Here is a 57,671-nt window from a genome sequence, read left to right on the forward strand (position 1 = left end):
CGTTATTCCGTATAAAGATCAATCGTCTTCCAAAAAAGAGCAGGTAGCTCAGATGTTTAATAACATTAGCAAGCGTTACGATCTGCTAAATCACCTTCTGAGTGCTGGAATCGACATTTACTGGCGAAAGCAAGCTATTAAGTTACTAAAGCCTCATCAGCCCAAGCATATTTTAGATATTGCCACCGGCACCGCCGATTTTGCTATTGAAGCCCTAGCATTAAACCCGGAAAAGGTGATTGGGGTGGATATCTCAGACGGAATGCTGGAGATGGGCCGCAAGAAATTAAAGCGTCGCCAGTTGGATGATCGTATTGAGCTCCGGCTGGGCGATTCGGAAGGATTGCACTTTGATGATAATATATTTGATGCTGCCATCGTTGCATTTGGTGTACGCAACTTTGAAAACCTGCACAGCGGCTTAGAAGATATATGCCGAGTACTGAAACCCGGCGGACGGTTAGTGGTGCTAGAATTTTCTAAGCCTACTAAGTTTCCAATGAAGCAGTTGTATAATTTCTACTTTAAAAACATTTTGCCCCTTATTGGTAAATTTGTTTCCAAAGATCAATCAGCTTACACATATCTGCCCGAATCGGTTCAGGCTTTTCCTGACGGACAGGCATTTTTGCAAGCATTACAAAAAACAGGGTATACCGAAACACGATGCAAAGCACTTACTTTTGGCATAAGCACCATTTACACCGCAAAAAAGGATTCTTAACATTACTATTTGTCTTAGGGGCGATAGCTACCTGGGCACAAAACCCCTCGGGCAAGCACTACACTAAATCTGATAACTTACCTAATTACGATAACCGTTGGCTGCACTATGGCTTTGCCATTGGCATCCATTCGTCTAGTTACCGTGTTCAGTACAGCGATTTATTTACTTCACCGGAGTTTGAATCTTTACACTCGGTGATGGCAGCAAACTCTTTTGGTTTTTCACTGGGACTTATCGCTAACCTTCGGTTGGCTGATTACCTGGATTTACGCCTAGTTCCTGAGGTTGTGTTCTACGAAAACCGGCTGGACTATCAACTTATTGAAAACAATCAATTGGTTACCGACCAGCAAATTATAGAGTCTACCTTTATTGAAATACCCGTGCTATTTAAGTATAAGTCCGTAAGGCGAGGTAACCACCGAATGTACCTAATAGGTGGAGTGGAAGCAGGTATTGAAGCTACCGGCGCAGATAAGGGAGGTAACGAAAGTGACCGTTTACTTACCGGAAGCAGTAACCTTTCGTTGCAAGCTGGTTTTGGGCTAGATATTTACTTCCCGCTGTTTAAGTTTGCCCCCGAAGTGCGCTACTCCCGCGGGATCACCAATATGCTGAGTAGCAATGAAAATCGTTACTCCCGCCCACTGAACCAAATAGCGACCAACACGCTCACGCTGTATCTACTTTTTGAGTAGAAAATAGGATATTGTCTTATTCTTCTATTAATCATCATTCACTATTCATTCATCATCAATTAGTGAAACACCGCAAAAAAGGCGATTTACCTACCAAAACTTGTCCAGTCTGCCAGCGACCGTTTACTTGGCGCAAAAAGTGGAAAAACGTTTGGGATGACGTGGTGTATTGCAGTGAACGCTGCCGTCGGGGGCGCAACAATAAAGATTAAGTTGAAGCAGAATAAGACAACCTCATCATGATTCACTCTTCACCACTTCGTCGTTATTTTCCAGTTGCCTTCCTTCAGTCGCTACTTTCTGACTGACCGATTGAGCTCGTTGCCGTACCACATCACAAGCTAGATACAATGCCTCTCGCATAGATTCGGCGTTAGCTTGGTTTTTACCGGCAATATCGTAAGCCGTACCGTGGTCGGGAGAAGTACGCACAGCAGAAAGCCCCGCAGTGAAGTTCACTCCTTTTTCAAACGCTAAGGTTTTAAAAGGGATCAGACCCTGATCGTGGTACATGGCTAGTACCCCATCGAACTGCTGGTGCATAAACGCTCCGAAAAACCCATCGGAGGGAAATGGGCCGTAAATTAGTTTTCCTTTATCCTTTAGTTCCCGAATTACGGGTAGCAAAATGTCTTGCTCTTCCGAGCCAAGCAACCCATCTTCTCCAGCATGAGGGTTTAATCCCAGCATTGCAATACGGGGTTTTATCACTCCAAAGTCTTGCTGCAATGATTTTTCCATGAGTAGTACTTTCTGCCGCACGCTACTTCGGGTAATCTTCTGGCTAATCTGGTGCAGGGGTATGTGCCCGGTTACTACTCCTACCCGAAGCTTCTCATGAACCAGCAGCATTAAGTGCTCTTCAGCTTCAAAAGTCTTGGCCAAAAATTCGGTATGTCCCGGAAAGTTAAAATCTTCGTTCTGAATGTTGTTCTTATTGATAGGAGCAGTTACAATGGCAGACACTTCATGTTCTTTCAAAGCTTGCGTAGCCCGATCTAGTGCGTGCCAAGCAGCTTGTCCTGCGGCATTCGTCACCTTCCCCGGTTGCAATTCTACCACATCTTGCCAGCAGTTAAAGACGTTAACTTTGCCGTAAGCAATGTTATTTAAGTCTTTGATTGTCATGAAATTAAACTGCTCCATTTCGCACTGCTTCCGGTAGTAAGATACTACCTTGGCCGATCCGAAGATAATGGGAGTCATTTGATTGAGAATCCGTTTATCGTTCAGTGCCTTAATGGTGACTTCGGGCCCTACTCCGTTCACATCGCCAATACTAATAGCGATGACTGGGGCTTTCGCCGAAGGGTTTCCTGGCTTAGGCCTCGATCTATTTGGCTGGTCAGACTGCGTGGTCTTATGGTGAATTGTCTGCTGCATTGTACTAGGTTAGGCTACTGAGCTAATTTCTTGAAAAAGTGGTATAACAGCCGTACCCCCGCCCCAGTTCCGTTTTTGCCCCGATAGCCGTCCGGGCTATCTAAAAAAGCGACTCCAGCAATATCCAGGTGCATCCATTCGTAGTCAGTGAAATGCTTTAGAAACATGCCGGCTGTGATAGCTCCGGCCATACGACCACCGATATTTTTCAGATCGGCAATATCTGATTTCAGATAGCTGCGATACTCTTTCCAAAGCGGAAACTCCACTAAACGCTCGTAGGTTTCTTCACCTGCTTGCCTCAGTTGATTCTTGTACTCTTCCGAAGCACTGCCCATCATCACCATTCCCTCTTTGCCAATGGCTACGGCAGCGGCTCCGGTAAGCGTAGCTAAATCGATGACCAGGGCTGGCTTATACTTTTTGGCAAAGGCCAAAGCATCGGCTAAAATCAAGCGCCCTTCGGCATCAGTGTTTAGCACTTCTACCGTAGTGCCATCCGAGATAGTAATTACATCGCCCGGCACAATGGCGTTGCCACCCGGACGGTTATCTGTAGCCGGTACCAGACCGATCAAGTGAATAGGCAATTTATTTTTCGCTACTGCCACCATCGTCCCAATTACAGCCGCCGAACCGCCCATGTCAGATTTCATGGTATCCATTGAGGTAGAAGGTTTCAGGCTCAACCCACCCGTATCGTAGGTTACTCCTTTTCCAACAATCACGTAGGGTTGAGCATTAACCGGATTATCAGACTTATACTCCAGAATATTGAACGTTGGCGGATCTTCACTTCCGGCGTTCACGCCCAGCAAACCGCCCATTTTCAGAGATTTAATCCTGGGCTTATCAAAAACCTCCACCTTAAAACCACTCTCTTTTCCCGCTTTCTTGAAAGCTTTACTCAGTTGGTTAGCATTTAGTGAAATTACTGGCTCATTGATTAAATCGCGGGCTAGGCAGGTTCCGGCTACAATATTACCCAGCTCCTGCACATCCCGGCTGCTAATTTCAGGATGGACAATACTAACTTCTTTAAGACCGCTCGCTACGACCTCCTTCAACTCTTTCCGATAGCTGGAAAATGTGTAAGCAGCCAATAACAGGCCTTCGGCTAAAGCCAAAACCTGAGAAGCCTGTCCACCGCTGATTTTCACTTTTTTAACTTCTTCTTGCTTCAGCCTTTTGTAAAGTGATGCTCCCTGTTTTCGGTAGGCTTCTACAGTATACTCAGGAGAATCTTCGGTGATGGGTGCTACCAAGAAGACCCAGCGTTGGTACTGATTGATAGCAATCAGTTCTTTTTTGCTTTTTAGCTTTCGCTGAAAATAGTGTCGCTCAGCTTCGTTAGTCAGGAGATCACCGTCTGGCTCACCATCGCTGAGCAATACAATCAGGTCATCTTTATCTTTTATAGCTTTAGCTGTTTTCAACTTAATGGACATAGAAATATGGTTTTTTAGTGCAATTTAATAATGTTTTTGACAATCGGTGATGAATACCTGGCTTTCATCTGCTAGCTCTACTCTTGCTCATTCCCTGAGTAAAATTAGTTATGTTTTTCAAGTCGTTCGTCTTATTTGATTTCTGCTTGACTGGGTATGCTTCCACGCAATAAACTCTATCTAAAAGTGTAGAACCCCTCCCTTCTTTCTTTACATTTTGTCGCAAATTTAGTATATATTTGCGACAGGAAGAATGCGATATTATTTAATGCAAAGCGTTGAGGACAAAATAGAAAAAGTAATTAAATCAAAGCAAAGAGGCACTTTGTTCTTTACGAATGATTTCATGACGTATGGCTCCGCAAAAGCCATTCAAAAGGCTTTGGAAAGGCTAACTAATAAAGGAGGTATTACTAGAGTTACCAGAGGCATTTTTGTACGGCCTGAAATCAGCAAATATGTAGGAGAAGTACTTCCTACGGCAGAAGAAGTAGCGCAAGGAATTGCCAAGCGAGATAAAATCAAGATCGTTCCTACGGGAGTTTCTGCTTTGAATAAGCTAGGATTGAGCACTCAGGTGCCTCTTAAGCTGGTTTATCTGACAGATGGTGCTCCTAGGGAAATCAAAATTGGTAACCGGATTATCAAACTCAAGAGAACCACCCCTAAAAACCTGTTAGCTAAAGGAAAAACTAGCAGCTTGGTGATACAGGCGCTAAGAGAAATTGGCCAACAAGGAACAAAAGAAGAACTCAAGCACAGGATAATTAAACTGCTCAAAAAGGAGACGCGTAAGAATTTAGAACATGATTTGCCACTTGCCCCTGTCTGGATCAGAAAAATAATGCAGGAGGCTCTATGATAAATTTCTTTCAAATACCGGATGATGAAAAAAGAAAAGTCTACCGCAGTTGAGAAAGATGCCTGGGTAACCTTGATGCTGTGGGCAATATTTTCATCTGAACACGCAGAGCATTTTATTTTCAAAGGCGGCACATCACTAAGTAAAGCGTTTAACTTAATTAAGCGGTTTTCAGAAGATATTGACCTAGGAGTTGATCGAGAACATCTTGGTTTTGATGGAAATCTAAGCAAGGGTCAAGTCCGAAAACTAAGAAGGGCTTGTCATACCTATGTATTATCAGAACTATCCGAGATGCTGAAGAAACGGTTAGCTGAATACAGATTGGATGATAGTTTATATGAAATAGCAGTAGAAAATATTCAAATTTCTGATCAAAACCCGGAGACAATTCAAGTGAATTATAAATCACTTTACGAAGAAGTCCCGTACCTTCCAAATCGAGTGTTGATTGAAGTAAGTGCGCGTTCTTTAATTAAACCTAATCAAAAAGCTAATATACAATCGCTAATTAGTCAACACTACCCCGATACGCTCCAAAAGACATTTTTAGAGAAACTAATTTTGCTGCATGAAGAATTTCAAAAACCGATTGAGAATGTTCGACATATAAGAATGTCTCGGCACTTCTATGATATACGGCAATTCACCAGAATTTGACATACTGCTTAACAAAATGTCAAATAAATTAAAAAAATGACCTACAGTAAATGATACACCGCGTTGAAGCACTGTTTATACCGACAATGAAAAAAGCCATGCCAGGAGTACGTCCCAAGAAGTTTTTAGGTCAACACTTTCTCAAAGACCAAAACATTGCTCAGAAAATTGTGGAGAGCTTAGGTGGGCACGGTGACTATCGACATGTACTGGAAGTTGGGCCGGGTACCGGAGTACTCACCCAGTTTCTTATTCAACAGTCTCAATATCAAACTACCGTTATTGAGGTAGATGATGAATCCGTAGCGTATCTGAAGCAGCAGTATCCGGCTTTACCCATATTGCATCAGGATTTTTTGAAAACGAACTTAGCTGAGCAACCTTCTCCGCTAGCCATTATTGGTAACTTTCCTTACAACATATCTTCTCAGATATTTTTCAAAGTGCTGGATCACCGCAACTCAGTTCCCGAAGTAGTGGGTATGATTCAGAAGGAAGTGGGCGACCGCATCTGCTCTCCGCCCGGCAGTAAAGTTTACGGCATACTAAGTGTATTGCTGCAAGCCTACTACAATATTGAGTATCTGTTTACGGTAGAACCCCAAGTATTTCACCCGCCTCCCAAAGTGCGCTCGGCTGTTATTCGCTTGCAGCGCAACTCGGTAAGTCAGCTTCCTTGTAGCGAAACCTTATTTCGCCGGATAGTGAAGCAGGGCTTTCAAAACCGCCGTAAGACCTTGCGTAACGCGCTGAAACCGCTAAATTTGCCGGAGCCAATCCGGCAATTACCCATGTTGAACCTGCGAGCTGAGCAGTTGTCGGTCAATGATTTTGTGCAGCTTACTCAACAAATTGAGCCATCGTGGAAACCATAGATTTTTTATCGTTTGAAGTATCCCCGGCGTATTTAGAGTGGGTGCGGGAAGCTATCTCCCAAGATGCCTCCGGTACAGTGCAGGAAAGCATGACGGACGCCAACGCGGTAGACATTCTTACGGTGCTCTACGAACTTAATACTGAAGAGTCGAAGTATATACTTAAACTGCTAGATAAAGAAAAGGCGGCTGATGTGATTGTCGAGATTGAGGAAGAAGACCAGACCGCTTTTCTTCGAAATTTTGCCCCCGCCGAGCTAGCCAACTTCATTGATTACCTAGACTCTGATGATGGTGCGGATATTCTGAACCGCTTACCGATTCAAACCCGGGAGGAAGTGATTGACCGGATGCAGAATGCCGAACGGGCTCGCCATGTGAAAGATTTGATTCGCTACGAAGAAGACCGGGCTGGGGGGTTGATGGCCAAGGAGCTTATCAAAGTGGATATCAATTGGACTATCCTCCAGTGTATTGAAGAAATTCGTCGCCAAGCCGAAAAAGTAGATAAGCTCTACTCAGTTTATGTGGTAAATGATAAAAATCAATTACTGGGTAAAGTCTCTTTGAAACGGATTATTCTATCGCAAGACCAAACCAGAATTGCCGACATTTACGACAGCGAAATTATTTCGGTGCCCACCTTTATGGAAGAAGAAGAAATTGCGGAGATTATGCAAAAGTACGATCTGGAAGTAATACCAGTGGTCGATGTGCTGGAGCGATTAGTTGGTAGAATCACCATTGATGATATTGTGGATGTGATTACCGAAATGGCTGAGGAAGAACGCCAACTGATGGCCGGTATTTCGGGGGATGTGGAAGAGCGCAGCGACAGTGTTTGGCAACTTTCCCGCGCTCGTCTTCCCTGGCTCATTATTGGTATGCTGGGTGGTCTGTTAGGTGCTCGCTTTATCGGAATTTTTGAGGCTGATATTGCGCTAGTTCCAGCCATGGCGTTCTTCATTCCTCTGATTACCGCTACCGGAGGCAATGTAGGTATTCAATCTTCTTCACTGGTGGTGCAAAGTCTGGCAACTTCGTCGGTATTTGGCGATCAGTTAGCCAAACGGTTAGTGAAGGTGCTGATCGTAGCACTGATTAACGGACTATCTTTGGGCGCACTAGTTTTAGGCTTTAACTTGCTCTTTGGTGAAGAATTGCGATTAGCGGGAGTAGTAGCTATTGCTCTGTTCAGCGTAGTACTGCTTGCTTCTTTTATGGGTACACTTACTCCACTGGTACTCAATCGCTTCGGCGTGAATCCGGCACTAGCTTCTGGCCCGTTTATCACTACTGCTAACGACCTTCTGGGGTTAGCGGTCTACTTTAGCGTAGCCCATTTGCTGTATGAGTTTTAAGAAGGAGAAAAACGAATTGTGGGCTGTGGATTAAAAACTATTGACTAGTGATATGAAAAAATGCTTAATTGTTGATAAAATGCACGAAAGCATTGTTCCGCTGCTAAGCGAAATCGGTTACGAAGCTGATTATCATCCGCAGATTACTCGTCAGGAAGTACTGGAAATCATCAGTCAGTACCAGGGAATTATTGTCCGCAGCAAATTAAAAATCGATCAGGAATTTATCGAGTACGCTAACCAGTTGCAGTTTGTCGCACGCGCCGGGGCGGGGCTAGATCAGCTCGATGAAGCTGCATTGCATGCTAGAAATATTCACATCTTCAATGCTCCTGAGGGCAACCGCGATGCGCTAGCCGAACACGCCATCGGTATGTTGCTCAACCTACTCAATCATATTAATCAAGCCGATCAACAAATACGAACGGGCATTTGGAACCGGGAAGGCAACCGAGGAGTAGAGCTGATAGGAAAAACGGTAGGTATTATCGGCTACGGACACATGGGTCAAGCCTTCGCCCGCCGACTGGTTGGATTCGGCGTGAAAGTACTCGCCTACGACAAATACCGGCAGAACTACGGAGATGCATTCGCTCGAGAAGCCACTATGGCTACCATCTTTCAGCAGGCTGATATTCTTAGCTTACATGTACCGTTAACCGAAGAAACTAATTTTTTGGTAGATGAGTCATACCTTAATCAGTTTTCAAAAAACATTTTCATCATCAATACTGCTCGCGGAAAAGTGATTAAGTTAGATAGTTTGGTGTCGGCTCTAAGTAGTGGGCACGTTCAGGGAGCAGCCCTAGATGTGCTAGAAAACGAAAAATTAGATCAATTATCACCAGAGCAACAGATTACGTTAAATGAACTTCAGCAGTCTGAACGGGTACTGTTTACCCCTCATGTAGCGGGCTGGACATTTGAATCTTACGAAAAGATTAATCAAGTACTGGTGCGAAAGATAAATGCGTTAGATTTAGCTTAGTTCATACACTTGTCAGATTTCTGCCTACAAACATAGCCTTTTCGTGCCCCAATTGCGCTATTTTGTATTTTCATTTAGTTTCAAGCCCTTTCTCTATCTTTATGCGTACTGAACGCTGGCAACAAGTTATTGAGCGAATTAAAACCATTCCGGAGCATCCGGTACTTACCTCCTGTCTGGTACTTTTCGGATTGGCAATAGTCGTATTTGGGCTTAGTTATTCTTACTACGTAGAGGACTACTACAATTTTGTTGGGCAAGTGCTGGCCGAGGCGCACGGTATGCTGTTTGACATTGCGGTGATTGGTATCCTGATTTATTGGCTCAATGAGAACGGTCAGAAACGAATGCGTATTCGGATGTATTTAGATGAAATTGAAGACTTTCGCCTCTGGGAATCGGAAGAAGCGGCTTTTCGTACGGCGGGTAATATCAAGCGACTTAACCGACACGGAAAATGTAAACTAGATTTGGTAAACTGTCATCTAGCTCGAACAAACTTAAGTCATATCCTGCTGAAAGAGTCAAATCTTAACTCTGCCAATATTACCCACTCTAACCTCATTCAGTGCAACCTGGAAAATGCCCGCATGAACCAGACTGATTTTCAGGGTTCTAACCTCAATCAAGCCAATCTATCCCGCTCCTACGCCAGTGGTGCAATTTTCTCTAACACATTTCTGATCAAAGCAAATTTCAAGGGTTCCTTTCTGATTAAAGCCAACTTTGAAAATGCTCTACTCACCGAAGCCAATTTACAAGGCAGCGTACTAATGGGAGCAAATCTTAAAAACGCTAATTTACTTAAAGCTGACTTAAGAGGAGTAGAAGGCTTAACCGTAGAGCAACTGCTAGAAGCCAAAACCCTACAAAATGCTCTGTTAGATGAACACCTTCATCAACAAGTAGCAGAACAATCCCCTGAGCTGCTAACTACTTAACTTTTTGTTGTGGTAGTCTAACCGTACTTCTTCCGAATAGAAAAAGCTATACATAGCTTGGCACGCATATCACAATCAGCTTAGCTCCTTTAGGCCGAGCTGATGGCTTCTGCTTTTCAGCAAAAATAGCCCTTCACCTTTCTACCGCCTGATTGTAAGGTTTAGCCATGAATAGGCAAGAAAAACTGCTCTAAATAATCATTTTTCAATTTTATAACTATTTAAATATATTTTTTAACTAAAATATTAGGATATTTATCAAATATTTACTTATTTAGAATAAATATTACTAATGTAAGTTTTTCCAACATGAATACTAAATCAGTTATTGGATCTATATTCCGTTTTACCATGCTATTGGTAATGTGGGCTATTGTTTGTATTACGGCACTTCCCGAGCGGTCTAATATTCTGGATGCCAAAATGCAGAAAGATGTTTCTATTGAGCAAGTACTTGACCAACTTTCGTTAAAGTGAATCAGTATAGGGATATTAGAAAAATAAGTCTCCCCAAAGAAAGGGAATAATGAATAACTTGGCAGCATGGAAACACTATCCCCTGCCGTAATAGAGAGTTTTAACTTAGCATTGCAAAAGCTTACTGGCTATGAGAGACGGGCTTATGCAGCAGCTCTGGCTATAAGCCACTTTGACGGATCAGCTCGTAAAACTGAGCGGACCTTAGCGGTGAGCCGTCACATGGTCGAGCTAGGTTTGAAGGAAAGAGCTAGCGGTATTCGCTGCTTGGATGCACATACATTCAAAGGACGTAAAAAAAAGAAGCGTTGATGCCTAACCTATTGAATGACATAGAAGAGATTGCCTCGATAAATAGCCAAGCCGAGCGTTGCCATAATGATACGAAAGGCTACTTGAAGATTACAGCAGCCAGTGTAGAGGACTATCTGGTGGAAATCAAAGGGTATGCTCCGACTGACTTTGGCAAAGGTACGTTAAATAACGTATTAAACCGTTGTGGATACACGCTCAAAAAGGTTCGTAAAAGCCTCCCACTAAAGCGTATTGCTCAGACAGATGCCATTTTCGATAATATTGCTTGGCATCGAAACCGTAAAACACATGGTGTTTTGAAGCTCTCTGTAGACGTAAAAGATAAAGTAAAGGTAGGCAATCTATCCCGAGGTGGCTATTGTCGCACTTTACGAGCAGTTCAAGCCTTGGACAAAGATCAGCATTGGCAGGAAACTTTAGTGCCTATGGGCATTTTACAGATAGAAAGCGGGCAGAGTACGGTAGTACTGGGGAATTCGCACGAGACGAGCGACTTTATAGTAGACGGGCTGGAAAGATGGTACGAATTGCACAAAAATCAACTTACTAACTATCATACTTTAGAACTCTATCTAGACAATGGTCCGGCTGTGGGCAGTACCCGCACGCAGTTCATCAATCGGATGATGCAGTTTGCCTGCATTACTGAACTGAAAATTCATTTGCTCTACTACCCACCCTATCACAGCACAGCAACGGGGCCGCCCGGCGGTATAACCCTATTGAGCGAGTCTGGGCTACGCTGGAAAACTATTGGAATGGCACATTGCTTTCCTCGGTAACAAAAGTCATCAACACTATCCGAAACATGACTTGTAAAGGCATTAACCCATTAGTGTCTTTGATAGACAAGCAGTACCAGAAAGGTATCAAGCTAGATAAAAAACAAATGCGACAGCGAGAAGAATACTTATTCAGAAACCAGCAACTTCCTAAATGGGATGTATGGATAAAGCCCTCTTTTTATATGGGTAGGTTATTTCTTCATTGATCCCTTAAAGCATTGACTCTAGTTGCCTAAGCCATTCAACGCTCTGCACCATTGCCCAGACTGTATAATCGTTTACTTTCCAAGAGTAGCTCATATGCATTCAAATAGGCTCGCCTTTGCGAGTCCGTTAGGGCTAGCACTCCTTAACCGAATTATTTTTCCGAATACAAAGTGGCGAGCATTTTCGTAAGTAAGCCAATATTTTTCCGCGCTCTTTAAGCCACCTCTTAAAAATAGTTTTATTTTTTTCGAAAGAATACCCGCAAAGGTACACCCTCGAAGTTGAAGTGGTCGCGGAGGCGATTTTCTAGGTAGCGTTGGTAGGCGGCTTTTACGTACTGGGGGTGGTTGCAGAAAAAGGCGAAAGCGGGAGTATTGGTTGGTAGTTGGGTGATGTATTTAATTTTGATATACTTGCCCTTTACTGCAGGGGGTGGGTACTTTTCTATTTCAGGAAGTAGCTTATCGTTCAGTTGCGAAGTGCTAACCCGGCGTTGACGATTTTCGTGGATTTCAGCGGCTTTCTCAATCGCCTGGTACACCCGCTGCTTGGTGAGCATAGAGGTAAAGATAATCGGAATGTAATTGTACTCACCCAGCTTTTCATACATCCGCTTGCGAAACTGTTCAGCGGTGTTAGTATCTTTTTCAATCAAATCCCATTTGTTGACCAGAATTAAAATGCCTTTTTTATTCTTATGCGCTAATTGCACAATGTTCATATCCTGAGCTTCCATACCGCGTTGGGCATCCAACATCACAATACAAATATCTGAGTCTTGCAACGCCTGCACACTACGAATGGTAGAGTAGAACTCAATATTATCTGAAATCTTGGCTTTCTTCCGCAGCCCAGCAGTGTCAATCAGAATAAATTCTTTACCGTAGAGATTATAATGGGAGTGTAGCGCATCGCGGGTGGTTCCGGCAATGTCCGTCACAATGCTTCGCTCCTGCCCCAGTAGCACATTCAGAAAGGACGATTTACCTACATTAGGCCGTCCAAGAATTGCCAAGCGAGGGATGCCCGCATCCGGATCTTCTTCATCATCCGTTTCAAAATGAGGAACTACCACATCCAGCAGGTCGCCCGTACCGCTACCACTGGCCGAAGAGATAGCAAATACTTCACCGATGCCCAGGCTGTAGAATTCTGACGACTGAAAGCTTCGCTCGGCATTATCAGCCTTGTTGGCAACAACATAAATAGGTTTCTCAGTACCGCGTAACTGATTGGCAAACGCTTCATCCAGATCAGTAATGCCGGTTTCCACATCCACCATAAATAAAATAACGGTGGCTTCATCAATGGCCAATTCTACCTGGCTGCGAATAGCTTCTTCAAATACATCATCCGAGTTCGCTACGTAGCCGCCGGTATCAATCACGGTAAAATGCCTCCCCGACCACTGGGCATATCCGTAGTGGCGATCGCGCGTTACTCCGCTCTCATCGTCCATAATGGCTTGACGACGTTCAACCAACCGATTAAAAAAAGTAGACTTCCCTACGTTGGGCCGCCCCACAATGGCTACAATATTACTCACAAATCAACTAGGTTAGATGCTACTGCTAAAAGTTCGGCAAGATACGGAAATATTCGTTGATAATCGATAGCGGAGGGGCGGGGAGCTGGGTGCGTGGGGCGGGAAGTTAGAAACCTCTACTATTTACTCCTCGCTCTGAGCACCCAGCCCCTCGCCATTAGTAGCCAAACCGCCGTAGTCGTCGTTGTTCGCGTCGCCAGTTGGGGGCTACTTTAACAAACTGCTCTAGATGAACCTGCTTACCGAAGAAACTCTCCAAGTCCTGGCGAGCCTGAACGCCAACCCTTTTTAGTGCTTCGCCCTTTTTACCGATTAAAATCCCCTTTTGGCTTTGTCGCTCCACGTAAATTTCACAGCGAATGCGAATAATGGTTTCATCTTCTTGAAATTCAGTTACTACTACTTCGCTGCTGTAGGGTACTTCTTGTTTGTAGTTGAGAAATATCTTCTCTCTGACAATCTCGGCAGCAAAAAACCGTTCCGGCTTGTCAGTTATTGCATCTTTCGGAAAATAAGGTGGATGTTCGGGCAGTCGCTCTATAATAGCTTGAAACACCTCCACCACATTTTGTCCTTCCAATGCCGAAACCAGAATAGCTTCCTGCGGCTGAATAATCTCTCGCCAATACGCTAATTTATCCTGAGCCTGACTTCCCTTCGCTAGATCAATTTTGTTCATTACCAAAATAACTGGCACATCGGTTTTAGCTAATTTCAATAACGCTGGGTCTTCGTCTTCTTTTTTCTCGTACAAATCCGTTACGTACAGAATCACGTCAGCATCTTCCAGAGCAGTGTCGACAAATCGCATCATTGATTGGTGTAAAGCGTACTCTGGCTTAAGCATCCCTGGCGTATCAGAATATACAATCTGAAACTCATCACTAGCATCTAACGTACCATTTACGATACCCATAATCCGGTGACGGGTAGTTTGAGCCTTAGAAGTAATGATGGAAAGGCGCTCGCCTACCAAAGCATTCATGAGTGTTGACTTACCCACGTTAGGCTTACCCACAATATTTACAAATCCGGCTCGGTGTGTACTCATTGTTAATAATTTTTACAAAAATATTGTGAATAGTCGGCGAAACCTATAAGTTTGTAATCCGTTTGAAAAAATACATCGCGGGGTGGAGCAGTTGGTAGCTCGTCGGGCTCATAACCCGAAGGTCATAGGTTCGAGTCCTATCCCCGCTACTCTGAAGATCAGGCAGTTATGTTTCACCGTGACTGCCTTTTTTATTTTGGGTACCACACCTTTAAATTTCTTGCCCCTTCGTTCCGGCTAGTCGCAGTCTAACATTGCGTGCTTTGCCCTTTAACTAGAATTAGCAGCTTATCATAAGGCCAACTGATCCTCTACGTACTTCTTATACACCTTCCCAATCTTAAACTGCTGTTCGCCGATCTTCAAGAAATCCGGATTGCGAGTGTGGATGTGAGAGGTGTTGAGAATGTGAGAGCGGCTTACGCGGATAAAGAGCGGGCTAGGGAGCCGTTGCTCAGCTTCTTTTAGAGGAAGTCGGGCTAGGTAGGTCTTTTCTTGAGTATGAATCTTCACGTAGTTTTCTAGGCTTTCTAGATACATAATATTCTCTAGCGGAAGTTGGTACGCCTGGCCTTCCGCCGCAAAGCTGAAGTACTCAGTTTCCGTTAGTTTCATTTCTACTTCCCTCAGTTCAGTAGATCGTGGTGGCTGCTCTTTGAGGTAGCGGTAGGTCATGTATACTCCCAAGCCGAGCAGCGTATAAATCCAGAAATTAAGAATATTCGGTAGAGCATTTTCTAGCTGAAATACGTAGTGCAGAATGAAAAACATATTCACTGAAAAAGCAACCATGGCCAAAGCTGCCCAGCGAAAGTAAGCCCGTTTCTTCCCCTTCAGATACAGGCCATCAAATAGTACAATATTGTGGAAAACAATCCAGCCGTAGAGCAACAGCAGAAAGAAATAGGGAGAGTACTTATTAACCCCAATTCTCTGCTGCATGTGTCCGTAGTCAGTAAGCAAATGAACCACAAAGAGAACCAATAAAGCTACTAGATGGAAGAAGAACCGATTGTTAAGCCACTTACGCATACCAATTTCTAAAATAGGTATTATCCGTCCTCACTACCAACCTTTTGTGACGAAATGCTTTAGTCACTCCCCAACGTTCCTCATCACTTTTTCCTTGAAAAGGACTCAGAATCAACCCATTCTTGTCTAAGTCAGCAAGTAAGCGGGCAAAAGTTTTTTATTAACCTCCCCGGATGAGCGATAGCGGATTCAGGGGTCTCCCACATTTTAAGTAGGAGATCCCGGGCCATCGTGGCGCAATGCCGGCCACCGGAATTAATCCGGGAAATAGTTCCTGTTTGGTTTTATCCACTTACTCAAGAATTTTCAACTAAATAATTTCTCGTAATGATTCACCAATTCAACATTCTCATTCACGTAGTGGCAGGTACGTTAGGGCTACTTGTAGGGATATTCGTACTAATAGCCCCTAAGGCTACTTCTACCCACGTGCGCTGGGGACGATACTTTTTATACTTGCTATCCGTAGTGGTCATCACCGGTTTTTTGGGGTGGTTGTTTTTCCGATCTGATCCATTTCTATTTTTACTAACGCTTCTCGCGGGTTACAACGGTTACACCGGATGGCGAGCCGTTCGGTTGAAGGAAAAGAGGGCTACTATAATTGATTTCACGATAGCGATTTTAGCCCTTGTCTTGGGGTTCTCCTTTTTAGTATTTCTTTATATCGCAGAAGATAACTGGAATCCAAACCTAGTGTATTCGGCAGTGGGCGCATTAGGGCTAGTCACAATCTACGATATTTCTAAGTACTTATGGCTTCACGCTTACCTAAAAAAAGGATGGATTTATGAGCACATCTACAAAATAATCTCACCTTTCGGCGCCCTGTTATCGGCATTTATGGGAAATGTGCTTCCGGCTTATCAGCCGTATAGCCAGATGCTGCCCAACGTCCTTTGCTGGTTGCTGATTCTAGTTATGATCTGGCGACAAGTACTGAAGCAGAATAACCAAAAGGTAGCGTTAAAAGTGTGACAAATATCCCCCAAATTGGGGGGCACAGCTCTATTGGTATTATTTTTACCTTTCAGGTATAAATCTTCCGTCGCTCATGTTAAAAAACTACCTGAAAATTGCTAGCCGCTACTTGGCGAAGTACCGCGTATTTACTTTTATTAATGTTGTTGGCTTAGGAGTCGGCATGACCTGCTGCTTGTTTATCTTTTTGTTTGTACGGCACGAACTGAGTTACGATCAGTTTCACCCGGAAAAGGATCGCTTATATCGGGTAGTGTACCAATCTTCCGGTGGCTCTAATTACGCCCAAATTCCTCCACCGATTGCCCCACTAATGCCTGATTTCTTTCCTGAAGTAGAAACTGCGGCTCGCATGTACAACCGAAGCATCAGTATACAAGTGCCTGACGAAGCTGGTAACTTTACGAATTTTGAGGAAGATCAGGCACTCTTCGTCGACTCTACTTTCCTAGATATTTTCTCGCTGGATTTTGTGGCAGGTGATGCTCAAACGCGCTTAGCCGAACCAAACACCGTAGTACTTAGCCGAGAGGTCGCCGAAAAATATTTTAGCACTAAGGCTGTAGCTCAGGGTAGTGTGGTAGGAAATACAATATTATTAGACGGCAATCATCCTTACCAAGTGGCAGGAGTAGCCGAAGACTTTCCCGAAAATGCTCACTTGCACTTCTCGCTACTGGTGCCCTACGAGAGTATGTTCACACTAGCTCCTGCTGAACGTGATTCTATAATGCGACAGAATCTGGCGAGAAACTGGGTTATTTCTCACTCTCACACCTACGTTCGTCTAAACAAAGGGACTGAAGCCAGCTCGGTTGACGCACGATTCGCTAGTTTACTCGATGAACATGCTCCCGAGCAACTTAATATTGGGCAAAGCTTCTCACTGCAACCCATCACCGATATTCATTTAAGTCCAGATATACACTTAAGCCCCGAAGGCACTAACGATAAGCGATACATTTATATCTTCTTAGCTATCGCTTTACTCACACTGCTGATCGCCTGCTTTAACTTTATCAACATTGCTACGGCTCAATCAGTACGACGTATTAAAGAAGTAGGAATGCGGAAGGTGATGGGAGCGCGTAGAATCCATCTGTTCGGGCAGTTTATGAGCGAATCTATGTGGGTGAGTTTCTTGGCATTGCTGCTAGCTTCGCTACTAATTTTTATAAGCTTACCAGAATTCAACTCTCTTACCCAAAAGAGCTTCACCACGCAAGATTTGTTAGAGTGGCCGGTAGTACTAACTTTTGTTGGCGTATTTCTGCTGACAGGCATACTGGGCGGAAGCTATCCGGCGCTGTATATCAGCCGATGGCAGATTATGAAGACCTTGCGAAGTGCCGGACCGGTAATGCGTCCGGGTCGGCATTGGTCATTACGCCACGTATTAGTCGTCCTCCAGTTTACGGCTTCCATCGCCCTCATTTCGGGTACGGTAGTCATCTTCCGCCAGCTTGATTACCTGGAAAACCGCCCGGTTGGCTACGACCGGGAAGCTATTGTGACTGTTCCTCTATTCAGTCAGGATTTGAACAACATCTTCGGCGGAGTAGACGGTGCACTACGAAGCCGACTAAATACCCTAGAGAATGAACTGACTGCTCATCCGAGCATTGAGGCCAGTACCCTATCGGCAATGGTATTCGGAGTAGGTGTAGTATCCCGCCGAGTAGATCCCGAAGGCGTGGATACGGAAGGGCGACTGTACGTCCCTTCTTTTTCAGTAGATTACGACTTCCTAGAAACCTACGGGCTGAAGATAATTGCTGGACGGAGCTTTAGTCAGGAGGCAGGCACTGACCACTTGGAAGCCTTTATCGTTAATGAAACAGCAGTAAAAGAATTTCAGTGGAATACTCCTGAGGAAGCACTAGGTAAAGAAATAGAACTAGAAGGTAAAGTGGGTAAAGTAATTGGCGTAATTCGCGATGTGCACTACACTTCACTTTATATGCCGATTGGCTCGATGGTGATGGATATTGGTGTACCAATGTTTACCACGCTTTCCCTGCGCTTACAAGGGCAACAGTTTAAAGAAGCCATTGCTTTTGCCGAAACCAAGTGGCAGGAGTACTTCCCCGAGAAAACGTTTGAGTACTCATTCCTAGACGATAGTTTACGTGAGCTTTATCAGGATGATAGCCGTATTGGGCAGATCATTGGTATCTTTGCAGTTCTGGCGATTCTGGTTTCTTGCTTAGGCTCCTATGGGTTAGCAATGCTACTGGCGCGACAGAAAGAGAAAGAAATTGGCATCCGGAAGGTGCTGGGAGCTTCGCTCCTACAGATTATTACTATACTCACCCGCAATTACTTTCTGTTGATTCTGATTGCTAGTGTATTAGCCGTACCGCTTGCCTATTGGGTTATGCAGAAATGGCTTACCAACTTTGCTTACCAAATTCCGCTAAGTGCTGGACTATTTATACTAGCCATTGGATCAGTACTACTAATTGCCACTTTTACCATTAGTTATCAAACCATGAAGGCCGCCTTTATTAATCCCGCTCGCACGTTAAAAGATGAATAAGAGGCTGACTAGATGGACATTGAACGGCATGGTGCGAACAGGAGACAGTTAGTGTGTCTCCTAAGCGATTTAGCGAGACGGAACCACTATACCTAGAGCCTCGAGCAGTTGAGGGTCATCTTTCAGAGCCACTTTGGCGATGTACTTTAGCTCCTTAACCCAGGCGTGCAATTTAATAAGCGAGTAATTACGTTGCTCAGTAGCTTGTTGGGCCTGTGCTCGCAGGTGTAATCGTTCGCTACGTGAATCTGAAAGCGACTCTACCTCAGACATTGCCTGAGTCCATACCTCCGAGCTTAGTCCGTAGCGTTGTTCAATAGCCTCTTTATACGCGGATACTTTGCTGTAGAAGTGCAGGGCTTGCTCAATCCAGGGTTGCTGCTGCTTAGGAGTAGGTCGGTCAATCTTTAGCTTACGCAGTATTACCGGCTGATTGCGATATACCGTTCGCGCCAGGTTCACGTAGCCCTGGTAGGTAGCCTTAGCATTCTGAAAGTCAGTCAACCAGGCCTGAGAAGTTTCGTAGCGAGCTTCCTGCTGATCTTCCATCATAGTTTTTAGCTGCACTGCTACTTTTAACAGATGCTCTCCTTCTTTAATACGCTTAGATGGAAAACCGTAGTTGGCTAAACTTTTTTGAATCTGCTCATTACGAGCAATATTTGCAATGATGAGTTCTGCCTCGCTCAGGATTTGAGAAACGTTTTGTACCTTCATAACCAGACTTGTTAATAACTTAAAATAATATGCGACACCCCATTTCAGAATGACTCACAGCAAAGGTACAATATAAGATATTATTATATATAAATAGTTCTAAATTAAATTAGATATGTAATATAATATGTTTCATTGTACGAAACTCCCTGCATCCCACCCTTTTGCCTGTTACACTAATGATAACACGCTCATAACCTAGCGAAACCTTGCATTCTTATTACATCCACCTACGCAGCACTCATAATTCTTACGCACTCTCCCACCAATAATAAGCTAGAACTGCTGGTGAAAGCGTTCAATGTTAGTTCTGATAAATACAAAACAGCTGCGAACCCCTGCGATATTACTGTTTACCTTTAAGAATGCTTATGCCCTGTACTACTTACTGGTTATGCACATTGAGAACTTTTATCGTTTGTTGGAATGATAAGTGCTAAAGCGGTTAGCTCCTTTGCATTACTAGCTACATGCTATTTATTCTTAAGAATAGATGACTATATGGACAATATTTATTGGGCGTTCAATTTTTGGGCTATTTAATAATGGGTGATAAGAGATACGGATAACAATGCTGAGCGTATACTGAAGAGACAGCTATCACAAAATTTTGAATATTTATTGCGATAAACAGAATTATATTTGCCATTTTTTGTTTAACTTATCATATCACAACAATGAACATTATATAGCATAAGCACGTTATATCATCAACGACCTTTCATTCAACTTTTTTCTTTTATCTATCCCTAATACTAGGGATTAAACGCATTTGTCCGTCCATGAATGAACAGGAAAGAATCCAAGATTTATTAAGTTACGAAATATTAGGTACCTCGCCAGAAAGAGAATTAGACGAATTAGTAGAAATAGCCTCAGTGGTATGTAATACACCTATTTCTCTTATCACGCTTATTGATCAAGATCGTCAGTGGTGCAAATCTAAGATGGGTATTGATATGTCCGAAATTCCTCGGGAGCACTCTTTTTGCCATCATGCACTCAGTAAACCTAATGAAGTTTTAGTAGTAGAGGATCCGGTAAATGACACCCGCTTCAAAGATACTCCCTTTGTTGTCGGTGAGCCTTATATACGCTTTTACGCAGGTGCTCCGCTACAGACACCTAAGGGAAACATATTGGGTACGCTATGTGTACTAGACAATAAACCTAATGAGATTTCGGAGTCTCAAAAAAAAGCTCTTAGTCTCTTGGCCAAGCGAGCTATAGATTTTATGGATACTCGCAAAGTGATGGCTGAGCAAAGTAAGCATATTAGGCTAGGTATTACTCAACTGAAAAACCTTACCGATCAGGTACCAGGAATAGTATATCAGTTTAGAATGACCGACCAAGGTGCTATGTCGTTCGATTTTCTCAGCAGGGGTGTATCTAACTTTTACCCCGACCTTGAGCCCGAGGATGTGAAGCAGAACGTACAATTAGTTTTTGATCTTATTCATCCTGAAGATTTACCAGGGGTGATGCAGAAGATTAAGGAGTCGTTTCAACACCTTACCCCTTTCTACGCAGAATACCGAGTGCTAGCTCAAAATGGTGCAATTAGGTGGCTTGTCAGTAAATCTACTCCGGAAAAACTAGAAGAAGGCGCAGTGGTATGGTACGGAATCTTTCAGGATGTTACCAAGCGAAAAGAGTATGAACAAACTCTTGAACAAATTTCGTTTGACATCTCCCACGTAATTCGCCGACCTATTAGCAGCTTGCTCGGTCTGGTAGCTCTTAGCGAAAGCGAAAACGTAAGTGCTGAACAACTTAAAGAATATGTTGGCTATACTAAAATAGTAGCTGACGAGCTAGACGAGTTCACTCGTAAGCTTCACGATATTTACTACGAAAGAAAGACCAGAGTGTAGAGAGGGGTGGGAAAACATCTGGTTCGCCAGATTATTCTTTTGGCTCTGGTTAACTATTCCAGCACTTCTCGCAGTACGGTAATAGACTTCAAATCTCCAAAACCATCTACGTGTCGCTGGTAATATTTAATGAGGTCGTCTAGCAGTAACCGCCGGGTAGCATTACTCATTTTTACCGGACTGGTGTAGGGGGCTTGCAGCAGCAAATCCAGTACCTGTCGGTCTTGCTCATCAATAGTTGGCTTACCGATATATTCGTACACTTCGTTAAATACATCATCAGCACTTTCTGGGGCAAAGCCCAAGTAGCGGCTTAGTTTCAGCATTAACTGTAAATGGAAGTTTTCGTAGTGTCCTTCCAGATGATCAAACATTTGCAAAGAGTAGCGCAAGAACTCAAACTGATTAGTATTGCTTTCTTCCTCTTTCAAACACTTATTCAGCACCTCGGTAATAAACATGGCAATGCTGGATTTGCGAAAGTCATAGGGAATACTTTGGTAGGGCTCGGGGCATTTAATTTCGGAAATACGATTCAATCCGGCGTTGCGCTTGTAGTAAACAACCAACTCAAGTAGTGTGAGTGGTTGAAAAAAAGAGATTTTGCTTTTACTTTTTTTATTACTGCCCCGCACCCCATTTACAATATACGACTGCAACCCAAAGTTTTCGGTATAAATCCGCGTAACGATAGATGTCTCGCGGTACTTAATAAAGTTCAAAACAATCCCTCGGGTTTTGTGTAGCATGTTTTATTGGCTGATGTCTACTGATTAACCAGAAAGAAAGAAGTTGGGTTCTTCTCTTCTATCCTACTCCATTGACTCTAAGATTAAAGAGTTTTTCTTCTGTTATGTCAATATTGATTGTCCAATAGCGACTACATCCATCGAGATCTAAAACCATTTCCTTTTTCCAATCCTCACTATTATCCTCTATTGCCCCTCTTATCCTATCAGAAATCGAGTATCTACTCCACTCAAAGATCGTATAGATTATGCTATCCCCCTTTTGATTAATATACCCAAAGTACTGCCTTCTGTAATTGTTAAGATTCTTGTGAATCACTGGACAGTTTTTCCCTTGATTAACTTTCTCCGCATTCTCCTGCCGTAAATTGTCCTTCAAAACTTCTTCTGCCTCTTGAACATTATACAAAGTTGGGCTAAATCTCTTTTCGCCCTGAAAACAATACGTACACTCTGTATCTTCTGAAAAAATAACTCCTTGAAAACTTTCACCTTCTACTACTGTAGAATATCGCGTTGGTTGTTCTACAATTTTGAGAGATGCCTTGCAAGAAGAATATAACCCAATTAAAATCATTAGATGAACTGTTTTCATTTATTCAGCTTAAGGCACCACCGCAATCTTACCGACGAAGGTCTCGGAACCATCGGCGGAAGCACTAAAGACTAAATATACTCCTGACTGTACGCGATCACCCGTGTAGGCGCGTAAGTCCCAGGTGGCAGTGCCGCCCACGGCTTGCAGCTCCTGTACCAACACTCCCGAAACCGTAGTGATCTTCACCGTAGCTTGATTCACCAATCCTTGTATTCCTACTAAACCATCAAAACTCTGCCGCACCGGGTTTGGGAAGAGCTTTACCGATTGGTGAGCAAAGACACCTTCGGTAGCCGTACTGCGAAACGAAACCACTCCCCGATCGGTAGCAATGAATACTTCCCCACTCTGATTATTGGCCACAATATCCAGGATGACATCCGATATCAGTGGGCTATTTTCAGTAGTAAAATTATACACTAACTCCTCACCGGTTTCCGAGAAGAGCCATAGCCCCGAGTTGGTTCCAACCCATTTACGGTTGCCTCCGTCTACCGCTACCGAAGTAACGAACTCGCCTAACAGCAAAAACTGTCGGTCAAACACTGGCTTAAGCAAGGTAGCATCACTAAATACTTGCTCAGGAGTCGGAAAAAAGGCTACGCCTTCGCTACCGGTAAGCCAAAGCTGGCCGTCCAAATCCACTGCCATATCGGTTAGCTGTCGCCCCGGAAGCTGCGAGGCATTCACTCGGTCGCTGATAAACAAACGATCATTATTCTCAGGATCAAATACTAGCAAATCACTCCCAGGCTGATCTAAGTCCCTGTTGCCAATCATCATCCATACCTGCTGGTTAAAGTCCTGCGCCAATTGCCGAGGATACCTGGCCGTATTACGATTGAATGCCACTGGTTGCCAGCGATTATCATCCAGATTAATCAGGTGAAGCGATGAAACAGCATTGTAATTAGCTAGCCATAAGCGGTTTTGATTAGAAAGAAGAGCGGTAACCTGATCGTTCTCCAAGGTACTACCCGCACTCACCTGATTGAGTACCGAAAAGCCTTCCTGACCATCCCACTGTAAAACACCTTCACCCAAACTGGCAAAGTAATACTGCTGAGTAGGTTCGGCGTAGGCCACATCTGTAAGCCGAGAAGCCACGGGTAAACCGGAGTAGTTTTGCCACTGCCCATCTGAGAATACTGCGTAAGCTCCGGGGGCTTCATCCTTTAATGCTATCACCGCACCATTAGCGTAGCTCAATTTCTGAATATCATCGGAAACCGGACCGTTGGGTAAAAACTGCTCTACCTGCTCATTAGTAATCCTTAATAACCCTTGCTGCTGATCGGCAATCCAAAGGTCATTTTCTGTCTCGACAATAGCCTGAGCAAAACGAATTGTCTCACTTTCTACGGCTACTACCTCGCCCGATCCACCTAGCCGAAAGGATTGTCCGTTGGTTAATATCAGAAGACCATCATTGGAAGATGCCAGTCCGTCAAATGCTGCTTCGGTAGAAAGCACAGTTGGTTCCCACCGCCCACTGCGATAGCGATACACCGCGTGTTGATCTACTGCTACAAAAAACTCACCACTCGAGAGTGCTAAGTGGCGCGTGGTTTCTTCTCCGGGAACAATATCAAATCGTTGCCAAGTATTGAAGTCCTGTCGATTGACCAATGGGGCTAAGGTGTTAGCAATAACTCCCGCTTCAGTCGCCAGAAAGATACTATCATCAACGATGGCCGACTGATAGATCGCTACCGTTTCCCCCGTCGCTCCTAGTTGAACGTACGATTCCTGAATCTGCCACGGCTCATCTTGATTAAGATCCAAAGACAGCACTCGCACCCCGGCAGTAGTGGCAAGATAAACTAAGTTTTCTTGTACTAAAATATCGTAAATGATCTCACTATCATCTGTTTCGTCCCGAATCAGAGTGAAAGGATACACCTCTCCATCGTAGATTAAATCTACCACTCCGCTCCGATACGCTAAAATTAATCCTACACCCGACGTATATCGCATGGCGGTGATGCCCACGTCAGAAAGACCATCATTCTTAGAGAGTATTTGCAGCGCATTATCCGACCGATTCAGGTAAAATAGTCCGTGTTCAGCCGCCACGTATATCCGCTCCGGGGTAACTTCAATAATGCGACTATCTTGATAGGAAAAGTGCGTTCGCCAGGTTTCAATAGGAATATCTGACTGCGCCAGCGGCCGTTGAATGAAACTCAGAAAGAACACGGCAGATACTAAAACTCTCATAGTGCCTTAACGGGCTGAAGTATCTTCCTCGTCTTTAGTATGCTCCTTTTTATGCTGCCCCTGGTAGAAATAGTAGCGACTACGGGCTTCGTACTGATCACGGGCCCCCACTTGTATCTGATCGGGGGAATTATCTAAGCGATAAGAGAATGATGCCGCCGCACCAGATACCGCGCAGATAGCGTGAGTTTTAGTTACGTATTCGGCAATTGCCAGCAAGTTGGGCATGGCTCCGAAGGGTTTTCCTTCGTAATCCATATCCAGCCCAGCTACAATTACCCGTTTGCCCTGATTCGCTAATTCGTTACAAACACCTACAATCTCTTCATCGAAAAACTGAGCCTCGTCAATACCTATCACTTGATACCCCTCCACCTGCGAGAGAATATCCTGAGCACAATTTACACTGACAGAGGGAATACTCGTTTGATTATGCGACACCACGTGATCTTTATCGTAGCGATTATCTAAAACAGGTTTGAAGATACGAACGGGCTGCTGGGCAATGATCGCCCGATTTAGTCGCCGGATCAGCTCTTCGGTTTTTCCGGAGAACATGCAGCCACAGATAACTTCAATCCAGCCGGTATACGGTTGGCCTAATGGAAGGCCACCTACTTGGGGTTCAGTAAACATATTGCCCGATCTTTGCTAGGGTATTGGTAACTAATTATCGAAGAATTAGATTGTATTAGTAGGCATCTTATCAATCGTATGCCTACCAACCATAATTAATACCGTGCAAAAGAAATAAATAACCGTATGGAGCGCAAACTTGATCAGGCGTTAGTAAAACAATACAGTGAAGAATTTACCGAGAAAGTGCTTTCTGTTGCCTATGCTACTAGTGAACGACTAAGTGGTAAGGCCATTCTCAATCTCACTCCAGTGAAGCAAATCAACCTCTTGGTTATCAAAGCACTATTCGATCAGTGGCAGCACGAGATCGATAAGCTTCGCAGCCCTTATTTTGACTACGAATCGGAAGAAGTTCAGCAGGCACTGGATGATTTTATCAATACCCTTTCGCAACATATTTCAGTAGACCAAAGCCACCTTCAGCCATTGGTTGAGCAGGCTGTTCAAGAAACTTTATATTTAGTGCTTAGCCCTAATGTTTACTACCAACAGCAAGTAGCAACTATTTCGGCTGAAGGTATCCGAGAAGAAGACGTGCTCACTTGGCTAAAGTACATCAAGATCAACCGCCCCTTATTGGAACTGTACATTAACAAGTTTCGGCAACAGCCAACCGCCGTGCTCGACACTGATGCAGCTACGCATTTGCTAGATGAAACGGTTAATGAATTTTCTGACCCGCTGGAAGATGCCTCACCGTACGTAGCTAGCTTTTCGGAAATATATTCTTTTGAACCTGAGCAATTGATGGCAGATAATGAGCCATCTCATTCGGAAGAAGAATCCGTGCGAACACCAGAAGAAGATGAGCATGAGGAAGCGGTAGTACCAACCGATCCTCGCACACTGCATGATTACTTGAGCGAACAATCGTCGGCGAACACTACGTTAACTGATATTCAGAAAAAACATAAAATTGGAAGCATTCGCGAGTACATTGGGGTGAACCAGCGCTATATGTTTATTCGTGAGCTTTTTGGCAATGACCCTCAAGAATACCAACAGGCGATTTACGAGCTAGACCAAAAACAGTCGTACGTAGAGGCATTCAATTTTCTTCGTCACGAATTTGCCCAAAAGCACCACTGGAAAATGGATTCAGAAGAAGTAGTTGAGTTACTAGAAATTGTTTCTAAACGATACAATTGATGAGTAATGATTGATGATGAATGAATAATGAGTAGTTAACGGCATCAATCATTACTCATTCATCATTATTCATTCATCATTATTCATTCATCATTATTCATTTACCGAGTGAGCATCTGTAAACGGTGAGCGTCTAGTTTGAGTAGGATAAATAGCAGAATGGTAAACGCCCAGAGCGAAGAACCGCCGTAGCTGAAGAATGGCAAAGGAATTCCAATCACGGGGAATAGCCCAATCGTCATACCAATGTTTACGGCGAAGTGGAAAAAGAGAATAGCCGCTACGCTGTAGCCGTATATGCGAGCAAAACCGGATTTTTGGCGTTCAGCAATAATTGTGACCCGATAGAGTAGCCAAACAAATAGTATAATGAGCACAGCACTGCCTGTCCAGCCGTGCTCTTCACCAATGGTGCAAAAAATAAAGTCAGTGCTTTGTGCGGGAACGAAGTCGAACTTGGTTTGCGTACCCTGTAAAAAACCTTTACCCCATACCCCCCCTGAGCCGATAGCAATCTTAGATTGGGTTACGTTCCAGCCGTAGCCCATTGGATCACCGTCAGGATTAATGAGCGCTTTAATTCGGTTTTGCTGGTGGGGCTTTAATATATCTGTCACAAAAAAATCTACGCTAACCACTAGGCTGATTACTGCCACTGCTGTCACTGAGATACCAATAATGCGCTTAGTCTTGCGCGAGTTGATACCAATCAGCAAGAAGGCGGTAACCACCACGGCAATGATCAGATATACTTGACTAATAAATAGTGTGAGCACAAATAAAATTACGGCGGCAATGCCAATCCCTAACAACAGAGGAGAAAAGCCCTCTCGATAAAAAACCAGCACAAAAGCGGCGTATACCATAGCCGTTCCGGTATCGCCTTGTAGTATAATTAGAATTGCCGGCAGCCCAATGATGGCAAATAAGGTTAGCTGAGATTTAAGGTTGTAGAATACCCGGTTATTGGTACTGAGGTACTTAGCCACCGCCAATGCAGTAGCAAACTTCGCAAACTCAGAAGGCTGCATCCGGAAGGATCCAATAGCGAACCAGGACTTAGAACCCGCTATTTCCCGTCCAAACAGCAATACAAAAATGAGGATTAGAATAACACCCCCGTAGAAGAAATAGGCAAATGAGCTATAAAACCGAAAATCTACTAACATAATAGTAGTAATGAGTACTCCGGCAGCTATAATCCATACCAACTGCTTACCTGATCTAAGTGAAAGATCAAAAATGCTCTGGTCAGCTTGCACGTCGTACACTACCGCATAAATGTTAAGCCAACCCAGAGCAACCAGTAGTAAGTACAGTGCAATTGTACCCCAATCTAGTCGGTTAACAAGTTGATTACTCTCTCTCACAATTAGTAAATAAAGTCTCCGTTCAAAACAAATTCCTCCATATGCGGCCGTTCGGTGCAACCCTTCAGATACTGCTCAATCATTAGCCCGGAAATACCAGCAGCAGCCCGTGCTCCCTGTCCAGCGTTTTCTACGTAAACGGCGACAGCAATTTTAGGATCATCCTTAGGGGCAAAGGCAATAAACACCGAGTGGTCTTCCTCTCCCCGATCTTCATTATCAACGGTTCCGGTTTTACCACAGACCTCAATATCAGGTAGGTTAGCCCGCATACCGGTTCCGCTCTTAATTACATCAGACATCGCTTCCACCGCTATCTCAAAATACTCGGGGCTCACATCGGTATAATTCTTTTCTTGATACTGGGCGAGAGACTGTCCATCTTCGCCGATAGATTTTATCATGTGCGGAGTGATGTAGTACCCCCGATTAGCAATAATCGCTGCCAGGTTAGCCATCTGCAGAGGTACAATTTGTAACTCCCCCCGCCCAATAGCATTAGAGTAAATGGTAGAGAATTTCCAGCGATTGTCTCCGTATATTTTATCATATAAAGAGGGGCCGGGCACATATCCTGCCCGCTCGTGCGGTAAATCAACACCTAACGGATGACCTAAGCCAAAGCTAGTTACGTATTTACGCCATTTCTCCAGGCCAATTTCAGTGTCAACAAAGGTATTTTCAGATGCTCCTTGGTTGAGCAGCCGGCGGTAGACGTTCCAGAAGTACGGGTTGCAGGATACCCGAATAGCCCCTCGCAAATCTTCATTAGTATGAGGGCCGTGACAATCAATGATTCCTCGTTCGCAGCGAAAGCGGGTATTAGGCGTAATCACCCCTTCTTCTAAACCTATCAGTGCCTGAACGATTTTGAAAATTGAACCTGGGGGAAACGCTCCCATCAGCGGGCGATTAAACAGGGGTTTGGTGGTATCTGAGGCCAGTTTACTATAGTTTTTCCCGTAGTCTCTTCCAGTTAATAAATTAGGATCATAAAACGGTGCCGATACGAAAGAAAGAATTTCACCGGTTTTGGGTTCAATCGCTACAATACTACCCCGTTTGCCCATCATTAGCGTTTCGGCATATTCCTGTAGGTTGATGTCTACTGTGCTCACCAAATTTTCTCCCGCAATAGAAAGGGTATCAAAAGTACCATCTTTGTACGACCCTTTTTCTACCCCTCGTACGTTTACCATTTTGTACTTCACGCCCCGCTTACCCCGCAGTTGCTCTTCGTACTTCGACTCAATACCCAGAATACCAATATAGTCGCCTTGCCGATAAAAATTTTCCTCATCTCGCTCTAGCTGACCAGGACTCACCTCACCGATGTACCCTAGGGCATTAGCTAAACTTCGGTAAGTGTATGAGCGATTGGTACGTGCTTGAATGCGGAATCCGGGGAAATCGACCAAGTAATCTTGTACCGAAGCAAATGTATTGTTGGAAATCTGCTTGATGAACACTGAAGGCTTTACGTAGGAGTATTGCTTAGCCTTCATTATTTTCTCATCGAACTCTTCCTTGGTAATTCCGAATATCTCGCAAAACGCCAGCGTATCTTTTAGCTGAACATCCTTCGGAACAACTTCTAAGTTGTACACTGGAGCGTTATATACGATTAGCTTTCCGTTGCGGTCGTAAATCAGACCACGGAAGGGGTAGCGAATTTCCCGATCAATAATATTACTGTCAGCTCTGGCTTGATAGTCTTCATTAAGTACCTGAATAGCGAATAACTTCACCAGGTAGATACCGGCAATAAGAATGAAAGTGAGCCGAATGACAAATTTACGATTGTTGTTGATCATAATACGTTTCTACGTGAAGAAGAGTATATGATGTATTGAATAACTAATATCATGATAAACGAAAACACTGCACTGGCTACCGCTTTCAAGATAGTGTAACTGAATAGCTGGAATCCACCAATCTCAATAAAAAAGATTAAGATGTGGTGAACCAATAGCAGGGGCAATGCATAAGTTAAAAACCACTGCAACCCTTGCGACCGAGGCGATGGAATACTTCCCATATCGTACCCACCCCGAGGGGTCAGAAAGTCAATCCAAAACCTGCGGATGTACATGATGAACACACAAGCCGCCGCGTGAATTCCAAAGGTATTATAGAAAACATCTACTAGCAGACCCGTAACAAATGCTAGTAACATCGCTGTTATAGCACTTAGCTCAATCGGTAGCAAAAGCAGAAAAGCAAAATATACGTAGCAGAAAGCTACGTCAAACAGTACTAGCTTTCTCACTATCAGTACCTGAATAATAAAGAAAACAATAAAGTTAAGTGCTTGCGGTAGCAGATGCCGACTATTCATTCCCCCACAATAGTTTGGTGCAACAACGAATCCTTCTCCTGCTTTAGTTTATTTTTTACCACGTATACATACGATAGTTGGTAAAAATCATTCGATAAGTCTACATCTATACTATAAAAGGCAGCGTCTTCTTCGGGACGCACTTCTTTCACTGTTCCAATCAGAATTTCGGGAGGATAAATTCCACTGTAACCCGAAGTAACTACAGTATCTCCGGTGATAACATTAATATGGATAGGAATGTATCTTAAACTGGCTGTTGTAGGATCAGAGCCACTCCATTCTATGGAGCCTAACGTGCTGGAGCGTTTCACCAGCGCAGACACATTCATATTGGTATGTAAAATCGATGTTATTAGTGCGTAATGCTCCGATACATCTTTTACCTTCCCAACTACGCCGTTGGGACTAATCACGCCCATATTGGGTTCAATACCATCAGCTCGCCCTTTGTTGATAGTCACGTGATTTTTAAAGTTTTTAACCGTGTTGTCTACCACCTTCGACGGAATAAAAGCGTACTGCTGAAAGCGTAAGCTATCGGCTCGGCTGCGTACACGAGGTAGCACAAATAGAGAATCTTGCGATAGGGCTTGTAGTGCTAATGAATCTTCTATAATTGGGTTGAATACATCTTGCAGCGACTCGTTAGGTTGTCCGGAAAGAGCCGCCCGAAGCTGAGCGTTTTCCTGGGCTAGTTGATCGTTTGCCTCCTGAAGGTTGAAATATTCTGAAGCGGTATTAGAGAAATCCATTACAGAAGCCACCATCTTATTAGACGAATTGATGACTGCTGCTTGGTGATATGCGTTATTATTGACAATAAAAAACCCACTTAGTCCCTCCAGGACTACGAACAGGAGTGTGGTACGATATTTTAATAGAAATGAGAGTAGATTATACATCTTACGTCATCAACACTGACTTAAACAAGTCAAACTTTTTCAATGCTACTCCAGTCCCCCGAACGACGGCTCGTAGCGGATCATCAGCCACGTGTACCGGTAATTTAGTCTTCAGGGCTAACCGCTTATCCAACCCCCGTAGTAAAGCTCCTCCTCCGGTCAGATGAATTCCATTATCATAAATATCCGCCGAGAGTTCGGGGGGCGAAATTTCTAATGCCTTTAGCACTGCTTCCTCTATTTTAGAAATAGATTTATCCAGCGCATAAGCAATCTCCGAATAAGAAACCTTAATTACCTTCGGAATACCGGTCATCAAATCGCGTCCGCGAATTTCGTAATCGTCTGGTTCTTCGTCTAGCTCGGTTAGAGCCGAACCTACTTCCAGTTTCACTTTTTCCGCCGAGCGCTCACCAATTAGCAAATTATGCTGCCGACGCATGTAATCCAGAATATCTTTGTTGAAAGTATCGCCCGCTACGCGAATAGATTGGTCGCATACAATCCCCGAAAGAGCAATTACCGCAATTTCGGTTGTCCCCCCACCAATATCCACCACCATTGAACCCACCGGTTGGTCAATGTCAATTCCAATTCCGATAGCAGCCGCAATAGGTTCATGTACCATGTATACCTCCTTAGCTCCGGCGTGTTCCGCTGAGTCGCGAACCGCTCGTTTTTCCACTTCAGTAATACCCGAAGGAATACAGATAATCATGCGGTGGGATGAAGGAAGATAACGGTTTCCAGTATCAATCATCTTGATCATACCCCGAATCATATGCTCCGCCGCGTGGAAGTCGGCAATTACCCCATCTTTTAGGGGGCGAATAGTTTTTATATTTTCGTGTGTCTTCTCGTGCATCTGCATCGCTTGCCGGCCAATAGCTAATACTTTATTGGAAGTGCGGTCAATGGCGATGATGGATGGCTCGTCTACGACAATTTTTTCTTTATTTATAATCAGCGTATTAGCCGTTCCTAAGTCAATGGCTATATCGCTGGAAAAGAAGTCGAACAATCCCATAAGTTGATTACTAATGTGGTTTGAGTGGTATTTTTATTCTTTTTAAGTTATACAAATTTCGTGTAAGACCCACCCATTTCAAATCGTTATTTCGTTAGCCTATGCAATAGGTAAGGAAATTAGAGTTTCTTTACGAAACTGTCGGCCTTATTATCTCTTTCTCAACAATCTGCGTAATTCGCGCAAAATTAGATCGAAATTTTAACTATTAATAGGATAGCTACCTGATTTCTTTCTTCGCCCGGTTTGTTTTCAGCTCTATAGAAATCTCACAAAGCAGTATGAGCAAGAAAAAGTTAGCTTTCTCAGTGGTAACTTACTTCTGACCGACTGAAGGGAGTGAAATTACCCTAACGGTTGGCAATACCTAAATCTTTTGCTTTCTCAGCACTGTTCATAACACTTAAACTATCTACTACAGCCGAATAGATTTGCTCCATCTCGGCCATATGATCCAGGTAATATTCGTAGCTGCGAAAGTAAATGGAATCAGTCACATTGTGATCTTTGAAGACTGAGTATTCGTAATTGCGGTAAATAATTTCTATAGAATCAGCATTTCGAGAACCAGTGTAGCTCATCTTGGCTTCGGCCAAGTGAAGATCAATAAGAATGGAGGCCATGGTTGATTTATCTAGCAAATCAACCGGAGATTCCATTGATTGTTCAGAACTTGCACAAGCTCCCAACAACAAATAGAGAGAAAGAAAAATGTATGAATAACGCATTATTAGAGATCAACAGATCATTGGTATACTTATTACCGAAACGAGCCACTAAAAGTTCTCATTGTCATGATCTGATTTTTTAGCTAGTTGCCACAATCTAAGCAGCTGTTAACAGCTATTGCTAAAGCACATTTAATACTTGCTCTTTAATCTTCTCCAGCTCTTCCTTCATAGCTACCACATGGTGCTGAATAGCTGCATCGTTGGCTTTGGCTCCAATAGTGTTGATCTCCCGACCAATCTCTTGACTAACGAAGCCTAGCTTTTTCCCGGAGGCCTGAGGTTCAGCCAGCACTTCTGAGAAGAACGATAAGTGATTAGACAGGCGAACGATTTCTTCGTTAATATCAAGCTTCTCCAGGTAATAAATCATTTCTTGCTCAAAGCGGTTCTCATCTATATTTTCCTGGGAGATTTCTTGAAGCTGGGATTGAATACGCTCCCGGAAGTGAGCGTTCCGACGGGGCACCTCACCTTTCACGCACGTTAGTGCAGTGGCTATTTGGTGTACTCTTTCTTTAATATCTTTTTCTAGCGCAGCTCCTTCTTGCCGCCGAAAGGAGACACATCGCTCTAAAGTTTGCTGAATGCACGTTTTTACTAACGACCACAACGCAGTATCTACCTCACCAGCATTAGCATTTTGAACAACATCAGGCGACTGAGCTGCCAAACGAAACAAATCATTGGTAGATTCCCCCAGTTCCTTAGCAACTTTCTGGTATGTTTGAAAATACAATTTCAGTAAATCCTCGTTAACCTGATATCCACTTACATTTGCTTTTTTCTCTTCCATTTCTACCACTAAGTTCACCTTTCCCCGTTTTAGCTGATCTGATATCATTGTTCGTACTTCTAACTCGTATCCACTGAGTGCTCGGGGCAGTTTGATACTAACATCCAAATATTTCGAGTTTAACGTTTTTACTTCAGCGGTAATGTCAGCTATATTATCGGAAACTTTTGATTTTCCGTAGCCAGTCATAGACAAGATCATACAATGGTATTAACGAGATAAAGAGCGCAAGATGAATATAATTTATTGAAACACAAGATGAGGGAGCTAACGGGTAAATGCTTGGTATAGCTGCTGCACCTCTTGCTTGGCTTTTTCTAGATCATCGTTGACGACTGTTGCATCAAAGTACTTTTCAAACCCAAGCTCGTATTCGGTTTTTTCTAGGCGGTGTTGAATACTTTGGGCAGAATCTGTGTTCCGGGCTAGTAACCGATCCTTAAGTGCCTCTAAAGAAGGAGGGCGAACGAACACGGCCAATGCTCTATCGCCGAAGTAGCTTTTTAGATTGATGCCCCCTTTTACGTCTACATCAAAGATAACGTTCTTCTGGCTGCGCCATATTCTGTCTATCTCTGATTTCAAGGTTCCGTAGTAGCGATCAGGGTACACTTCTTGCCACTCAATAAACGCATCCTTCTGCAATTGCTGCCGAAACTCGTTGGGAGAGAAAAAGTAATAATCACGTTCATGAGTTTCGCTACCTCGCTGCTCGCGGGTAGTAGCTGATATTGAAAATGAAAGATTGGGATTAACCGCAAGAAGATAATGAACCAAGGTAGTTTTCCCTGAGCCAGAAGGCGCTGAGAAAATGATAGCTTTGCCCTGAAAAGGGGACATCTACGATATATTTTGTGGGTTTATGTGCTTACGAATATCACTGAGTAGGTCGTCAGGAGCATTGAATCGCCCCAATTTAATCTTTAACGTTTCACGGAAGGCTTTTTCTTTTTCGTAGCAATCCAGCACCTCAGGCCAATTAACGGCGTATTGATGAAAGAAGTCAACATCTTCGGTAGAAGCTTGGCTATCGAGCACCAATGGTAGTAACTCCAGGCAACGTGAGTAGTGGGGCGAGTCCTTAGGTAACATAGGCGTACAGCATTAAATCAAGAATCAAAAAATTTGCTTACATAATATTTTCATAGCTAAAAAGTGCTTAACCTTGGTATCCCATTGATTCAGCGTAAGACTTTAGCTTTTCTTTCAAAAGGTTGCGAGCGCGATGGAGACGCGAGCGGACAGTTCCAATCGGAATATCCAGAATTTTAGCCATTTCCTCGTAAGTAAACCCTTCTAGGTCGCACAAGATGATCACGGTCCGGAAGTCAACTGCTAAAGTATTGAGTGCGTTGGAAACTTCATCTCCAATCATATCTTGAACCGCTTCTACCCTCAGGTCAGTTGTAATACTTGCGTCTACATCTTCTGAGTTGTAGTAGGTCTCAACTTCCTGATAGTCAACCTTAGAGGGCTCTTTGCTCTTCTTTCTAAAGTCATTGATGAAGCTGTTCTTCAGTATGCGGAACAGCCACGCTTTGGCATTAGTTCCTCGCTGAAATGAATCAATAAACCGGAACGCTTTCAGATATGTCTCCTGCACCAAGTCTTTAGCATCGTCTTCATCGAAGGTAAGACGATACGCAAAGTTGTACATAGAATCTATCTGAGGTAGGAATTCGTTATCAAAAATATCTATCTTTTCTGCTTCCGAATACTGATTGCGACGGGTTTCCACAACTTCTTCTGTCGTTTCGCTCGTTTGAGCTTCCTGGCTCTCAGTATTTTGCAGTTTTTCATTATTATCCGCCATAATTATGCTCAATTATATGGTAGTCTTTCGTTTTATTTAACTAACTCAAGCCCGTAATGTTATTGCAATTATTAATAACTTTGCGCCCGATTTAAGCTTATCTTATACGTAGATTCTAAAAAAAAGATACTAGCCATTAGTTATGTTACAAAGAGTTCAATCATTATTTCTATTAGGAGTGGCCATCTGTATGGGACTATTATTGTTAGTTAATATCTGGGAAGAAACCATTATTGAGCAGCAAAAGGTGCTGGTGCTGGATGCCTACGCCATTGAGTCGGTCTCTATGACTGATGAAGCCGGAGAAGCGGTAGTGGCCCAAAGTGCCTGGCCTATTGCCGTGCTGGCGACCTTGGCAATGGCTACCGCCTTTTTTGGAATTTTTCGCTACCGCAACCGCTTGTTTCAAATAAAACTGGGGTTGCTTAACTCACTGCTCATCGGCGGAACCTTAGCTGCTATTGTCTACTTCAGCTTTGAAGGAGAAGAACTTTCCGCCAACACCATACAGGGCGACTACGAATTCGGATTGTACTTGCCTGCCGTAGCAATGGTGCTGAACCTCTTAGCCAATCGCTTCATCCGCCGCGATGAAATGCTCGTCCGCTCAGCTAATCGATTGAGATAACAAGTGTGCCATATTACTGAACTCAGAATCTCGAACACTTGAACACCCTAGCACTTTTTAATAAAGTTTTACTACATCAAAACTTTAAATTGCTCTATGGTCAATAAGGCGATAGCAGGTTCCGTTGTTTGCTTATTAGCTACCGACAATGTTATCTATGACTACGGGAAGAATTCAGCGTGAAGGTAGAAAGAACATACCATACAGCGGGCAAGTTTTCAGCGTAGTCCTCCTACTATCGGTTCACCTTTCGGTTTGCGGACAGCACATATTTATGGATGCTCGAGATGGTAACGAATATGAAATAGTTGAAATAGCGAGCTATCGCTGGTTCAAAGAGAATATTCGGTACCAAACCCCTACCAGTTGGTGCAGTGAGAATCCCCACTCAGAAGCCTGTCAGTACGGAAACTACTACTACCCCACCGATCTGGTGAATATTTGCCCTGAGGGTTGGCGTGTTCCCACCTGGCTCGAGTACCGAGCCGCTATCAAAGAGATTGAGCATTACTATGGCTTAGCTGATTCGGTAAAATACGTAGCAAGTCAGCAGAATTTATATAAAGATTTACTACTAGACAGCGAATGGATCGTAAACTTATCACTAATGGACGATTCTACGTTCCTAGATATGGCCGCTACTGGCTGGGTAGAAGGCAACAAGTGGAAACCCCAAGAACAAACTACAGTATGGATCATCCACGATGTATCAAACACTCCCCAACCGCATGTTCATGTAAAACATAATGAAATAATTATGCACTCACACGGGCATCATGTATTGGACAAACCAAAGAATATGAGGCGGTTCGCCGTTCGTTGTATTTGTGATGCCAATCAAGCTAGTAGAGATGGTAAGTAAGTAAACTATGCATTTACCTGCTATACTCTATCGGCTTCTGCTTTGCCTCTTGTTTATCGTAATAAAATGCTCAGCGGTTTGCTATAGTCAACAAACTTCGCATTCTACTTCCACCCTGAATCTGACGCTAGTCCCGGGTTTGAGTTCTGTTGGTCTTGATCCGTCTAATCACTATTCCTATCTCACCTTCAATATTTTATCTGGATACCAGCGAGGTAACTACTGGCTTCAACTCAGCGGAATATCATCCGCTACGATAGAACAGGCTAATGGAATTCAGATAGCTGGATTGGCTAACATTGTCGGAGTGGATTACTACCAAGGTTTATCGCCCAAAGCAATTCTTAAAGCAGAGAAGGAAGGGGATACTCCATTTCTGAACGGAATTCAATTCAGTAGTTTAATGAACTATGTTCGCGGACGAGCCAGTGGCGGACAAATTTCTCTAGGAGCTAATATTGCGAAGAAGTCTACAACTGGAGCGCAAATTGGCGGGTTTCTCAACTATTCCGGCGGACTGCTGATCGGGGTGCAATTGGGTAGCTTGGCAAATATTGCGAAAGGATCTACTATGGGCGTTCAGATTGCTCCGTACAATCGTACTTTCCGAGAGCTTAGTGGGTTTCAAATAGGATTAGCTAATAGGGCAAAGACAATAGAGGGAAAGAACTCCGTGCAAGAAGACGCATCTACCGGAGTACAGTTAGGCTTAGTGAATTTCAGTAGAGTCATGAATGGTTTACAGATTGGATTAATTAACGTGTCGGGTGATAATCAGGGCACCCACATTGGTCTAATCAATGTCTACCGAACTCCGCACAAAAAAGGTAAGCCCGATAGTACGCCATTCGGTCTGCTGAATCTTGGCAACAGCACCTCACTAGAAACTTTTGTAGACGAAACCTTTTTGATGAATTTTTCCATCAGCACCGGAAATATCAAAAACGCCGGACTTTTACCTGCCAGAAGTTTGAAGCGTATTATGAATCAGATTATATACCGACAATCTCATTTCTCCGAGAGTACGTATCGCGCCTACGGCTGGAACTGGCAGAAACAGTTCTATAATTATTCTCCCGACATTACCGGAGAATTCTACTTTGTAAGTCTCGGCTTCGGAACTTCCTACGTTGATTTCGCTGAAGCAAAGCACAAGACCAATCTGCTTTCGGAAATTGGGCTAACTATGGGTTCGCGCTTGTTCTATAAAAATAAATCTACTTATCTGTACGCTACACTAGATGCCAACTATTTTTACAGTAACGATGGACAAACGCTAGCTCCGAATAATCTTAGCCGATCTTTCGGTGAAGAAGGCAATCACCAAACCCACGAATTATGGCCGGGATTAGCAGTAGGACTAAAATACACTTTATGATATTGAGCTAATCTGTAAACAGAGAGTGCCGAAGTGTTCAAAGTTATTCACAAACACCATAACACATTAACACTAAAGCACCATATCGTTCTCTGACAAAGTGTCACGTTTCTACTCGTTGGAATGTATTTTGAAATAGGTTTCAACAAAAATCTGTACACTCCAAAACGTAACATAAATATGGTAGAAGAAAAAGGAACCATCTCGATCAATACCGAGAACATCTTCCCGATTATTAAAAAATTTTTGTATTCCGATCACGAAATTTTCTTGCGGGAGCTAGTCTCCAATGCAGTGGATGCCACGCAGAAGATAAAGCGATTAGCCGCCATTGGCGAATACAAAGAAGAACTTGGTGACCTAAAGGTGAAGATCACTATTAACGAAAAGACAAAAACCTTGACCGTCAGTGATAACGGTATCGGGATGACCGATGAGGAAGTAAAAAAATATATTAACCAGATTGCCTTCTCCGGAGCTACTGAGTTTGTAGAGAAGTATAAAGACAAGGGTGAAGAAAACCAGATTATCGGAAATTTCGGTCTGGGATTCTACTCCTCCTTCATGGTAGCCGATAAAGTTGACTTGATTACCAAATCGCATCAGGAGGGTAGTGAAGCAGTACAGTGGACTTGCGACGGAAGTACCGAATTTGAAATCACCTCAGCCGTTCGGAAAAACCGAGGAACGGACGTAGTACTTTATCTGAATGAAGATTCTGAAGAATTTTTAGAGAAAGCCCGGGTTCAGGGAATCCTGGATAAATACTGTAAATTCCTACCAATTGAGGTTGAGTTTGACGAAAAAGTAGTCAACAATCCCAATCCAATCTGGACTAAATCTCCTTCCGATCTGAAGGACGAAGACTATCTAGCTTTCTACAAAGAACTCTACCCTTTTTCCGAAGATCCGCTTTTCTGGATTCATCTCAACGTTGATTACCCCTTCAACCTTACTGGCGTTCTCTACTTCCCCAAGATCAAGAACGATCTGGAGATGAACCGGAACAAGATTCAACTGTACTCCCGTCAGGTATTTATTACTGATGAGGTAAAAGACGTAGTACCCGAGTTCTTGATGCTATTGCACGGAATTATTGATTCACCGGACATCCCGCTCAACGTATCGCGTAGCTACTTGCAGTCAGACGGTAATGTGAAGAAAATCAATGCTCACATTACCAAGAAGGTCGCTGACAAACTGAATGAGCTTTTCAAGAAAGATCGCAAAGCCTACGAAGAGAAATTTGATAACATCGGCTTATTCGTAAAGTACGGAATGATTTCGGAAGATAAATTCTACGAAAAAGCACTGAAGTTTGCGCTATTCAAAAATACGGATGGTGAGTACGCTACGTTTGATGAGTACCGCGAGAAAGTAGCCCCCAACCAAACCGATAAAGATGGAAACTTAGTGTACTTGTATACTACTGATGCAGGAAAGCAGGACACCTTCATTCAATCGGCCAAGAAGCGTTCCTACGATGTGCTTCAACTCGATGGACCTATTGATAGCCACTTTATTAACATGTTGGAGCAGAAGCTGGAAAAAACTAGCTTGAAGCGAGTGGATGCCGATATTGCCGACAAGCTCGTAGAAAAAGACGAAAAGATAGAAAGCGTACTTTCCGATAAGGAAAAAGATAGCGTAAAAGAAGTTTACGAAAAAGTGTTGGACAGTAAAAGCATGACGGTTTCGGTAGAGTCACTCTCGCCGGATGAAATGCCCGTAACCATCACGCTACCTGAATTTATGCGTCGCATGAAAGATATGGCTGCCACCGGAGGCGGAGGTTTTGCGATGATGGGGCAAATGCCCGATCAGTACAGCGTGGCGGTGAATGCGAACCATCCGCTTACCAAGAAAATTCTGGAAGAGAGCGATGAGAGTGCGAAAGACCAATTAGCTAAGCAAGCCATAGATTTGGCTAAACTCTCGCAGAATATGCTTACCGGAGCTGACCTTACCAGTTTTATTCAACGCTCAGTAGAGATGACCGCTCAGTAAGCTGTTTTCCCTCTTATTTCATTCAAGCCTGTTCGCTTTGCACGGACAGGTTTTTTTATGCTTTTTTGCTAAACCTACATCTTTTTTGTTGGTTAACTAAACACTCAGTCAATGCCAACTCTCAATAAATACGATTCTAAGCGCGTTTAGTCACGATAAGTATTTTTTCTTATGCATGCATACTAAATTCAAAAAGTTTCTATCTTTAAAAGATTTTTAATACAGATATTTTTTCAATCCTCTTATTGATAATTTTTAAATCAACACCTAACAATGAGACGAAATCTATACTTAGCAGGAACTCTCTTGCTAATCCTCTTCCTCTCGAGCACTGCGGTATTTGCTCAATCCACTACAATTAGTGGCCAAGTCTTAGATGCCAGCAATAACGAACCCTTAGTAGGAGTGAACATCTTGGTAAAAGGCAAAGTAGTAGGAACTGTGACCAACACCGAGGGTAACTTTTCGTTGGTAGTTCATGATCCACCGCCGTTTGCCCTCGTAGTCTCCAGCGTAGGTTACGAAGCTCAAGAAGTAGAAATTACCCAACCTACTGACAATCTATCCATTTCGTTGAGCGAACAAACTATGCTAGGTCAGGAAGTAGTAGTCTCTGCTTCCCGAGTAGAAGAATCTATTTTGGAGTCACCGGTTTCTATCGAGAAGATGGACATTCGCGATGTGCAGTCATCCGCCGCTCCTAACTTCTACGATCAGATCGCTAATCTCAAGGGAATTGATGTCAGTGCTCAAGGATTGCTTATTAAAACAGTGAATGTCCGGGGCTTCGGGGCCAACGGTAATACCCGCACGGTTCAGTTGATTGATGGAATTGATAATCAAGCCCCCGGCCTTAATTTCCCGGTAGGCAACGTTGTCGGTATTCCTGAACTGGATTTGGAAAGTGTAGAATTACTTCCTGGTGCCGCTTCGGCTTTGTACGGGCCAAACGCTATCAACGGGATCATTTTGATGCAAAGCAAAAGCCCGTTTGACTACCAGGGGTTGAGTGCTACCGCCCGACTCGGAGTCAACCACGTGGATGGCGAAGACGATGACCCATCGCCCTACTATAATTTTGGTTTGCGCTACGCTAAAGCGTTTAATAACAAGTTTGCCTTTAAAGTTAATGCCGAATACATCCGGGCGAATGACTTTCGCGGAGTAGATTTTCGGGATCAAAGTGATATTGTGGAACGTAGCGATGAGAACATTGACCCAAATAACCGAGCCGGACGGCGAACTTACGATGGGGTGAATGTCTACGGGGAACCACTAGTAGATTTAAGATCTCTCATTCCTTCCAGTTCAGCTCTAGCAGCAGTAGAAGCTCTCCTTCCAACAGATGAAACTCGTTTTTTTACTCCTACCGGTTATACCGAGCGAGATTTTGTGGATAATACGACCGAAAGTTTGAAGTTAGGCGCAGCCTTGCATTACCGCATCAACGATGAGCTAGAGGCACTAGCTCAGTTTAACCACGGCTCTGGAAGCACCGTATATACGGCCAACGACCGATTTGTGCTAGATGGTTTATCAATCTGGACTGCTAAAGCCGAACTGCGTAGCAGTAATTTTTTCGTACGGGGCTACCGTACTCAGGAAAACTCGGGCGATAGCTACGCGGCTAATACGCTAGCTTCGCTTATCAACGCCCAAACGACTATCCCTGCCTATGCGGGTGCATTTGCCGGGGCGCGACTAGGTGGGGCTTCGGTAGAAGAGGCTCACGGAGCTGCCCGTGGAGCCAGCGATGCGTTGCGGGCAGCCAATCTAACTAATGGCGAATATCAACAGCTATTCGATTCACTACGACAAATACCTATCTCAGAAGGTGGTGCTAAATTCCTGGATGAAACCAGTCTGACCCACTTTGAAGGCATGTATAATTTTTCTGATAAGATTGATTTCGCCGAAGTGGTAGTGGGTGCTAATTACCGCCGGTATGATCTGAACTCGAGTGGAACTTTGTTTGCACTACAGGATAATGGTGAAGAATTTGACATTAACGAATGGGGGGCCTACGTACAGGTTTCTAAATCAGTAGCCGACGATAAGATCGATCTCAGTGGGTCAGTACGTTACGACAAAAACGAGTATTTTGAAGGACAATTTTCTCCCCGTTTGTCAGGGGTACTGAAGGTGGCCAACGGGCATAATGTGCGAGCTTCATTTCAACGAGGCTTCCGTATTCCTACCACCCAAGATCAGTTTATTGACTTAAATGTAGTTACTCGTCGTTTGATTGGAAGCAACTCGGTCTTGGTAGATCGCTATAACTTTGAAAGTAATCAGGTATACTCCACGCCGAGTGTACAAGCGGCTCAGGCTAATTTTGCCGCTACTGGCGATGTAGCTGCTTCGGTAGACTTACTAGACCCGATAGAATTTGAAGAGTTTGACACTGAAAAAGTTAATACCTATGAAGTAGGTTATAAAGGATTGATTAATAACAGGTTACTTATTGACGCTTACTACTACTACAGCTCTTACCGCGATTTTATTGCTGAGGTTGACTTTACGCAAACGGTTACTAGCGATGGGCTGCCTCCCTACGAAGGCCCGGCTAACCCCGAAGGAATTGTACAGCAAACGGTAGCCACCCAGCGTTTCGGATTTGATATCAATACTGATGGAACAGTAGATGCCCACGGATTTGCCGTAGGCTTAGACTATTCATTAGACAAAGGATATACACTGGGAGGCAATGTTGCTTTTAATCAGCTTTTAGACCAAGATGACCTAATCCGACAGGGCTTCCAAGCGCAATATAATACTCCGGAATGGCGCTATAACATCCGGTTTGCTAACCGAAAAGTTACGGACAACATCGGGTTTAATCTGGTTTGGCGGTGGCAAGATGCATTTCTCTGGGAATCATCATTCGGGCAAGGGATAATTCCAGCTTTCCAAACATTAGATGCTCAGGTAAGCTACAAACTACCTTCTCTGAAGTCAATCTTGAAGATCGGAGGCTCTAACGTTCTTAATGAACGATACACCACTTCCTTTGGCAACCCTCGCATGGGAGCTATCTACTACGTTTCCATCACCTTTGACGAATTCTTAAACTAAGATCATGATGAATAAGCAATATTTTCTAGTAGGTGGCTTAAGCCTGCTTATCAGTTTTTTTGCCTGCAATACCGAAGATGAACTAATTGAAGAACGATTAGAGAATAACCCCACCCCTAACGTAGTGCTTAGCGGCAGTCCGGGTTCGGTAGATTTTAGTAAGTATGTAGCCGTAGGTAACTCACTCACCGCCGGGCTAATGGATGCCGCTTTGTACACCAAAGGCCAGCAAAATTCATTTCCTAACATTCTTGCCCAGCAGTTTCAGATTGAAGGAATAGGCGGTGGCACCTTTAACCAACCAGACGTCAATTCGGTCAATGGGTTTAACGTTTCGATACAGTTACCTGATGCCGTTCTAGGTCGTTTTCTACTCGATCTAAGCATTCCCGGCCCAGTACCTACGATCGGTGAGTCGCTCTCGCCAACCTATGATGGCGATATTAGCCAACTCAATAATTTTGGTATACCCGGAATGCGGGTAATTGATGCAGTTGTTCCCGAATATAGCCAGTTTAACCCGTTTTTTGGTCGTATTGCAGCATCTTCTGCTAACTCGCTTATTCAGCAAGCCGCTGCTGCCCAAGGCTCTTTTTTTACAGTTTGGTTAGGAGGAAACGATGTTTTAGGCTGGGCTAACTCCGGTGGTTCTGCTCCCGACGGGGAAATTGACCCACTTGCCCAACTTACTAACCCTAGTACACTAACCAATATCGATAATTTTACGGCTGCTTATACTGGAGTTATCAACGCGATGCTATCCGTACCTAATGCCCAGGGGGTTGCTATTACTATTCCTCCGGTTACGTTACTACCATTTTATCGGGCGGTAGCCTTTAACCCACTTCCACTCGATCAGGCAACGGCTGATGCATTGAACGCTGCCTATCAGCAGTACAACGGTGGTTTAGATGTGGCTGTAAACCAGCAAGCACTTGAGGCGGCCGAAGCGGAGCAACGAAAGATTACATTTTCAGCCGGGCAAGGAAACCCTATTGTGATGCTCGATGAAGACTTGAGTGATGTGATCATTATTGTAGATGCCGAAGGGAATACAAATGCACTTCCCAAGCTACGCCAGTCTAATGCTAGCGACCTATTACTTTTTACGATTGCGCCTCGCTTGGGTCAGGATTTTGGCAATGGCCCCTTCGGTTTGCAAGACCCCGCTACCGATGAATTTGTGCTGACACTGAACGAGCAAATTACCGCTAATACCCGTCTGGCTACTTTCAATGCCGAGATTGCCCGAATTGTCGCTAGCACTGGTGGGCGAGTCGCTTTGCTAGATATTAATCCAGTATTTGCGGATATAGCAGGGTTAACTTCTCAGCAAGCAGCTCTGCTAGGCATGAGTGCCGAAGCCCAAGCAGCAGCGGATGGTCAGCGAGGATTAGTCTTGGATGGAGTAAACTACCAACCGGATTTCTCTCCCAGTGGTATCATTTCTACCGATGGCATCCACCCCAACCCCAAAGGGCACGCCATTGTAGCGAACGAAGTAATTCGAGTAATTAATGAAAGCTTTGAGGCCAGTATTCCCTCAGTAAACTTATCACCCTTTAGTACGGTGGAAGTCGCGCCTTGATAGTGTTTTGGTGCTTAGCATACTATGGTGATGGTGTTATAGGTCGTCCAGCACGACTCTCAAGCACTATAACACCAAAATACATTAACACTACACTAGGCATTAGAAGCCATTCGCTCCGATAACTTCTGCTTGATGTCTTGCATAATGGGCTGAGCGTGCAGTTTACCATTCTCAATAAAGATTTTCTTGGTTTCTTCCCCGCCAATAACCGAACCACCCAGGTAGATTCCCGGAATGTTACTTTCAAACGTATCTGCGTTGATTTCGGGAATCAGCATTTCTCCGTTTAGGCGAATACCTACCTTTCGTAAGAACTTCGCATCAGGATGATAACCGATCATCAGAAAAACAAAATCAGCGGGCAGGGATTGCAATTCTCCGGTTTGAAGATTCTTGATTTTCACCTCTTTCTCAGTGATTTCGGTCACTTCACTGTTAAAGTACGATTGCACTTCACCTTTCTTAATTCGGTTTTCCAAATCGGGAACGATCCAGTACTTAGCAGTTTTATCAATGCCATCAAAAATATGAACCAGCGTTACGTTTACACCATTGCGGTATAAATCCAGCGCAGTCTCTACCGCCGAGTTAGCTCCGCCTACCACTACCGCATTCGTACCCGTGTACCGATAAGGCTCGTCGTAGTAGTGAATCACGTGCGACAACTCTTCACCCGGCACCCCTAGTTCCCGCGGAATATCGTAGTAGCCGATCGCCAGCACTACTTTTTTTGTCCGATAAGTGCCCTGATTTGTTTGTAAGACAAATACACCATCTGTTTGCTCAATATTTTCTACCTCCGTAAAAATATGCACGTTGAGTTGGAAGTGATCTGCTACTTTACGATAATACTTCAGAGCTTCTACCCGGCTCGGACGCAAATTCAAGGAAGTAAAAGGAACATCACCAATAGCAATATTATCTGCACTAGAAAAAAAGGTCATATCTACCGGATAGCGCCGGATCGACTCGGTAATGCTCCCTTTATCCAACACTGCGTACGTTAACCCTTGTCGTTGAGCTTCAATTCCGCACGCTAATCCGCAGGGACCAGCTCCTACGATGAGCACATCGTATATTTTCATAGAAATAAGTCAGTTTAAGTGAATGAGTGAATTGTTGAACGAAGCAGTAGATGAATAAACCCTCCTATTTCATTATTCATTCAACAACCCACTTTACAAAGGTACAACAATACCACGTATAAAGCTGTTCACTAAAACGTTTATCTGGCTATTAAGCTGAGGCAGCCTTCTTTTGAGGTAAGAATGTAATTTGTAGTAGTTGCTCACTTATCTCCCACAAACGCTTAGCGTTATAATTATTAGAAGCCTCTTTGTTGGGGCTCACTACTTTTTTATCCTTAAAATACTGACCAGTTGCGGTGAACCCTTCTTCACTGGTCGCTAAATAGATGCTGGTTTCGGCTCCTTTCTCCTCGCTAATCATAAACGGACGCGCCAATTGCATAACAATACCAAAGAAGCCAGGCACCCCGCCACCAAAGTTACTGGCCACCGCTCCCGGATGCAGAGAGTTGGTTACTACGTGGGCTGGCAGTCGCTGACTCAACTCACGAGTAAAAAGAATATTGCATAATTTAGAAGAACAGTACGCTTTCAATCCATTATACTTACGCTTCTCATATTGTAAGTCGCTGAGGTCGAAGCTAGCAAAGCGGTGCGCTTCCGAAGATACGTTAATGATGTTACCTTGTTTACTCGCCAACACCTTATCCAATAATAATTGCGTGAGTAGAAAAGGAGCTAAATGATTCACCCCAAAGGTCGTCTCAAAACCGTCATCAGTGGTTGTTCGTGTATTGCTGGTAATTAGTCCGGCATTGTTAATCAGCACATCAATTTTAGAACAATCTGCATTAATACGTTCGGCAGCCGAGCGTATCTGCTGAGTTGAAGATAAGTCAGCCAGCACAATATCGACCCGGCTATGACCACATACCCGCAGAATACCTTCTTTAGCCCGCTCAGCTTTTTCTTCATTACGACAGAGCATCACCACGTGCGCTCCTTGTTTAGCTAACTCCCGAGCGGTTACTTTTCCGATACCAGAATTAGCTCCGGTAATCACACAAATCTTATCGTTCATAGCGTTGGTCTTTACTCTCTTGTACCAAGAAGCTACGGCTTTTGTTTAGAAATAGTGCTCTAAAAATCTTAAAATAAAAAAAGGCGGAAAATCCGCCCAAAACACTACAAAAGTAATTGCAGTTTTAAGTCAAGTACATGCACTTTGAACTCTTAAAACGTCCAATGCTGATTCCAGTTATGGCAACTAAACCGATGTTTTTGCTCTTCAAAGTTATCCCGCAGGGTAGAATAAAAACCCCAACCCACTAAAAAGGTGAATACCGAAGCAATTGTAAAGGCATTTACTACCGACTCGGCTAAGAACCCAAATAGCAGCATGGTTACCAAAAACGTAACAACCGTCCAGTAAACCGTCATATTGGTTAAGTTGCGGTGCCGCCACGACCGAATGTAGCGCAGCGGATGCAAATCGTCACCCCACTGGTGTACTAGCTTAAAGTGATGTTGATCAATGCGGTACAACAGTAAAGGATCAATGATCGGCCGTTGGCGTTGTTCCAAATCAAATGTTTCTGCCGGAGCCACAATGTAAAAATCGTACTCCAAATCTTCTTCACTCAGCGCGTGTTCTTCCTGAAACCGATTTAGTTTAGTACCAAACTCCGGATCAATCGGCCCGTGGTACAGCCGACTGGAGAGCATACGCATTCTATAAGCCACGCAAACCTGTTTAATATCATCTACATGATACACCTCACCATCGAACTGCCGATTAAGCAACCACTGTCTCAGCCATCGTTGTTTAGGATCATGAATTTGGTGTAAGCTTCGCTTTAAACCTAATTGCCGAATGGCTTTTTCCTCTTGCATTCCCTGCTGTTGTAGCAGTACTTGGGCTTCCTGGGCAGGATCATTAATTACTCCTTGCCGTTTTTGGTCTTCTCTGATGAGTGCATCGTGTAAATTCATGGCAAAAAATTAAAAAGGATAATTTAGATGTTATCTGGCTAATCAATTTAATAAAAACGTTGAATAATGTCTCATTTCTCAATAAAAATGTTTGGAACTTTGAAAAAAATAGACTACCACTGAGCATGACGCGCACCAACCTCATTCAAACAACTACTGAATTTGTTCAATCTACGTTGGCGGACGCCGAAGCGGGACACGACTGGTGGCATACGTATCGGGTGTGGCAAAATGCCCGGCAAATTGCCCAATCCGAAACGGCCAACCGATTAGTGGTAGAGCTGGGTGCTTTACTGCACGATATTGCCGACGCTAAATTTCACGGAGGGGATGAGGAAATCGGCCCGCATACCGCCCAACAGTTTTTAGAAGAGCAAGCAGTTAGCCCAACGATAATTGAGCACGTAACCAATATTGTACGCCATATTTCTTTTAAAGGCGGGAATTTTCAGCAAACGTTTCACTCACCAGAGTTAGCGATAGTACAAGATGCTGATCGCCTAGATGCATTGGGGGCTATTGGCATTGCGCGCACTTTTCACTATGGAGGCTTTCGCAACCGACCGCTCTACAACCCAAACGTACCGCCTAACCTAAACATGAGTCGCGAAGAATATAAAAGCAGTCAGGCGCCTACCATTAATCATTTCTACGAAAAGTTACTGCTATTGAAAGACCGTATGAATACCGCAACTGGTAAACAACTGGCTGATAAACGCCATCAGTTTATGGAGCAATTCTTGGCGCAATTTTACCAGGAATGGAATCCTGAAGGGTAAGGAGTAGAAGGTAAGAGGGTTTATAATCAGACAGTGACAACCTTACACCTTCTACCCTTTATCTTGTATCTCTTGCTTTCAGATTAGCTAAGTAGGTAGCACTGCTGATGGGTCAGGCCAGATAATGCGTAGTACTGAGGCTACTCCCCCACCTGGGTTTTCTACCGTAGTTGTCTCGGCTACTGTGCCCCCTATCCGTTCGTAAAAGCTACGGGCTGCTGTATTTTCTTCGTACACCCACAAGTACAAACCAGAATTACAATTACGCTGATGCACCCACTGAGCAGTGAGTTGCATTAATCGGTACCCAATACCTTGCCCCTGCCAATGGGGTAAAACGTGCAAATTATCGAGCAAAGCACCGTAGCGAGCATCGTCTTCCGCATAGGTGCAGGCAAAACCGCATACTTCTTCACCATCTACCGCCACTAAAATGTGCTGATTGCCTTTCGGATTCTGGAACCGCCCCTGCCACAGTTGCAATCGGTCAGCAGCAACATCTTGGTCAAGATATGTATCTCGCAGTATGCCTCGGTAGTGTTTTTGCCAGCTAGCAGCGTGCAAACGAGCAATTGTCTCAGCCTCATTAGCGTAAGCACTTCGGTAAGAAATCATTCAGTAAAAATACAACCCTAAAAATTGTTCTCAAATATTGCATCTTATTTCCAAACATTATATATTAGCTTTCGTATATGATAGTAATACTATTAACTAATAAATTTTAGCTATCATGTTGTTAACCCTTAAAAACTCAAATACAATACTGCGAAACTCAGAGAACAAAGGTCAGAATTCACCAACTACGGTTGATGCACCGCGCTACCGTCAGGTAAGCCGATTGGCCGATATGTCAGTAGGACGAATACGTCGGTGGGGTATGCCATTCCGACGACCATTTTCGCTATAAAATTCTATTCATAAACTAAAATACATAGCCCATGAAACCGAGTATGTTAGCCTACACTAAACTTATTCTAGAGAAAGTGAGCTTTAACCGAGAGTTGTACGAACGAGAATATCGCAAGGCACTTACCCGGCTTTCACCTCACGAGGCAAACATGCTTGAGCGATGGACTCGCTGCCAAAGGCAACAGCTAGTGCCAATAGCAGTGGTAAAATGATATTGGATAGTGAGTAGTTACGTTAATACTTTTGCTTACTAGGCTGACCAGTGTGCTTTTGGCGCGCTGGTCTTTTATTTTTTATACAATCCTAAAAGAGTTAGCCATTAATGCTTGTACCAGCGTAAATAACGCTAACAAACCGTACAAAACAGCTACCCAAATTGTAATGCTAGTGTTTTTAAGCCCATAAAAAGCAAGAAATGGTAACACTTGCAAAGCGTGCATACCAATAAAATGGGCAATGCGTAGGTCACCGTACGTATAGCTCCAATTAAGAAAGGGCAACCCCACACTACCATCAGAACCACCAATAGTGTGAGTGAGTTTCGATCCCATGACAAAACCTTCAAAGGAAAAAATCACAAAAATGATCATTCCTAGCCGAATAGCCCAGACGTAATACATCGGCAATTCAGAAAAATCTTCCCTAAAAAATAACACGCAAATGTAGGCAACATATAGTGTTACCAAGGTAGCGGCTATTGCCATTAAGGAAAATAATAAGGCGTATCCGGGAGTGCTGGTATTATAATGTGATAACTGCCCTCTACCAGCCTGAGTAGCAATGTAGGCTACCTCAAATCCTAACAGAATAATGACTGACCAACTGAATAAAGTAGGATTGAAATTTTTTAGGTAATAACAATACCACGCCATTGACCAAGAAAAGAAAGTAGTGGACAGCGCAAATTTTGCCGGCTTGTACCAAGCACTTACATTGTAGACCTGGGTGTCAGTAATTTTAGAAAGCACTAAAAACAAAATGGACGCTATAAGATTTGCCAAACCAAAGTAATACAGTAGCTCATTTCGCGTACGGATTTCTTGAACAACTTCTAGCATAACCTTAATTATTGTTTTCCGCTTTCTCCTTGATAGCAGCCAGCCATACATCATGTAACCGCCGTAGTTTTTTGGGCTGGAACGTCTTCTCGAAAAAAGTTAACCAGCCACGTTGAGATTCGCTAGTAATGAGCTGGCATCCAGTATCGGTTGGAACAATGAGCCAAGCATGGTACCCCGTAATGCTCTTCTTTTCCGATTCCCAGCTTAGCCGATAGGGGGGAACAAATTCTCGGATAGATGATGTAAAGTTTAACCCCATCGTTTGCCAAGTAAAAATTGCACGCTCAGTCAGTATTCCGCTTGTAGTATTTTGCACGTTGACTTCACTTGCCCCTTCGTACCATTCCGGCCAGGCTTCAGCCTGAACTAGAATATTCCACACAACGTCTGGCGAAGCTTCTATTTCAATTTCGTTATGTACAAAGAATTTAGCTTCAGTAGGCTTATAAGTCTTCGGCCAATTAATTTCCTCAGAATAAGGTAAGCTAGCCTCTACTGATTTCTCGAGTGAGTAGCAGGAAGATAAAAAACTAGCGATGATGAAGAAGAGCGATATTTTTCTTGCCATAATTAATACTTAAACTACGGCAAAGTTATTTGTTAGTGCTCCTTCAAAACGATAACATTTGTTTATACTTTCTCCCGACCCTCTTTTTTTAACCGACTTAGGTGGATAGGAGTAATTTCCAAATATGAAGCAATCATGTGCTGGGGCACCCGATTATGGATATTTGGAAAAACCTCGGTGATAGTATCGTAGCGCTCTTTAGGTGTACGGGTATACTGATTCCTGATCCGATGGTCTTGATAAACAAAATAAAATTCAGCGATCAACCGGCCTAGTTTATCACCTTCTACTAAATTTTTATATCCCCACTCAACCGCAGATCGGGTTAGAATAACTACTTTAGTTTCTTCTAGTGCTTGTAAAGTATACATGGAAGGCTGTTGCTGAAGGAAGCAAGAATAATCGGCAATAAATTGATTTTCTAAAGCAAAATGAATTGTGTGTTCCGTACCCTGCTGGTCAGTAACTAGCACTCGAACAATTCCTTTATTAATAAAAAAAATTTCATTTGGAACTTGATTTGAATGGCTTAACGCCTCCTTTCTACCAAACTTTTTAGTAAAACACTGACTCAAAAACTCATGTATTTCAGCTTCTGAGATTTGTATCATTTGCCTAATTACTTGTTCTATTTGTCTCATAGATTGTTTGATGCTTGGGATTTTCTATAAATGCTGTTTTTAACCCTCGCTACGAAAAAAGAATGTTTTTTATACGTACAATTAGATTTGTCATGTTTGGCTAGCCAATGGATACCGACAAACTAAATCGGCAAACTTGTTACTATCTATTTAGTAGTATCTACTTTTTCCTAAGCAGAGTGTTATGAATTAGGTCTGCTTTACTCTGTTCTGCTAATAAAATAGCAAGTTGCAAGTCTATAAAAAAGTATCTCCATAACTAATCTGGCTAAAAGCGTCCGTTAAATACCATCCGACTAACTAGGAACGGTAGTTAGACCTACGGAATAATTTCCTGCTAACTGGGAGCTATATTGTAGCCCCTATGGAATGCTCCCTGCTAATAAGGAAGTACTTTGTAAGCCCGCTTTGCTATTCCCTACTAAAAGGGAAGAGCATTGCAACCCCTCTGAATGCCTCCCTAACGAAGAGGAAGTACTTTGCAGCCCCGCTTTGCTCTTCCGATCAGTATAGTTATTTGGTTGCAATATTTTGGATAAGCACTTACGCAAGAATTGGCTTTAGTATAGGTCTATCTAAGTATTGTCAGGGTGTTTTTAATTTATTTGAGCTAAATATTACGCATAATAGGTTTAGCAGTAAAACCAAAAACACTTTTCTGTAGCTTATACTATATTTGAGTGTTATTGTGCGAATACACGAAATTATCAGGCATGGTGAAGATTAAAGAGACATACTTTTTAAATCAGGTAGATGTAGCAGTAGACAATGCGCTAAACACCCCAGAAATTCTTGATCAACTAGCAATATACGGTTACGATAAAAAGAAGATCATGCAAGGTCGGACTATGCGATTGGCATTGGATGAACTAATGATGCAACAGGAAGATGCTCATTTGGCTGCTAAAGATGCCACCCGAATACTTAACGAAGCCCGCCAACAGGTAGATACCTTATTTAGTACTCATTTATCTATTGCCCGAATTGCTTTTCGAGATGATCCTACTTTTTGGAATGCTTTAAAACTAGGGCAAGCCCGAGAGCGTAATTTGCCTGATTGGCTTACGCAGGTACAGCGTTTCTACACCCGCATTGCAGTAGTAGCCAAGCAAATGGAGAAATACAACGTCCCTCAGAAAGAACTAATAGAAACCCGTAAGCTAATTGCCCAGATTGGTGGATTGCAGCGCCTACAAAAAAAGGCAAAAGGGCAAGCTCAAGTAGCTACTCAAGACAAAAATAACGCTATTAATGATCTGGAACTCTGGATGCGTCGCTTTATGCGAATTGCTCGGGTAGCCCTAGATCAAAATCCTCAGCAACTAGAAATGCTCGGCGTAGTTGTGCAGTCAGCTAAATAGTATTAATAGCCCGTCGTAAATAGTTAGCAACAGAAGTCTATTCTGCTTGTGGTCTTTACTAAGTTGTTTACTACAGTATTCTTACTTACTTTTCGGTTTGAACTACTGCTAACAGTAGTATTTACTAGATACTACCGCTAGCAGTATTAGGTAAATCATTTACATCTACTGCACATTTCTCCCTACCCTATGGCTAATCTTAACATTACGGCTCAAGATCAAAACACCTACGATGCAATTGTGATTGGCTCTGGCATTAGCGGGGGCTGGGCGGCTAAAGAACTCTGTGATAAAGGGCTGAAAACCCTAGTACTAGAACGGGGAAGGGAAGTAAAACACATACAGGACTATCCCACCACTACCAAACGCCCCTGGGAAATGCCCTACCGGGGACGAATGCCCGAATCAGCCGAAGAAGCTAATCCTATCGTTAACCGTTGCTACGCATACGATCAGTACACCAAACACTTCTTTGTAGAAGACGATAAGCACCCCTACGTACAAGAAAAGCCCTTCGATTGGATTCGGGGCTACCAAACTGGGGGGAAATCCCTGATTTGGGCTAGACAAACCCAACGCTGGAGCGACTACGAGTTTGAGGCACCCGCCCGCGACGGCTTTGCGGTGGACTGGCCGATTCGGCATAAAGATTTAGCTCCCTGGTATTCCCACGTAGAAAAGTTCGTCGGTATCAGCGGCAATCGCGATGGTATCAAAAACCTGCCCGATAGTGAGGTGTTGCCCCCCTTTGAGCTGAATTGCCTGGAGAAACATATTCAGCAGAAGGTCAAGGAGAGCTATGATGACCGTCAGGTGATTATTGGCCGTTGCGCCCACCTAACCGAACCGCAGGAGATACACTTACAACAAGGACGAGGGCAGTGCCAAGCCCGGCACTACTGCTACCGGGGTTGTCCCTACGGAGGCTACTTTAGTTCCAACTCCTCTACCCTGCCCTGGGCGGCTAAAACGGGCAATATGACTCTGCGCCCCCACTCGGTAGCACACTCTATCATATATGATGAACAGGACGGTCGGGCAACAGGCGTGCGGGTGATTGATGCCGAGACTAACGAAAGTATTGAGTACTTTGCCCGTATTATCTTTGTTAATGCGGCGGCTCTGAATACCAACTTATTACTACTCAACTCTACCTCATCCCGGTTTCCTAACGGCTTAGGTAACGATAATGATTTGTTGGGTCGCTACGTGGCTTTCCACAATTATCGGGGTAGTATGTTGGCCTCGTTTGATGGTTTTGAGGATCAGTATTACTACGGTCGGCGCCCCACTACGGCGTTTATGCCTTCATTCCGCAATGTATTCCGGCAGGAGACAGATTTTCTACGCGGATACATGGTGGCGTTTAGTGCTTCCCGCCAGAGTTGGCAGCGTGGTATGCTTCAGGAAGGCTTTGGTACAGATTGGAAAGAAGGACTAAGTGAACCGGGCCCCTGGCAAGTATACATGATGATGCAAGGCGAAACTGTGCCCCAGTACGAAAACCATGTTCGCCTCAGCGACACGGAAAAAGATGCCTGGGGCATTCCGCAACTGGTCGTTTCCGTTGATTATACCGAAAATGATGAGGCAGTACTAAAAGATTTCCTAGAACAAGGTAGTGAAATATTAGAAAAATCGGGCTGTACTGATATTCGCACGATGGATAGTGGACAAGCCCCCGGCCTAGACATCCACGAAATGGGCGGAGTACGCATGGGGCATGACCCCAAAACCTCGCTGCTCAACAAGTGGAACCAGTTACATGTCTGTAAGAATGTATTTGTTACCGATGGAGCCTGTATGACCTCGGTCGGCAATCAAAATCCTTCCCTTACCTTCATGGCGTTGACTGTCCGAGCCGTAGACCACGCAACCAAAGAGATAAATCGGCAGAATTTGTAATTAACCGTTCGCTTTCGAACACTTTTGCTCGCTTGCGAACAATAGGCTACTCGCAAATCACTGTTGGAAGCCTTGCAGAGGACTTTTTTGCCTTGGCACAGCAATTGAACTTGCTTTGATACAAACTTATGTTACTCAAACTCTTTCGTGCTATGCGACTACTTTGCTTACCTATTATTTTATTTGCTCTTTCTGCTTTAGCTACCGCTGGAATTGCCCAGCAGCGCGTTGATGCCGATGAGGTTATCCGTCAAATTAATGAAGGGCAAACCGTCACTTATCAAGATGTAGAAATCTCCGGCGATCTGGACTTAACTAACTTGGATACTCGCGAACGTACTGAGTCGTCGGAAGGATGGTTTGGCTTCGGCAACAATGATACTTACGAAAGTGTAGTAGAGGCATCTATTAGCTTTATCAATTGCACTTTTTTGGGCGATGTAATCGCGTATTACCACGACGATCGGGAAGAAGATACATTCATCGCCCACTTTGAAGGTGACGTGGTGTTCCGCAAATGCACCTTTCGCGAAGGTAGTGAGTTCAAATACTCTGAATTCGCCGGTGAATCTGACTTCTCTGGTTCCGTTTTCGAGGAAGAAGCTAATTTTAAGTACGCCGAGTTTTCTGAGGCTCCTTCTTTCGCCCAATCGGTATTTAGTGATGAAGCTAACTTTAAGTACGCCGAATTTCCCGAAGAAACTAACTTTACAGCAGTAGTTTTTGATGATGAAGCTGATTTTAAGTATGCTGAATTTCCTCGTGGTGCTTCTTTTAAGGAAGCCGTTTTTAACAATCTAGCCAATTTTAAATACGCCAAGTTCCGCACCCCACTCAATATGCAAAATGTATCGTTCAACGGCGACGAAGACTTTAAGTATACCAAAGTAGATGGGCGTAGTTTTACGTCTTATCTGCTCAATAATCGCTAACCTTATCCCGAAACAACATTTACCCTCACAAAAAGCGTAGTCGTATTGGCTACGCTTTTTTATTGGGCTACAAATCCATCTTTGATAATAGTACTTTACCAATTCTATCCGTCGTAGCTCCGGCTATGCCGCCAAAAATTGGTGCACCCCATAGCCAAATCCCGGATTTCTGCCCCCAAAAATAAAATCCAAAAGTACTCTCAGTTCGCACCAATTAATTTATACTTTGCATCAAAGTCTGAATAATTATGAATGAGATTAACCGGGTATGCGTGTACTGCGCTTCCAGTGCAAAAATTGACCAAAAATACTTTGATGCTACCGAACGATTGGGTAAACAGCTAGTGACAAACCAAATAGAGGTTGTCTACGGCGGGGGCGCGGTAGGACTAATGGGAAAACTGGCCGATACGGTGCTAGAACACGACGGTGAAGTAATTGGCATTATGCCGCAATTTATGCGTAATGTGGAGCTGCATCATAAAAAAGTATCCCGCTTTCACTTTGTAGCCGATATGCACGAACGCAAAAAACGCTTTCTGGACGGAGTAGATGGACTGATTGCCCTACCCGGCGGGTGCGGTACCCTGGAAGAACTGATGGAAGTTCTAACCTTGAAGCGATTGGGTATCTTGACTCAGCCAATCGTGATTCTTAATACTGACGGCTTTTACGACCCGCTGGAAACGATGCTGGAACGCTGCATTGACGAAAACTTTATGGCGCAGGAACACCGCAATATGTGGACTTTCGTTCGTGAACCAGAAGAGATACTGAATGCTTTACGCGAAGCCCCGCCTTGGAGTAAAGATGCTATCCAGTTCGCTACTTTCAAGGAATAGTTTTTTATTTGAAATTCCTCGTTGATTTCTAAGAAGTCAGTAAGTTAGTTCTCCAACTACCTGTTAAACACCTGGTAAACTTGACAGTTGGTTGCTGCAAAACCATTGCAGTAATTATGAACAAGTTTATTCAGAATTTTAAGGAGTTTGCGGTAAAGGGTAACGTCGTTGACCTAGCCGTTGGTATCATCATCGGAGCCGCATTTAACAAGATTGTATCCACCCTAGTAGAGAAGGTGATTATGCCTCCGTTTGGGTTGCTGTTTGGCAATGCTCATTTTAATCAATATGAGTGGATACTTCGCCCGCG

The 57,671-nt window shown here is 43.7% G+C and carries 58 protein-coding genes and 1 tRNA gene (2 of these 59 only partly in view); 32 read left to right on the plus strand and 27 right to left on the minus strand.

Going from position 1 to position 57,671, the window contains the following annotated elements:
- The 3 genes from ubiE to P0M28_RS05740 all read left to right on the plus strand — a co-directional run.
- On the plus strand, nucleotides 1-724 hold the 3' portion of the coding sequence (ubiE, locus tag P0M28_RS05730) for a bifunctional demethylmenaquinone methyltransferase/2-methoxy-6-polyprenyl-1,4-benzoquinol methylase UbiE (RefSeq protein WP_302208672.1). It extends 5 nt beyond the left edge of the window; 724 of the gene's 729 nt are visible here — the last part of the coding sequence; its start codon lies beyond the left edge, outside the window; its stop codon occupies nucleotides 722-724.
- A complete protein-coding gene (gene porT, locus P0M28_RS05735; RefSeq protein ID WP_302208673.1) occupies nucleotides 667-1,425 on the plus strand; it encodes a type IX secretion/gliding motility protein PorT/SprT in 759 nt (252 codons plus the stop codon). The genes ubiE and porT overlap by 58 nt, the downstream gene beginning before the upstream one ends.
- Nucleotides 1,426-1,487: 62 nt before the next feature.
- Nucleotides 1,488-1,637: a DUF2256 domain-containing protein gene (locus P0M28_RS05740; RefSeq protein WP_302208674.1), complete on the plus strand. Its 150-nt coding sequence runs from the start codon at nucleotides 1,488-1,490 to the stop codon at nucleotides 1,635-1,637.
- A gap of 25 nt (nucleotides 1,638-1,662) precedes the next feature.
- Here the strand turns inward: P0M28_RS05740 and pdxA are convergent, their stop codons facing one another.
- Nucleotides 1,663-2,808 carry a 4-hydroxythreonine-4-phosphate dehydrogenase PdxA gene (gene pdxA / locus P0M28_RS05745; protein ID WP_302208675.1) on the minus strand — a complete coding sequence of 382 codons (1,146 nt, stop codon included), beginning with the start codon at nucleotides 2,806-2,808 and terminating at the stop codon, nucleotides 1,663-1,665.
- 14 nt (nucleotides 2,809-2,822) lie between these two features.
- A complete protein-coding gene (locus P0M28_RS05750) occupies nucleotides 2,823-4,256 on the minus strand; it encodes a leucyl aminopeptidase family protein (RefSeq protein WP_302208676.1) in 1,434 nt (477 codons plus the stop codon).
- Nucleotides 4,257-4,509: 253 nt separating this feature from the next.
- On the opposite strand from P0M28_RS05750, the gene P0M28_RS05755 reads away from it, so the two are divergent.
- From P0M28_RS05755 to P0M28_RS31035, 10 genes are all read left to right on the plus strand, one after another.
- Complete coding sequence (locus P0M28_RS05755) at nucleotides 4,510-5,118, plus strand: DUF6088 family protein (protein ID WP_302208677.1); 609 nt, start codon at nucleotides 4,510-4,512, stop codon at nucleotides 5,116-5,118.
- Nucleotides 5,119-5,139: 21 nt separating this feature from the next.
- Nucleotides 5,140-5,778: a nucleotidyl transferase AbiEii/AbiGii toxin family protein gene (locus tag P0M28_RS05760; RefSeq protein WP_302208679.1), complete on the plus strand. Its 639-nt coding sequence runs from the start codon at nucleotides 5,140-5,142 to the stop codon at nucleotides 5,776-5,778.
- Between the two features lie 50 nt (nucleotides 5,779-5,828).
- Nucleotides 5,829-6,653 (plus strand): 16S rRNA (adenine(1518)-N(6)/adenine(1519)-N(6))-dimethyltransferase RsmA, encoded by an 825-nt coding sequence (gene rsmA, locus P0M28_RS05765; RefSeq protein ID WP_302208681.1) that lies wholly within the window; start codon nucleotides 5,829-5,831, stop codon nucleotides 6,651-6,653.
- The gene (mgtE, locus tag P0M28_RS05770; RefSeq protein WP_302208682.1) at nucleotides 6,641-8,014 is read left to right on the plus strand and encodes a magnesium transporter; all 1,374 of its coding nucleotides are present in this window, start codon (nucleotides 6,641-6,643) and stop codon (nucleotides 8,012-8,014) included. Before rsmA ends, mgtE begins: the two co-directional genes overlap by 13 nt.
- A 52-nt stretch (nucleotides 8,015-8,066) precedes the next feature.
- Complete coding sequence (locus tag P0M28_RS05775) at nucleotides 8,067-9,002, plus strand: 2-hydroxyacid dehydrogenase (RefSeq protein ID WP_302208683.1); 936 nt, start codon at nucleotides 8,067-8,069, stop codon at nucleotides 9,000-9,002.
- Between the two features lie 101 nt (nucleotides 9,003-9,103).
- A complete protein-coding gene (locus P0M28_RS05780) occupies nucleotides 9,104-9,943 on the plus strand; it encodes a pentapeptide repeat-containing protein (RefSeq protein ID WP_302208684.1) in 840 nt (279 codons plus the stop codon).
- A 309-nt stretch (nucleotides 9,944-10,252) separates the two neighbouring features.
- The gene (locus tag P0M28_RS05785) at nucleotides 10,253-10,420 is read left to right on the plus strand and encodes a hypothetical protein (protein ID WP_302208685.1); all 168 of its coding nucleotides are present in this window, start codon (nucleotides 10,253-10,255) and stop codon (nucleotides 10,418-10,420) included.
- 66 nt (nucleotides 10,421-10,486) lie between these two features.
- Nucleotides 10,487-10,732 (plus strand): hypothetical protein, encoded by a 246-nt coding sequence (locus P0M28_RS05790; protein ID WP_302208686.1) that lies wholly within the window; start codon nucleotides 10,487-10,489, stop codon nucleotides 10,730-10,732.
- A complete protein-coding gene (locus tag P0M28_RS05795; RefSeq protein WP_302208687.1) occupies nucleotides 10,732-11,517 on the plus strand; it encodes an ISAzo13-like element transposase-related protein in 786 nt (261 codons plus the stop codon). The genes P0M28_RS05790 and P0M28_RS05795 overlap by 1 nt, the downstream gene beginning before the upstream one ends.
- Nucleotides 11,502-11,726: an ISAzo13-like element transposase-related protein gene (locus P0M28_RS31035; RefSeq protein WP_367281896.1), complete on the plus strand. Its 225-nt coding sequence runs from the start codon at nucleotides 11,502-11,504 to the stop codon at nucleotides 11,724-11,726. The genes P0M28_RS05795 and P0M28_RS31035 overlap by 16 nt, the downstream gene beginning before the upstream one ends.
- 239 nt (nucleotides 11,727-11,965) lie before the next feature.
- On the opposite strand, the gene der is transcribed toward P0M28_RS31035, so the two are convergent.
- Together der and era are read right to left on the minus strand one after the other, a co-directional pair.
- The gene (gene der, locus P0M28_RS05800) at nucleotides 11,966-13,273 is read right to left on the minus strand and encodes a ribosome biogenesis GTPase Der (RefSeq protein WP_302208688.1); all 1,308 of its coding nucleotides are present in this window, start codon (nucleotides 13,271-13,273) and stop codon (nucleotides 11,966-11,968) included.
- 157 nt (nucleotides 13,274-13,430) lie between these two features.
- Nucleotides 13,431-14,324 carry a GTPase Era gene (era, locus tag P0M28_RS05805; protein WP_302208689.1) on the minus strand — a complete coding sequence of 298 codons (894 nt, stop codon included), beginning with the start codon at nucleotides 14,322-14,324 and terminating at the stop codon, nucleotides 13,431-13,433.
- 76 nt (nucleotides 14,325-14,400) lie between these two features.
- Between era and P0M28_RS05810 the strand changes: the two genes are divergently transcribed.
- Nucleotides 14,401-14,473, plus strand: a tRNA-Met gene (locus P0M28_RS05810).
- 142 nt (nucleotides 14,474-14,615) lie between these two features.
- Here the strand turns inward: P0M28_RS05810 and P0M28_RS05815 are convergent.
- Nucleotides 14,616-15,356 carry a LytR/AlgR family response regulator transcription factor gene (locus P0M28_RS05815; RefSeq protein ID WP_302208690.1) on the minus strand — a complete coding sequence of 247 codons (741 nt, stop codon included), beginning with the start codon at nucleotides 15,354-15,356 and terminating at the stop codon, nucleotides 14,616-14,618.
- Nucleotides 15,357-15,683: 327 nt separating this feature from the next.
- Here P0M28_RS05815 and P0M28_RS05820 point away from each other — a divergent pair, with 327 nt between their 5' ends.
- The gene (locus P0M28_RS05820; protein WP_302208691.1) at nucleotides 15,684-16,334 is read left to right on the plus strand and encodes a hypothetical protein; all 651 of its coding nucleotides are present in this window, start codon (nucleotides 15,684-15,686) and stop codon (nucleotides 16,332-16,334) included.
- Nucleotides 16,335-16,410: 76 nt separating this feature from the next.
- Complete coding sequence (locus tag P0M28_RS05825) at nucleotides 16,411-18,876, plus strand: ABC transporter permease (RefSeq protein WP_302208692.1); 2,466 nt, start codon at nucleotides 16,411-16,413, stop codon at nucleotides 18,874-18,876.
- Nucleotides 18,877-18,945: 69 nt separating this feature from the next.
- Here the strand turns inward: P0M28_RS05825 and P0M28_RS05830 are convergent, their stop codons facing one another.
- Complete coding sequence (locus P0M28_RS05830) at nucleotides 18,946-19,593, minus strand: PQLLE family protein (RefSeq protein ID WP_302208694.1); 648 nt, start codon at nucleotides 19,591-19,593, stop codon at nucleotides 18,946-18,948.
- Nucleotides 19,594-20,375: 782 nt separating this feature from the next.
- On the opposite strand from P0M28_RS05830, the gene P0M28_RS05835 reads away from it, so the two are divergent.
- Complete coding sequence (locus P0M28_RS05835; RefSeq protein ID WP_302208696.1) at nucleotides 20,376-21,470, plus strand: PAS domain-containing protein; 1,095 nt, start codon at nucleotides 20,376-20,378, stop codon at nucleotides 21,468-21,470.
- Nucleotides 21,471-21,523: 53 nt separating this feature from the next.
- Here the strand turns inward: P0M28_RS05835 and recO are convergent, their stop codons facing one another.
- Genes recO through P0M28_RS05855 form a run of 4 tightly spaced genes read right to left on the minus strand, consistent with a single transcriptional unit; the run spans nucleotide 21,524 to nucleotide 25,673 of the window.
- Nucleotides 21,524-22,219, minus strand: a complete 696-nt coding sequence (gene recO, locus P0M28_RS05840) for a DNA repair protein RecO (protein WP_302208698.1) — start codon at nucleotides 22,217-22,219, stop codon at nucleotides 21,524-21,526.
- A 58-nt stretch (nucleotides 22,220-22,277) separates the two neighbouring features.
- Nucleotides 22,278-22,814: a hypothetical protein gene (locus tag P0M28_RS05845; protein ID WP_302208700.1), complete on the minus strand. Its 537-nt coding sequence runs from the start codon at nucleotides 22,812-22,814 to the stop codon at nucleotides 22,278-22,280.
- Nucleotides 22,815-22,823: 9 nt separating this feature from the next.
- A complete protein-coding gene (porZ, locus tag P0M28_RS05850; protein WP_302208701.1) occupies nucleotides 22,824-25,037 on the minus strand; it encodes a type IX secretion system anionic LPS delivery protein PorZ in 2,214 nt (737 codons plus the stop codon).
- A 6-nt stretch (nucleotides 25,038-25,043) separates the two neighbouring features.
- On the minus strand, nucleotides 25,044-25,673 hold the full coding sequence (locus P0M28_RS05855; RefSeq protein ID WP_302208702.1) for a thymidine kinase: 630 nt from the start codon (nucleotides 25,671-25,673) through the stop codon (nucleotides 25,044-25,046).
- A 126-nt stretch (nucleotides 25,674-25,799) separates the two neighbouring features.
- On the opposite strand from P0M28_RS05855, the gene P0M28_RS05860 reads away from it, so the two are divergent.
- Entirely contained in the window at nucleotides 25,800-26,825 is a 1,026-nt protein-coding gene (locus P0M28_RS05860) for a DUF8457 domain-containing protein (RefSeq protein WP_302208703.1), read from the plus strand.
- A gap of 101 nt (nucleotides 26,826-26,926) precedes the next feature.
- Here the strand turns inward: P0M28_RS05860 and rodA are convergent, their stop codons facing one another.
- From rodA to P0M28_RS05910, 10 genes are all read right to left on the minus strand, one after another.
- Nucleotides 26,927-28,195, minus strand: a complete 1,269-nt coding sequence (gene rodA, locus P0M28_RS05865) for a rod shape-determining protein RodA (protein ID WP_302208704.1) — start codon at nucleotides 28,193-28,195, stop codon at nucleotides 26,927-26,929.
- 2 nt (nucleotides 28,196-28,197) lie between these two features.
- The gene (mrdA, locus tag P0M28_RS05870; protein ID WP_302208705.1) at nucleotides 28,198-30,009 is read right to left on the minus strand and encodes a penicillin-binding protein 2; all 1,812 of its coding nucleotides are present in this window, start codon (nucleotides 30,007-30,009) and stop codon (nucleotides 28,198-28,200) included.
- Entirely contained in the window at nucleotides 30,006-30,533 is a 528-nt protein-coding gene (locus tag P0M28_RS05875; RefSeq protein ID WP_302208706.1) for a Rod shape-determining protein MreD, read from the minus strand. The genes mrdA and P0M28_RS05875 overlap by 4 nt, the downstream gene beginning before the upstream one ends.
- A complete protein-coding gene (gene mreC, locus P0M28_RS05880) occupies nucleotides 30,530-31,438 on the minus strand; it encodes a rod shape-determining protein MreC (RefSeq protein WP_302208707.1) in 909 nt (302 codons plus the stop codon). Before mreC ends, P0M28_RS05875 begins: the two co-directional genes overlap by 4 nt.
- 1 nt (nucleotide 31,439) lies before the next feature.
- Nucleotides 31,440-32,465, minus strand: coding sequence for a rod shape-determining protein (locus P0M28_RS05885; protein WP_302208708.1), 1,026 nt, complete (start codon nucleotides 32,463-32,465; stop codon nucleotides 31,440-31,442).
- A gap of 350 nt (nucleotides 32,466-32,815) precedes the next feature.
- A complete protein-coding gene (locus P0M28_RS05890; protein WP_367281897.1) occupies nucleotides 32,816-33,193 on the minus strand; it encodes a DUF4296 domain-containing protein in 378 nt (125 codons plus the stop codon).
- A 121-nt stretch (nucleotides 33,194-33,314) separates the two neighbouring features.
- Entirely contained in the window at nucleotides 33,315-34,190 is an 876-nt protein-coding gene (locus P0M28_RS05895) for a YicC/YloC family endoribonuclease (protein ID WP_302208711.1), read from the minus strand.
- Nucleotides 34,191-34,256: 66 nt separating this feature from the next.
- Nucleotides 34,257-34,829: a guanylate kinase gene (gene gmk, locus P0M28_RS05900; RefSeq protein ID WP_302208712.1), complete on the minus strand. Its 573-nt coding sequence runs from the start codon at nucleotides 34,827-34,829 to the stop codon at nucleotides 34,257-34,259.
- Nucleotides 34,830-35,081 (minus strand): hypothetical protein, encoded by a 252-nt coding sequence (locus P0M28_RS05905; protein ID WP_302208713.1) that lies wholly within the window; start codon nucleotides 35,079-35,081, stop codon nucleotides 34,830-34,832. It lies immediately after the preceding gene.
- Nucleotides 35,082-35,148: 67 nt separating this feature from the next.
- Nucleotides 35,149-35,802 carry a sigma-70 family RNA polymerase sigma factor gene (locus tag P0M28_RS05910; RefSeq protein ID WP_302208714.1) on the minus strand — a complete coding sequence of 218 codons (654 nt, stop codon included), beginning with the start codon at nucleotides 35,800-35,802 and terminating at the stop codon, nucleotides 35,149-35,151.
- Between the two features lie 142 nt (nucleotides 35,803-35,944).
- On the opposite strand from P0M28_RS05910, the gene P0M28_RS05915 reads away from it, so the two are divergent.
- From P0M28_RS05915 to P0M28_RS05940, 6 genes are all read left to right on the plus strand, one after another.
- Nucleotides 35,945-36,430, plus strand: a complete 486-nt coding sequence (locus P0M28_RS05915) for a DUF4293 domain-containing protein (protein WP_302208715.1) — start codon at nucleotides 35,945-35,947, stop codon at nucleotides 36,428-36,430.
- Nucleotides 36,431-36,587: 157 nt separating this feature from the next.
- Nucleotides 36,588-37,292: an FISUMP domain-containing protein gene (locus P0M28_RS05920; RefSeq protein WP_302208716.1), complete on the plus strand. Its 705-nt coding sequence runs from the start codon at nucleotides 36,588-36,590 to the stop codon at nucleotides 37,290-37,292.
- 139 nt (nucleotides 37,293-37,431) lie between these two features.
- Nucleotides 37,432-38,670 (plus strand): LA_2272 family surface repeat-containing protein, encoded by a 1,239-nt coding sequence (locus P0M28_RS05925; RefSeq protein WP_302208717.1) that lies wholly within the window; start codon nucleotides 37,432-37,434, stop codon nucleotides 38,668-38,670.
- 180 nt (nucleotides 38,671-38,850) lie between these two features.
- A complete protein-coding gene (htpG, locus tag P0M28_RS05930; RefSeq protein ID WP_302208718.1) occupies nucleotides 38,851-40,677 on the plus strand; it encodes a molecular chaperone HtpG in 1,827 nt (608 codons plus the stop codon).
- 273 nt (nucleotides 40,678-40,950) lie between these two features.
- Nucleotides 40,951-43,752, plus strand: coding sequence for a TonB-dependent receptor (locus P0M28_RS05935; protein ID WP_302208719.1), 2,802 nt, complete (start codon nucleotides 40,951-40,953; stop codon nucleotides 43,750-43,752).
- A gap of 4 nt (nucleotides 43,753-43,756) precedes the next feature.
- A complete protein-coding gene (locus P0M28_RS05940; protein ID WP_302208720.1) occupies nucleotides 43,757-45,340 on the plus strand; it encodes an SGNH/GDSL hydrolase family protein in 1,584 nt (527 codons plus the stop codon).
- 95 nt (nucleotides 45,341-45,435) lie between these two features.
- Here the strand turns inward: P0M28_RS05940 and P0M28_RS05945 are convergent, their stop codons facing one another.
- From P0M28_RS05945 to P0M28_RS05955, 3 genes are all read right to left on the minus strand, one after another.
- Nucleotides 45,436-46,428, minus strand: a complete 993-nt coding sequence (locus P0M28_RS05945) for a YpdA family putative bacillithiol disulfide reductase (protein ID WP_302208721.1) — start codon at nucleotides 46,426-46,428, stop codon at nucleotides 45,436-45,438.
- 151 nt (nucleotides 46,429-46,579) lie between these two features.
- Nucleotides 46,580-47,452 carry an SDR family oxidoreductase gene (locus P0M28_RS05950; RefSeq protein ID WP_302208722.1) on the minus strand — a complete coding sequence of 291 codons (873 nt, stop codon included), beginning with the start codon at nucleotides 47,450-47,452 and terminating at the stop codon, nucleotides 46,580-46,582.
- Between the two features lie 152 nt (nucleotides 47,453-47,604).
- On the minus strand, nucleotides 47,605-48,363 hold the full coding sequence (locus P0M28_RS05955) for a hypothetical protein (protein ID WP_302208723.1): 759 nt from the start codon (nucleotides 48,361-48,363) through the stop codon (nucleotides 47,605-47,607).
- Between the two features lie 125 nt (nucleotides 48,364-48,488).
- On the opposite strand from P0M28_RS05955, the gene P0M28_RS05960 reads away from it, so the two are divergent.
- The gene (locus P0M28_RS05960) at nucleotides 48,489-49,142 is read left to right on the plus strand and encodes an HD domain-containing protein (RefSeq protein WP_302208725.1); all 654 of its coding nucleotides are present in this window, start codon (nucleotides 48,489-48,491) and stop codon (nucleotides 49,140-49,142) included.
- An 87-nt stretch (nucleotides 49,143-49,229) separates the two neighbouring features.
- Here P0M28_RS05960 and P0M28_RS05965 read toward each other — a convergent pair whose 3' ends face one another.
- Entirely contained in the window at nucleotides 49,230-49,757 is a 528-nt protein-coding gene (locus tag P0M28_RS05965; RefSeq protein ID WP_302208727.1) for a GNAT family N-acetyltransferase, read from the minus strand.
- Nucleotides 49,758-49,872: 115 nt separating this feature from the next.
- Here P0M28_RS05965 and P0M28_RS05970 point away from each other — a divergent pair, with 115 nt between their 5' ends.
- Both P0M28_RS05970 and P0M28_RS05975 read left to right on the plus strand, forming a co-directional pair.
- Nucleotides 49,873-50,049, plus strand: a complete 177-nt coding sequence (locus tag P0M28_RS05970) for a hypothetical protein (RefSeq protein ID WP_302208729.1) — start codon at nucleotides 49,873-49,875, stop codon at nucleotides 50,047-50,049.
- Between the two features lie 31 nt (nucleotides 50,050-50,080).
- Nucleotides 50,081-50,263 carry a hypothetical protein gene (locus tag P0M28_RS05975; RefSeq protein ID WP_302208730.1) on the plus strand — a complete coding sequence of 61 codons (183 nt, stop codon included), beginning with the start codon at nucleotides 50,081-50,083 and terminating at the stop codon, nucleotides 50,261-50,263.
- 81 nt (nucleotides 50,264-50,344) lie between these two features.
- Here the strand turns inward: P0M28_RS05975 and P0M28_RS05980 are convergent, their stop codons facing one another.
- The 3 genes from P0M28_RS05980 to P0M28_RS05990 form a co-directional block, all read right to left on the minus strand.
- On the minus strand, nucleotides 50,345-51,109 hold the full coding sequence (locus P0M28_RS05980) for a hypothetical protein (RefSeq protein WP_302208732.1): 765 nt from the start codon (nucleotides 51,107-51,109) through the stop codon (nucleotides 50,345-50,347).
- Nucleotides 51,110-51,113: 4 nt separating this feature from the next.
- Nucleotides 51,114-51,680, minus strand: a complete 567-nt coding sequence (locus P0M28_RS05985) for an SRPBCC domain-containing protein (RefSeq protein WP_302208733.1) — start codon at nucleotides 51,678-51,680, stop codon at nucleotides 51,114-51,116.
- Between the two features lie 62 nt (nucleotides 51,681-51,742).
- Nucleotides 51,743-52,291: a Crp/Fnr family transcriptional regulator gene (locus tag P0M28_RS05990; protein ID WP_302208734.1), complete on the minus strand. Its 549-nt coding sequence runs from the start codon at nucleotides 52,289-52,291 to the stop codon at nucleotides 51,743-51,745.
- A 743-nt stretch (nucleotides 52,292-53,034) separates the two neighbouring features.
- Here P0M28_RS05990 and P0M28_RS05995 point away from each other — a divergent pair.
- The 5 genes from P0M28_RS05995 to mscL all read left to right on the plus strand — a co-directional run.
- A complete protein-coding gene (locus P0M28_RS05995; protein WP_302208736.1) occupies nucleotides 53,035-53,682 on the plus strand; it encodes a PQLLE family protein in 648 nt (215 codons plus the stop codon).
- A gap of 189 nt (nucleotides 53,683-53,871) precedes the next feature.
- The gene (locus tag P0M28_RS06000; RefSeq protein ID WP_302208737.1) at nucleotides 53,872-55,587 is read left to right on the plus strand and encodes a GMC oxidoreductase; all 1,716 of its coding nucleotides are present in this window, start codon (nucleotides 53,872-53,874) and stop codon (nucleotides 55,585-55,587) included.
- A 152-nt stretch (nucleotides 55,588-55,739) separates the two neighbouring features.
- Nucleotides 55,740-56,519: a pentapeptide repeat-containing protein gene (locus P0M28_RS06005; protein WP_302208739.1), complete on the plus strand. Its 780-nt coding sequence runs from the start codon at nucleotides 55,740-55,742 to the stop codon at nucleotides 56,517-56,519.
- Nucleotides 56,520-56,767: 248 nt separating this feature from the next.
- Entirely contained in the window at nucleotides 56,768-57,361 is a 594-nt protein-coding gene (locus tag P0M28_RS06010; protein ID WP_302208740.1) for an LOG family protein, read from the plus strand.
- A gap of 116 nt (nucleotides 57,362-57,477) precedes the next feature.
- A protein-coding gene (gene mscL / locus P0M28_RS06015; RefSeq protein WP_302208742.1) for a large-conductance mechanosensitive channel protein MscL crosses the window boundary here: on the plus strand, nucleotides 57,478-57,671 show its 5' portion. Its footprint extends 241 nt past the window's final position; the window shows 194 of its 435 coding nt (coding positions 1-194); the start codon lies at nucleotides 57,478-57,480; its stop codon lies beyond the right edge, outside the window.

The sequence above is a fragment of the Tunicatimonas pelagia genome (genome assembly GCF_030506325.1).
GTDB lineage: Bacteria > Bacteroidota > Bacteroidia > Cytophagales > Cyclobacteriaceae > Tunicatimonas > Tunicatimonas pelagia.

Bases quoted from the DNA above. Each gene is read 5' to 3' on its own strand.
- P0M28_RS05990 (WP_302208734.1), bottom strand. From the start codon at position 52,291: ATGATACAAATCTCAGAAGCTGAAATACATGAGTTTTTGAGTCAGTGT.
- P0M28_RS05830 (WP_302208694.1), bottom strand. From the start codon at position 19,593: ATGAAGGTACAAAACGTTTCTCAAATCCTGAGCGAGGCAGAACTCATC.
- P0M28_RS05935 (WP_302208719.1), top strand. From the start codon at position 40,951: ATGAGACGAAATCTATACTTAGCAGGAACTCTCTTGCTAATCCTCTTC.
- P0M28_RS05970 (WP_302208729.1), top strand. From the start codon at position 49,873: ATGTTGTTAACCCTTAAAAACTCAAATACAATACTGCGAAACTCAGAG.
- P0M28_RS05835 (WP_302208696.1), top strand. From the start codon at position 20,376: ATGAATGAACAGGAAAGAATCCAAGATTTATTAAGTTACGAAATATTA.
- P0M28_RS05855 (WP_302208702.1), bottom strand. From the start codon at position 25,673: ATGTTTACTGAACCCCAAGTAGGTGGCCTTCCATTAGGCCAACCGTAT.
- pdxA (WP_302208675.1), bottom strand. From the start codon at position 2,808: ATGCAGCAGACAATTCACCATAAGACCACGCAGTCTGACCAGCCAAAT.
- P0M28_RS05920 (WP_302208716.1), top strand. From the start codon at position 36,588: ATGACTACGGGAAGAATTCAGCGTGAAGGTAGAAAGAACATACCATAC.
- P0M28_RS05775 (WP_302208683.1), top strand. From the start codon at position 8,067: ATGAAAAAATGCTTAATTGTTGATAAAATGCACGAAAGCATTGTTCCG.
- P0M28_RS05945 (WP_302208721.1), bottom strand. From the start codon at position 46,428: ATGAAAATATACGATGTGCTCATCGTAGGAGCTGGTCCCTGCGGATTA.
- P0M28_RS06010 (WP_302208740.1), top strand. From the start codon at position 56,768: ATGAATGAGATTAACCGGGTATGCGTGTACTGCGCTTCCAGTGCAAAA.
- P0M28_RS05985 (WP_302208733.1), bottom strand. From the start codon at position 51,680: ATGGCAAGAAAAATATCGCTCTTCTTCATCATCGCTAGTTTTTTATCT.
- P0M28_RS05965 (WP_302208727.1), bottom strand. From the start codon at position 49,757: ATGATTTCTTACCGAAGTGCTTACGCTAATGAGGCTGAGACAATTGCT.
- P0M28_RS05940 (WP_302208720.1), top strand. From the start codon at position 43,757: ATGATGAATAAGCAATATTTTCTAGTAGGTGGCTTAAGCCTGCTTATC.
- P0M28_RS05975 (WP_302208730.1), top strand. From the start codon at position 50,081: ATGAAACCGAGTATGTTAGCCTACACTAAACTTATTCTAGAGAAAGTG.
- P0M28_RS05860 (WP_302208703.1), top strand. From the start codon at position 25,800: ATGGAGCGCAAACTTGATCAGGCGTTAGTAAAACAATACAGTGAAGAA.
- P0M28_RS05755 (WP_302208677.1), top strand. From the start codon at position 4,510: ATGCGATATTATTTAATGCAAAGCGTTGAGGACAAAATAGAAAAAGTA.
- P0M28_RS05875 (WP_302208706.1), bottom strand. From the start codon at position 30,533: ATGAATAGTCGGCATCTGCTACCGCAAGCACTTAACTTTATTGTTTTC.
- P0M28_RS05790 (WP_302208686.1), top strand. From the start codon at position 10,487: ATGGAAACACTATCCCCTGCCGTAATAGAGAGTTTTAACTTAGCATTG.
- P0M28_RS05995 (WP_302208736.1), top strand. From the start codon at position 53,035: ATGGTGAAGATTAAAGAGACATACTTTTTAAATCAGGTAGATGTAGCA.
- P0M28_RS05915 (WP_302208715.1), top strand. From the start codon at position 35,945: ATGTTACAAAGAGTTCAATCATTATTTCTATTAGGAGTGGCCATCTGT.
- rsmA (WP_302208681.1), top strand. From the start codon at position 5,829: ATGATACACCGCGTTGAAGCACTGTTTATACCGACAATGAAAAAAGCC.
- porT (WP_302208673.1), top strand. From the start codon at position 667: ATGCAAAGCACTTACTTTTGGCATAAGCACCATTTACACCGCAAAAAA.
- P0M28_RS05895 (WP_302208711.1), bottom strand. From the start codon at position 34,190: ATGATCTTGTCTATGACTGGCTACGGAAAATCAAAAGTTTCCGATAAT.
- P0M28_RS05815 (WP_302208690.1), bottom strand. From the start codon at position 15,356: ATGCGTAAGTGGCTTAACAATCGGTTCTTCTTCCATCTAGTAGCTTTA.
- porZ (WP_302208701.1), bottom strand. From the start codon at position 25,037: ATGAGAGTTTTAGTATCTGCCGTGTTCTTTCTGAGTTTCATTCAACGG.
- mrdA (WP_302208705.1), bottom strand. From the start codon at position 30,009: ATGATCAACAACAATCGTAAATTTGTCATTCGGCTCACTTTCATTCTT.
- P0M28_RS05825 (WP_302208692.1), top strand. From the start codon at position 16,411: ATGTTAAAAAACTACCTGAAAATTGCTAGCCGCTACTTGGCGAAGTAC.
- mreC (WP_302208707.1), bottom strand. From the start codon at position 31,438: ATGTATAATCTACTCTCATTTCTATTAAAATATCGTACCACACTCCTG.
- P0M28_RS06000 (WP_302208737.1), top strand. From the start codon at position 53,872: ATGGCTAATCTTAACATTACGGCTCAAGATCAAAACACCTACGATGCA.
- P0M28_RS05780 (WP_302208684.1), top strand. From the start codon at position 9,104: ATGCGTACTGAACGCTGGCAACAAGTTATTGAGCGAATTAAAACCATT.
- P0M28_RS06005 (WP_302208739.1), top strand. From the start codon at position 55,740: ATGCGACTACTTTGCTTACCTATTATTTTATTTGCTCTTTCTGCTTTA.
- P0M28_RS05950 (WP_302208722.1), bottom strand. From the start codon at position 47,452: ATGAACGATAAGATTTGTGTGATTACCGGAGCTAATTCTGGTATCGGA.
- P0M28_RS05980 (WP_302208732.1), bottom strand. From the start codon at position 51,109: ATGCTAGAAGTTGTTCAAGAAATCCGTACGCGAAATGAGCTACTGTAT.
- P0M28_RS05960 (WP_302208725.1), top strand. From the start codon at position 48,489: ATGACGCGCACCAACCTCATTCAAACAACTACTGAATTTGTTCAATCT.
- P0M28_RS05760 (WP_302208679.1), top strand. From the start codon at position 5,140: ATGATGAAAAAAGAAAAGTCTACCGCAGTTGAGAAAGATGCCTGGGTA.
- P0M28_RS05955 (WP_302208723.1), bottom strand. From the start codon at position 48,363: ATGAATTTACACGATGCACTCATCAGAGAAGACCAAAAACGGCAAGGA.
- htpG (WP_302208718.1), top strand. From the start codon at position 38,851: ATGGTAGAAGAAAAAGGAACCATCTCGATCAATACCGAGAACATCTTC.
- P0M28_RS05890 (WP_367281897.1), bottom strand. From the start codon at position 33,193: ATGCGTTATTCATACATTTTTCTTTCTCTCTATTTGTTGTTGGGAGCT.
- P0M28_RS05905 (WP_302208713.1), bottom strand. From the start codon at position 35,081: ATGTTACCTAAGGACTCGCCCCACTACTCACGTTGCCTGGAGTTACTA.
- P0M28_RS05795 (WP_302208687.1), top strand. From the start codon at position 10,732: ATGCCTAACCTATTGAATGACATAGAAGAGATTGCCTCGATAAATAGC.
- P0M28_RS05750 (WP_302208676.1), bottom strand. From the start codon at position 4,256: ATGTCCATTAAGTTGAAAACAGCTAAAGCTATAAAAGATAAAGATGAC.
- P0M28_RS05885 (WP_302208708.1), bottom strand. From the start codon at position 32,465: ATGGGATTGTTCGACTTCTTTTCCAGCGATATAGCCATTGACTTAGGA.
- P0M28_RS05910 (WP_302208714.1), bottom strand. From the start codon at position 35,802: ATGGCGGATAATAATGAAAAACTGCAAAATACTGAGAGCCAGGAAGCT.
- P0M28_RS05820 (WP_302208691.1), top strand. From the start codon at position 15,684: ATGATTCACCAATTCAACATTCTCATTCACGTAGTGGCAGGTACGTTA.
- P0M28_RS05845 (WP_302208700.1), bottom strand. From the start codon at position 22,814: ATGAAAACAGTTCATCTAATGATTTTAATTGGGTTATATTCTTCTTGC.
- gmk (WP_302208712.1), bottom strand. From the start codon at position 34,829: ATGTCCCCTTTTCAGGGCAAAGCTATCATTTTCTCAGCGCCTTCTGGC.
- P0M28_RS05785 (WP_302208685.1), top strand. From the start codon at position 10,253: ATGAATACTAAATCAGTTATTGGATCTATATTCCGTTTTACCATGCTA.
- recO (WP_302208698.1), bottom strand. From the start codon at position 22,219: ATGCTACACAAAACCCGAGGGATTGTTTTGAACTTTATTAAGTACCGC.
- era (WP_302208689.1), bottom strand. From the start codon at position 14,324: ATGAGTACACACCGAGCCGGATTTGTAAATATTGTGGGTAAGCCTAAC.